General features: G+C 56.9%; 50 protein-coding genes and 1 riboswitch (1 of these 51 only partly in view). Of the genes, 22 read left to right on the top strand and 28 right to left on the bottom strand.

Annotation, left to right across the window (positions count from 1 at the left end):
- Positions 1–277 precede the first annotated feature (277 nt).
- Both murI and btuB read right to left on the bottom strand, forming a co-directional pair.
- On the bottom strand, positions 278–1,159 hold the full coding sequence (gene murI / locus NR795_RS19930; protein WP_257759155.1) for a glutamate racemase: 882 nt from the start codon (positions 1,157–1,159) through the stop codon (positions 278–280).
- On the bottom strand, positions 1,104–2,948 hold the full coding sequence (gene btuB, locus NR795_RS19925; RefSeq protein WP_257759154.1) for a TonB-dependent vitamin B12 receptor BtuB: 1,845 nt from the start codon (positions 2,946–2,948) through the stop codon (positions 1,104–1,106). Before btuB ends, murI begins: the two co-directional genes overlap by 56 nt.
- A gap of 64 nt (positions 2,949–3,012) precedes the next feature.
- A riboswitch (cobalamin riboswitch) is annotated at positions 3,013–3,191 on the bottom strand.
- A gap of 117 nt (positions 3,192–3,308) precedes the next feature.
- On the opposite strand from btuB, the gene trmA reads away from it, so the two are divergent.
- Positions 3,309–4,409, top strand: coding sequence for a tRNA (uridine(54)-C5)-methyltransferase TrmA (trmA, locus tag NR795_RS19920; protein ID WP_257759153.1), 1,101 nt, complete (start codon positions 3,309–3,311; stop codon positions 4,407–4,409).
- 71 nt (positions 4,410–4,480) lie between these two features.
- On the opposite strand, the gene NR795_RS19915 is transcribed toward trmA, so the two are convergent.
- A complete protein-coding gene (locus tag NR795_RS19915) occupies positions 4,481–4,840 on the bottom strand; it encodes a YijD family membrane protein (protein WP_042394669.1) in 360 nt (119 codons plus the stop codon).
- 10 nt (positions 4,841–4,850) lie between these two features.
- Complete coding sequence (fabR, locus tag NR795_RS19910) at positions 4,851–5,489, bottom strand: HTH-type transcriptional repressor FabR (protein WP_144818783.1); 639 nt, start codon at positions 5,487–5,489, stop codon at positions 4,851–4,853.
- 231 nt (positions 5,490–5,720) lie between these two features.
- Here fabR and sthA point away from each other — a divergent pair, with 231 nt between their 5' ends.
- Complete coding sequence (gene sthA, locus NR795_RS19905; RefSeq protein WP_144818785.1) at positions 5,721–7,121, top strand: Si-specific NAD(P)(+) transhydrogenase; 1,401 nt, start codon at positions 5,721–5,723, stop codon at positions 7,119–7,121.
- Here the strand turns inward: sthA and oxyR are convergent.
- From oxyR to argC, 4 genes are all read right to left on the bottom strand, one after another.
- Entirely contained in the window at positions 7,104–8,021 is a 918-nt protein-coding gene (oxyR, locus tag NR795_RS19900) for a DNA-binding transcriptional regulator OxyR (protein ID WP_144818787.1), read from the bottom strand. The genes sthA and oxyR overlap by 18 nt on opposite strands.
- Positions 8,022–8,169: 148 nt before the next feature.
- On the bottom strand, positions 8,170–9,543 hold the full coding sequence (gene argH / locus NR795_RS19895) for an argininosuccinate lyase (protein WP_144818789.1): 1,374 nt from the start codon (positions 9,541–9,543) through the stop codon (positions 8,170–8,172).
- 77 nt (positions 9,544–9,620) lie between these two features.
- Positions 9,621–10,397, bottom strand: a complete 777-nt coding sequence (gene argB, locus NR795_RS19890) for an acetylglutamate kinase (protein ID WP_257759152.1) — start codon at positions 10,395–10,397, stop codon at positions 9,621–9,623.
- A 6-nt stretch (positions 10,398–10,403) separates the two neighbouring features.
- Entirely contained in the window at positions 10,404–11,408 is a 1,005-nt protein-coding gene (argC, locus tag NR795_RS19885; RefSeq protein ID WP_257759151.1) for an N-acetyl-gamma-glutamyl-phosphate reductase, read from the bottom strand.
- A gap of 88 nt (positions 11,409–11,496) precedes the next feature.
- Between argC and argE the strand changes: the two genes are divergently transcribed.
- From argE to NR795_RS19870, 3 genes are all read left to right on the top strand, one after another.
- Positions 11,497–12,648, top strand: coding sequence for an acetylornithine deacetylase (gene argE, locus NR795_RS19880; protein ID WP_144818795.1), 1,152 nt, complete (start codon positions 11,497–11,499; stop codon positions 12,646–12,648).
- 237 nt (positions 12,649–12,885) lie between these two features.
- Positions 12,886–15,537: a phosphoenolpyruvate carboxylase gene (gene ppc, locus NR795_RS19875; protein ID WP_144818797.1), complete on the top strand. Its 2,652-nt coding sequence runs from the start codon at positions 12,886–12,888 to the stop codon at positions 15,535–15,537.
- 140 nt (positions 15,538–15,677) lie between these two features.
- Positions 15,678–17,402, top strand: coding sequence for a phosphoethanolamine transferase CptA (locus NR795_RS19870; protein WP_257759150.1), 1,725 nt, complete (start codon positions 15,678–15,680; stop codon positions 17,400–17,402).
- 46 nt (positions 17,403–17,448) lie between these two features.
- Here the strand turns inward: NR795_RS19870 and katG are convergent, their stop codons facing one another.
- The 4 genes from katG to metB form a co-directional block, all read right to left on the bottom strand.
- Entirely contained in the window at positions 17,449–19,629 is a 2,181-nt protein-coding gene (katG, locus tag NR795_RS19865; protein WP_257759149.1) for a catalase/peroxidase HPI, read from the bottom strand.
- A 189-nt stretch (positions 19,630–19,818) separates the two neighbouring features.
- On the bottom strand, positions 19,819–20,709 hold the full coding sequence (metF, locus tag NR795_RS19860; RefSeq protein ID WP_144818803.1) for a methylenetetrahydrofolate reductase: 891 nt from the start codon (positions 20,707–20,709) through the stop codon (positions 19,819–19,821).
- Positions 20,710–20,912: 203 nt separating this feature from the next.
- On the bottom strand, positions 20,913–23,345 hold the full coding sequence (locus tag NR795_RS19855) for a bifunctional aspartate kinase/homoserine dehydrogenase II (protein ID WP_222889126.1): 2,433 nt from the start codon (positions 23,343–23,345) through the stop codon (positions 20,913–20,915).
- A gap of 2 nt (positions 23,346–23,347) precedes the next feature.
- A complete protein-coding gene (gene metB / locus NR795_RS19850) occupies positions 23,348–24,508 on the bottom strand; it encodes a cystathionine gamma-synthase (RefSeq protein ID WP_257759148.1) in 1,161 nt (386 codons plus the stop codon).
- Between the two features lie 275 nt (positions 24,509–24,783).
- On the opposite strand from metB, the gene metJ reads away from it, so the two are divergent.
- Positions 24,784–25,101: a met regulon transcriptional regulator MetJ gene (metJ, locus tag NR795_RS19845; protein WP_012133855.1), complete on the top strand. Its 318-nt coding sequence runs from the start codon at positions 24,784–24,786 to the stop codon at positions 25,099–25,101.
- 80 nt (positions 25,102–25,181) lie between these two features.
- On the opposite strand, the gene NR795_RS19840 is transcribed toward metJ, so the two are convergent.
- From NR795_RS19840 to rpmE, 3 genes are all read right to left on the bottom strand, one after another.
- Positions 25,182–25,622, bottom strand: a complete 441-nt coding sequence (locus tag NR795_RS19840; protein ID WP_238082137.1) for a hypothetical protein — start codon at positions 25,620–25,622, stop codon at positions 25,182–25,184.
- Positions 25,623–25,642: 20 nt separating this feature from the next.
- Positions 25,643–26,308 (bottom strand): hypothetical protein, encoded by a 666-nt coding sequence (locus tag NR795_RS19835; protein ID WP_257759145.1) that lies wholly within the window; start codon positions 26,306–26,308, stop codon positions 25,643–25,645.
- Between the two features lie 286 nt (positions 26,309–26,594).
- On the bottom strand, positions 26,595–26,807 hold the full coding sequence (gene rpmE / locus NR795_RS19830; RefSeq protein ID WP_042394621.1) for a 50S ribosomal protein L31: 213 nt from the start codon (positions 26,805–26,807) through the stop codon (positions 26,595–26,597).
- 206 nt (positions 26,808–27,013) lie between these two features.
- On the opposite strand from rpmE, the gene priA reads away from it, so the two are divergent.
- The 7 genes from priA to rraA all read left to right on the top strand — a co-directional run bounded on the left by priA (position 27,014) and on the right by rraA (position 35,009).
- Positions 27,014–29,209 (top strand): primosomal protein N', encoded by a 2,196-nt coding sequence (gene priA / locus NR795_RS19825; RefSeq protein ID WP_257759144.1) that lies wholly within the window; start codon positions 27,014–27,016, stop codon positions 29,207–29,209.
- 158 nt (positions 29,210–29,367) lie between these two features.
- Entirely contained in the window at positions 29,368–30,393 is a 1,026-nt protein-coding gene (cytR, locus tag NR795_RS19820) for a DNA-binding transcriptional regulator CytR (protein ID WP_144818811.1), read from the top strand.
- 93 nt (positions 30,394–30,486) lie between these two features.
- Positions 30,487–31,476 (top strand): cell division protein FtsN, encoded by a 990-nt coding sequence (ftsN, locus tag NR795_RS19815; RefSeq protein WP_144818813.1) that lies wholly within the window; start codon positions 30,487–30,489, stop codon positions 31,474–31,476.
- Positions 31,477–31,565: 89 nt separating this feature from the next.
- Positions 31,566–32,096: an ATP-dependent protease subunit HslV gene (gene hslV / locus NR795_RS19810; RefSeq protein ID WP_061706448.1), complete on the top strand. Its 531-nt coding sequence runs from the start codon at positions 31,566–31,568 to the stop codon at positions 32,094–32,096.
- Positions 32,097–32,105: 9 nt separating this feature from the next.
- Entirely contained in the window at positions 32,106–33,437 is a 1,332-nt protein-coding gene (gene hslU / locus NR795_RS19805) for an HslU--HslV peptidase ATPase subunit (protein WP_144818815.1), read from the top strand.
- A 67-nt stretch (positions 33,438–33,504) separates the two neighbouring features.
- Positions 33,505–34,431, top strand: coding sequence for a 1,4-dihydroxy-2-naphthoate polyprenyltransferase (gene menA / locus NR795_RS19800; RefSeq protein WP_144818817.1), 927 nt, complete (start codon positions 33,505–33,507; stop codon positions 34,429–34,431).
- A 92-nt stretch (positions 34,432–34,523) separates the two neighbouring features.
- Positions 34,524–35,009, top strand: coding sequence for a ribonuclease E activity regulator RraA (gene rraA, locus NR795_RS19795; protein ID WP_042394600.1), 486 nt, complete (start codon positions 34,524–34,526; stop codon positions 35,007–35,009).
- A gap of 85 nt (positions 35,010–35,094) precedes the next feature.
- On the opposite strand, the gene zapB is transcribed toward rraA, so the two are convergent.
- Positions 35,095–35,340: a septal ring assembly protein ZapB gene (gene zapB / locus NR795_RS19790; protein WP_103821672.1), complete on the bottom strand. Its 246-nt coding sequence runs from the start codon at positions 35,338–35,340 to the stop codon at positions 35,095–35,097.
- A gap of 389 nt (positions 35,341–35,729) precedes the next feature.
- Here zapB and NR795_RS19785 point away from each other — a divergent pair, with 389 nt between their 5' ends.
- The 4 genes from NR795_RS19785 (at position 35,730) to fpr (ending at position 40,065) form a co-directional block, all read left to right on the top strand.
- Positions 35,730–36,578, top strand: coding sequence for an MIP/aquaporin family protein (locus NR795_RS19785; RefSeq protein WP_257759142.1), 849 nt, complete (start codon positions 35,730–35,732; stop codon positions 36,576–36,578).
- A gap of 20 nt (positions 36,579–36,598) precedes the next feature.
- Positions 36,599–38,107 carry a glycerol kinase GlpK gene (gene glpK / locus NR795_RS19780; protein WP_144818821.1) on the top strand — a complete coding sequence of 503 codons (1,509 nt, stop codon included), beginning with the start codon at positions 36,599–36,601 and terminating at the stop codon, positions 38,105–38,107.
- A 107-nt stretch (positions 38,108–38,214) separates the two neighbouring features.
- Positions 38,215–39,225, top strand: a complete 1,011-nt coding sequence (gene glpX, locus NR795_RS19775) for a class II fructose-bisphosphatase (protein ID WP_257759140.1) — start codon at positions 38,215–38,217, stop codon at positions 39,223–39,225.
- Between the two features lie 93 nt (positions 39,226–39,318).
- Positions 39,319–40,065, top strand: a complete 747-nt coding sequence (gene fpr, locus NR795_RS19770) for a ferredoxin--NADP(+) reductase (RefSeq protein WP_257759139.1) — start codon at positions 39,319–39,321, stop codon at positions 40,063–40,065.
- A gap of 16 nt (positions 40,066–40,081) precedes the next feature.
- Here fpr and NR795_RS19765 read toward each other — a convergent pair whose 3' ends face one another.
- Entirely contained in the window at positions 40,082–40,501 is a 420-nt protein-coding gene (locus NR795_RS19765) for a DUF805 domain-containing protein (protein WP_144818827.1), read from the bottom strand.
- A gap of 110 nt (positions 40,502–40,611) precedes the next feature.
- Between NR795_RS19765 and NR795_RS19760 the strand changes: the two genes are divergently transcribed.
- The gene (locus NR795_RS19760; RefSeq protein ID WP_257759137.1) at positions 40,612–41,199 is read left to right on the top strand and encodes a YiiQ family protein; all 588 of its coding nucleotides are present in this window, start codon (positions 40,612–40,614) and stop codon (positions 41,197–41,199) included.
- Positions 41,200–41,308: 109 nt separating this feature from the next.
- A complete protein-coding gene (gene tpiA, locus NR795_RS19755; protein ID WP_042394578.1) occupies positions 41,309–42,076 on the top strand; it encodes a triose-phosphate isomerase in 768 nt (255 codons plus the stop codon).
- A gap of 44 nt (positions 42,077–42,120) precedes the next feature.
- Here the strand turns inward: tpiA and NR795_RS19750 are convergent, their stop codons facing one another.
- The 6 genes from NR795_RS19750 to NR795_RS19725 all read right to left on the bottom strand — a co-directional run bounded on the left by NR795_RS19750 (position 42,121) and on the right by NR795_RS19725 (position 48,795).
- Complete coding sequence (locus tag NR795_RS19750; RefSeq protein WP_257759135.1) at positions 42,121–43,593, bottom strand: anion permease; 1,473 nt, start codon at positions 43,591–43,593, stop codon at positions 42,121–42,123.
- Between the two features lie 126 nt (positions 43,594–43,719).
- A complete protein-coding gene (locus NR795_RS19745; RefSeq protein WP_257759134.1) occupies positions 43,720–45,024 on the bottom strand; it encodes an SLC13 family permease in 1,305 nt (434 codons plus the stop codon).
- A gap of 102 nt (positions 45,025–45,126) precedes the next feature.
- Positions 45,127–46,116, bottom strand: a complete 990-nt coding sequence (locus NR795_RS19740) for a sulfate ABC transporter substrate-binding protein (RefSeq protein WP_257759133.1) — start codon at positions 46,114–46,116, stop codon at positions 45,127–45,129.
- A 214-nt stretch (positions 46,117–46,330) separates the two neighbouring features.
- Positions 46,331–47,293 (bottom strand): 6-phosphofructokinase, encoded by a 963-nt coding sequence (gene pfkA / locus NR795_RS19735; RefSeq protein WP_144818837.1) that lies wholly within the window; start codon positions 47,291–47,293, stop codon positions 46,331–46,333.
- Positions 47,294–47,494: 201 nt separating this feature from the next.
- Positions 47,495–48,376: a CDF family cation-efflux transporter FieF gene (fieF, locus tag NR795_RS19730; RefSeq protein WP_257759132.1), complete on the bottom strand. Its 882-nt coding sequence runs from the start codon at positions 48,374–48,376 to the stop codon at positions 47,495–47,497.
- Positions 48,377–48,534: 158 nt separating this feature from the next.
- Positions 48,535–48,795: a DUF1493 family protein gene (locus NR795_RS19725; protein ID WP_257759157.1), complete on the bottom strand. Its 261-nt coding sequence runs from the start codon at positions 48,793–48,795 to the stop codon at positions 48,535–48,537.
- An 85-nt stretch (positions 48,796–48,880) separates the two neighbouring features.
- On the opposite strand from NR795_RS19725, the gene NR795_RS19720 reads away from it, so the two are divergent.
- Positions 48,881–49,300, top strand: coding sequence for a hypothetical protein (locus tag NR795_RS19720; RefSeq protein WP_257759131.1), 420 nt, complete (start codon positions 48,881–48,883; stop codon positions 49,298–49,300).
- A 205-nt stretch (positions 49,301–49,505) separates the two neighbouring features.
- On the opposite strand, the gene cpxP is transcribed toward NR795_RS19720, so the two are convergent.
- Entirely contained in the window at positions 49,506–50,003 is a 498-nt protein-coding gene (cpxP, locus tag NR795_RS19715) for a cell-envelope stress modulator CpxP (RefSeq protein WP_144818843.1), read from the bottom strand.
- A gap of 150 nt (positions 50,004–50,153) precedes the next feature.
- Between cpxP and cpxR the strand changes: the two genes are divergently transcribed.
- Together cpxR and cpxA are read left to right on the top strand one after the other, a co-directional pair.
- On the top strand, positions 50,154–50,852 hold the full coding sequence (cpxR, locus tag NR795_RS19710; protein WP_042394556.1) for an envelope stress response regulator transcription factor CpxR: 699 nt from the start codon (positions 50,154–50,156) through the stop codon (positions 50,850–50,852).
- Complete coding sequence (gene cpxA / locus NR795_RS19705; RefSeq protein WP_144818845.1) at positions 50,849–52,222, top strand: envelope stress sensor histidine kinase CpxA; 1,374 nt, start codon at positions 50,849–50,851, stop codon at positions 52,220–52,222. The genes cpxR and cpxA overlap by 4 nt, the downstream gene beginning before the upstream one ends.
- A gap of 42 nt (positions 52,223–52,264) precedes the next feature.
- Here the strand turns inward: cpxA and yiiM are convergent, their stop codons facing one another.
- From yiiM to rhaS, 4 genes are all read right to left on the bottom strand, one after another.
- Positions 52,265–52,942: a 6-hydroxyaminopurine reductase gene (gene yiiM / locus NR795_RS19700; protein WP_144818847.1), complete on the bottom strand. Its 678-nt coding sequence runs from the start codon at positions 52,940–52,942 to the stop codon at positions 52,265–52,267.
- A gap of 69 nt (positions 52,943–53,011) precedes the next feature.
- On the bottom strand, positions 53,012–53,632 hold the full coding sequence (sodA, locus tag NR795_RS19695) for a superoxide dismutase [Mn] (protein WP_042394546.1): 621 nt from the start codon (positions 53,630–53,632) through the stop codon (positions 53,012–53,014).
- Positions 53,633–53,761: 129 nt separating this feature from the next.
- Complete coding sequence (gene rhaR, locus NR795_RS19690; RefSeq protein ID WP_257759130.1) at positions 53,762–54,616, bottom strand: HTH-type transcriptional activator RhaR; 855 nt, start codon at positions 54,614–54,616, stop codon at positions 53,762–53,764.
- Between the two features lie 80 nt (positions 54,617–54,696).
- On the bottom strand, positions 54,697–54,719 hold the final stretch of the coding sequence (rhaS, locus tag NR795_RS19685; RefSeq protein WP_144818851.1) for an HTH-type transcriptional activator RhaS. It continues 814 nt past the right edge of the window; the window shows 23 of its 837 coding nt (coding positions 815–837); its start codon lies off the right edge, out of view — the gene reads right to left on this strand; it ends in the stop codon at positions 54,697–54,699.

Below are 54,719 nucleotides of genomic sequence, written 5' to 3'. Positions count from 1 at the left end.
GTCTTGCGACGTTAAGAATCCATGTCTTCGAGTGCCCACACAGATTGTCTGATAAATTGTTAAAGAGCAGTGCAACGCGGCTTTCGCTCACCGTTGCGAGGTCCCGTATAATACGTTTTCCTCATTCAAAGTCAAGCGTTTATTTTTCGCTTTTCTCTGTCAGAACTTCCGGAGAAGTCCCGCTGACCCGGCGGCCTGTATGCCGTTGTTCCGTGTCAGTGGAGGCGCATTATAGGGAGTTATTCCGGGCTGACAAGAGCTAATTTCAAAAAATCTTTCAAGCGTCTCTTTTTTGTGCAAACCCGCTATCTGTTGCGAGTTTTTCAAGCGATTTGAAGCCGTATCGCTGCAAAACGGGCAGTAATTGTACAGTCTCCGGCGTTACGTCCATGCAGTATGCGATGTTTTCATCAGAGGATTTAGCATCGGGTGCATCATGCTCAAGCAGCCATGCGGTTCTACGCGCAATCGCCGCGCCGGAATCCACCAGCCGCGTTCCTTCCGGGAGCACCTGCAGCAGCTCCTCCTGGAGAAGCGGGAAGTGGGTGCAGCCGAGGACAACGGTGTCCGGCGGCTCCGGCATCCGTAACCACGGGCGAAGAATACGACGTAGCTTGTCGAGAGAGACCGGTTCGCCATGCAGCTTCGCTTCGGCTATCTCCACCAGCTCAGACGAGCCCAGCAGTTCAAAGTGACATTCATTAGCAAAGCGCTGAATAAGCTCGTGCGTATAAGGACGCTTTACCGTGCCGCGAGTTGCCAGCAGGCCAACGATGCGGTTGGCGGTTAGGCGTGCCGCAGGCTTAATAGCGGGCACAACGCCCACCACCGGGAAGCCGAACTTCTCGCGTAGCGCAGGAAGTGAGACGGTGCTGGCAGTATTACAGGCAATCACCGCCAGAGAGAGCGGATAACGGGCCTGAACGGCGGTGACAATCTCCACCACGCGCTCAACGATAAATGCTTCTGACTTCTCCCCGTACGGGAAGGCAACGTTATCAAACGTATAGATGTAATGGAGGTCCGGCAGGAGACGCCGGATCTCATCATAGACGGATAGCCCACCGACGCCAGAGTCAAACACCAGCACGGTGGGTCTTGGGTCAGAAGGTGTAGCTGCCAGAGACGTTGTATTCTCGTCCTGCAGTATGGTAGCCATAAACTGTCTCGTAATCTTTATCGAACAGGTTAGCTATTTTACCACGAACGGTGAATTGTGAGGTGATCGGATACGATACTGCTGCGTCCCATAAACTGACGCCGCCCATCTTGATCCGCTGATAGGTGGTGTAGTCCGTATCGTAGCGCGTGCCCAGGTAGTGATAGGTTACGCTCCAGTCCAGATCGTAGACCTGCCAGTCGAGCTGATACTTCACCTGCTGCTTCGCACGGCGTGCCAGCGGCTCGTCAGTCACCGCATTACGTGAATCGACGTAGTCGTAGCTCAGGCTGTGTCCCAGCGGGCCGGTATCGAAAGATGCCGTCGCTTCCACGCCTTTAATGCGCGCCTTGCCCACGTTGTAGTACTTCATCGCGCCATCGTCATAATCGATGAGGTTGTCTACGTCGTTACGGTAGCCGGAGACGCGCCAGTTCACGCCCGCCGTCAGGCCTTCAAAAGCGCCTTCCCACTGCTTGCTCTCTTCCGGGTTGAGATCGTCGTTGCCGTAGAAGCCATACAGCTGACCGAGGTTCGGTGCTTTATACGCAGTACCGTAGGAGGCAATAAAGCGATAGCCTTCGATAAACTCCCAGCCGGCGCTGCTCTGCCAGGTACCGTGACGACCAAACTGCGAGTTGTCATCGCTACGCACCGCGCCTTCCAAAGTGAAGTCACCCAGCTGCTGTAGCGCGGTCAGGTAGACGCCGGTGTTACGCTGATCGTAACCGTCGGTAACGTAGTTGGTGCCCGGCTCGGTGCTCTGCTTCTGCCAGTCGAAGCCCGCCCCGACGTTGCCCTGCCCGACGTCAACGGTATTGGCCCACTGTACGTTGTACTGCTTGATCTCATCCAGCGTGGCGTTAGAGTCATAACGCCCCAGATGCGGATCGTAGTTAAAGTCTTTACTGTGACCATAGCTGGTCAGCAATTGAGAGCGGAAGATATCGCCGTTAAAGCGCAGACCCGCGTCCCAGGTCTGGCTGTAGAGCTGGCGCGTATCTACCAACACGTCCGGCGTGAAGCTGCTGTAGTAGCCTTCGTAGTCGGTACGGTTGTCATAGCCGTAGCCGCGCACAAAGCCGCTCCACTGTTCAGAGAAGCTATGCTCCAGCGCACCGTACAGCGTCTTGCTCATAAACCCGTCGCGGTCAGGCTGCGTCAGGCCACCGGTGTTCCCTTCAGCACCGATATCAAAGCCTTTGGTGTAGGTGTAGTCGCCTGCCAGCGTCACACGAGTGCTGTCTCCCAGATCCTGCTGCGTGCTGGCTTCGTAGTTCTGATAGCCTTTCGAGCCGATGCCTGCCGACAGCGTCGTGCCGTTTTTCTCGCGCGTAGTGATAATATTCACCACCCCGCCGATAGCGTCGGAGCCGTACACTGCCGAACGCGGGCCACGAATGTATTCAATGCGCTGTACTAAGGCCAGCGGAAACTGGCTGAGATCGGACGAGCCGCTGACGCCGGCCTGGTTGAGGCGCACGCCGTCGACCAGGATCAGCACATGGCTGGAGTTAGTGCCGCGCACATAAAGAGAAGAGATCTGCCCCAGGCCGCCGTTCTGCGAGATATCTACGCCAGGTAGACGACGCATCACATCGGTTACGGAGGTTGACTGCCAGCGATCGATATCCTGGCGGGTGACAACGCTGACTGGTGCCAGCACCGTTTTTACCGGCTGCTGAAAACGGCTTGCGGTAACGACCAAGGTGTCTGGATTGCTGTCCTGCGCCCAGCCGGAAAATGCTGTGACGGAGAGCGCCGTCATCAGCGAAGCTTTTTTTATCATTGTAAAAGCATCCACAATATAAGAAGGATGCCGCAGGCCCATCAATAGCTCGCGATGATGAAAGCCAAATGCGACGTATACCGGCAGGTCTTCGGGCTTGGAGATTTTCCGGAGTGATGACTTCCCGCCTTGCGGCAGTGTCTGCTTTTGCTATCACTCCAACTCTCCTTACCGCTGCGCGTCAGCCCCAGATTTTCACTGGATTCCCTTTTAACTCACAGGACCGGAGCGTGGATGCTACCTGTAGGTACTTATAGATGTCCAGACTGCTAAGAGAAGAAAAGTAAAAACGCTGGGACTGGACAATACGCACGCAATCCCTACAATCCCCGCGTAATCTATTTTCACTCAGGACGCATCATGACCCCCGAACACCTCCCGATAGAACAGTACGACGCTCAGCTGGCCGAAAAAGTGGTCCGTCTGCAAAAGATGATGACGCCCTTTTCCGCGCCTGCGCCGGAGGTGTTTCGCTCTCCTGTAAGCCATTACCGGATGCGGGCCGAGTTTCGTATCTGGCACGACGGAGATGACCTGTACCACATCATCTTCGATCAGCAGACCAAAAGCCGGATCCGTGTAGATAGTTTCCCAGCCGCCAGCGCTCTGATCAACCAGTTAATGGCTGCAATAATGAACAGCGTGCGGGGTAATAATGTCCTGCGTTTCAAGCTGTTCCAGATCGACTACCTCAGCACCCTTAGCGGTCAGGCTATCGTGACCCTGCTGTACCATAAAAAGCTGGACGAAGCGTGGCATGCCGAGGCGCAGGCTCTGCGCGCTGCGCTGCGTGAGCAGGGACTGGACGTGCATATCATTGGTCGGGCGACCAAAACCAAGGTCATGCTGGATCGGGACTACGTTGACGAGCGTCTGCCGGTAGCGGGCCAGGAGATGATCTATCGTCAGGTAGAGAACAGCTTTACCCAGCCTAACGCGGCGATGAACATTCAGATGCTGGAGTGGGCGCTGAACGTGACTGCAGGGTCAACCGGCGACCTGCTGGAGCTGTACTGCGGTAACGGCAACTTCTCTCTGGCGCTGGCACGCAACTTCGAGCGCGTGCTGGCGACCGAAATCGCCAAACCGTCGGTGGCAGCGGCGCAGTACAACATCGCCGCTAACCAGATCGACAACGTGCAGATTATCCGCATGGCGGCAGAGGAGTTTACCCAGGCGATGAACGGGGTGCGTGAATTTAACCGCCTGCAGGGCGTCGATCTGAAGAGCTATCGCTGTGAAACGATTTTTGTCGATCCGCCGCGCAGCGGGTTGGATAGTGAAACAGAGAAGATGGTGCAGGCCTACCCACGTATTCTGTACATCTCCTGCAACCCGGAGACGCTGTGCCAGAATCTGGAAACCTTCAGCCAGACGCATCAGGTTGAACGCCTGGCGCTGTTTGATCAGTTCCCCTATACGCACCATATGGAGTGCGGGGTGCTGCTGACCAGAAAATAAACCTACTGCCTGCTGAAAACGCCGGATAGCGCTACGCTTATCCGGCCTACTTAATAACCCTGACGCTTCGTCTACTCTGTCAGCTCGTACTTGCGGTTACGCATGCGGTAGCCAATCCAGAATACCAGCACCACCGACAGCACCGCAGGGACAAAGTTAGAGCCAATGGCCGGATACTCGGCCCGCACCACCGCGCTGTAGAGCAGCACGCCTAAGATAAAGCAGGCGGCGGCCAGCGCCGGCAGCCCCAGCGGCATAGTGCGGTTTTGATAGCGTTGATGCAGGCAGTAGACAGCCAGCACCAGCGAGATAACCGGGAACAGCGAAAACGGCACAATCGAGCTAAAAATCGCCGTAAACGTGCCGTTAATCGATAAGCCAGCGATCAGCGCCAGCAGCAACGTACCTTTATCTTGACCTGACTGTTTCATTACTCGTCCTTCACTCTTCGGGTTGGTGCGACATTCTTTCCTGCTCACGGCGATACCAGTAGTAAGCGCCTTTCGAAATCATCCTCAATTGCAGTACCAGGCGCTCTTCCAGCTGCCTGCGCTGCTCCGGACCGACGTCCAGCGCTTCTGCGCCGGCGCTAAATACAATGGTGACCATCGCTTCGGCCTGTGCCTCGGTGAATGACCGCGGCATATGGCTTTCGAGTTCAAGATAGTCGGCAAGTTCCGCGATGAAGTGCTGGATCTCGCGGGCGACGGCAGCACGAAAAGCGCTGGAGGTACCTGAACGTTCGCGCAGCAGCAGGCGAAACGCGTTGGGGTTATTGCCGATAAACTCCATAAAGGTAGAGACGGAGGTGCGGATCACGCTCCCGCCTTTGGCAATGCGCTGGCGCGCCTGGCGCATCAGCTGGCGCAGCATCAGGCCGCTCTCGTCGACCATGGTCAGGCCGAGCTCATCGACATCGCGGAAGTGGCGATAGAATGACGTTGGGGCAATGCCCGCCTCACGCGCCACTTCGCGCAGGCTCAGGCTGGCAAAACTACGCTCAGCGCTTAGCTGACTAAATGCCGCTTCCACCAGCGAACGCCGGGTTCGTTCTTTTTGTTGCGCTCTAACGCCCATCACGATGTCTGAATCCTTCCAAAGGCCTGCTGGCACTATACCAGAGATAAGCTAATCGGTTTGCCTGGCTTTGTGAATGATTGTTTACATACTGTTGCACCTTTAATGATGTTAATGCGCGCGCCAGCAGAATTAAAAAATAGCACGGCAAAAAAACAGCGCGATAATTGGGTTATCACCCTAACGATGTTAGTATTATGTTGTTTTTATGTATAAGAACAGGTAAGCCCTACCATGCCACACACTTACGATTACGATGCAATAGTGATAGGTTCCGGTCCCGGTGGCGAAGGTGCTGCCATGGGGCTGGTGAAACAAGGTGCCAGGATCGCCGTCCTTGAGCGATACCATAACGTGGGCGGTGGATGCACCCACTGGGGCACCATCCCCTCGAAGGCGCTTCGCCACGCGGTCAGCCGGATTATCGAATTTAATCAAAACCCTCTGTACAGCGACCACTCCCGCCTTCTGCGCTCCTCTTTTGCCGACATCCTTAACCACGCCGACAGCGTTATCAATCAGCAGACGCGCATGCGTCAGGGGTTTTACGAGCGTAACCGCTGTGAAATTCTGCAGGGCGATGCCCACTTTGTTGATGCGCACACGCTGGCGCTGGAGTGCCATGACGGTACGGTAGAGACGCTGACGGCAGAGAAGTTTGTCATTGCCTGCGGCTCCCGCCCCTACCATCCGGCAGACGTCGACTTTTCCCATCCTCGCGTTTATGACAGCGACTCGATCCTAAGCATGCAGCATGAGCCACGCCATGTGATCATCTACGGTGCAGGGGTGATCGGCTGTGAATACGCGTCGATCTTCCGGGGAATGGATGTCAAAGTCGATCTGATCAACACCCGCGATCGTCTGCTGGCGTTCCTCGATCAGGAGATGTCGGACTCGCTCTCTTACCACTTCTGGAACAACGGCGTCGTGATCCGCCACAACGAAGAGTACGAGCAGATTGAGGGTACGGACGACGGGGTGATTATGCACCTGAAGTCAGGCAAAAAGCTTAAGGCCGACTGCCTGCTCTACGCCAACGGACGCACCGGTAATACCGATAGCCTGCAGCTGGCCAACGTTGGCCTGGACGCTGACGGCCGGGGACTGCTCAAGGTTAACAGCATGTACCAGACCGCGCAGCCGCATATCTACGCCGTGGGTGACGTTATCGGCTACCCAAGCCTGGCCTCTGCCGCCTACGATCAGGGGCGCATTGCTGCTCAGGCGATGGTCAAAGGCGAAGCGACGGCGCATCTGGTGGAAGATATTCCCACCGGGATCTACACCATTCCGGAGATCAGCTCGGTCGGTAAAACAGAGCAGCAGCTCACCGCCATGAAGGTGCCCTATGAGGTGGGTCGGGCGCAGTTTAAGCACCTGGCGCGGGCGCAAATTGTGGGGATGAGCGTCGGGACGCTGAAGATCCTGTTCCATCGTGAGACGAAAGAGATTTTGGGGATCCACTGCTTTGGTGAGCGCGCAGCCGAAATTATTCATATCGGCCAGGCGATTATGGAGCAGAAAGGCGGCGGTAACACCATTGAGTATTTTGTTAACACCACCTTTAACTACCCAACCATGGCGGAAGCCTATCGGGTAGCCGCGTTAAATGGCTTAAACCGCCTCTTTTAACGCTCTGTCGAAATGGCCATCCATTGTTGTACGGATGGCCTCAGCCAGCTGCTCATAGCGGCTGCGCAGCGGCGATCCCGGACGGTAAACCAGGCCAATGGTGCGCTTCGGCTCCGGCTTGATGCACGGCAGGTAAACCACCCCGTCGCGCTTGCGTTCAGGCGGCACGGCCAACGCTGGCAGGAGGGTAATCCCGCTGCCTGCAGCAACCATATTACGCAGCGTTTCAAGGCTGGTTGCGCGGAAGTGTGTATCTTCGTCCGCACCCGCCTCAAAGCAGAAGCCCATCGCCTGATCGCGCAGGCAGTGGCCATCTTCCAGCATCAGCAGCTTCTCACCAGCGAGGTCTGCCATCGGCACGCGGTCGCGGTTCGCCCACGGGTGATCCTCATAGATTGCCAGCATCATGGGCTCATCAAACAGCGGCACTTCAATAAAGGCTTCGCTCTCTTTCACCAGCGCCAGAATGGCACAGTCCAGCTTGCCGCTGTCCAACTGGGCCAGCAGCTGTTGCGTCTGCGCTTCGTGCAGATACATCTCCAGCTTAGGGAAAGTTTGGTGCAGCAGCGGAATAATCTGCGGCAGCAGGTAGGGTCCAACGGTCGGGATCAGGCCAATATGCAGCGGTCCAGACATGGCCTCCCCCTGCTGGCTTGCCATCTCCTTGAGCACCTTGACCTCACGCAATACGGTGCGCGCCTGATCTACCAGCAGCAGGCCAGCCTGGGTAAACAGCACTTTACGGCTGGTACGCTCCAGCAGCATCACGCCAAGCTCATCCTCCAGCTTGCGGATCTGCCCGCTGAGCGTGGGCTGGCTAACGTGGCAGGAGTCCGCCGCCCGGCGGAAATGACGGTGTTCGGCTAACGCTACCAGGTATTCAAGATCACGAATATTCATTATTCATCCTCCGACGCCACGATAGTTCATGGCGATAGATAGAATAGCAATCAATGATTATCCCTATCAAGCACTCTCTGACCCTGCATGCCATTTTTTGTACAAAAAAAAGCCGGGCACAGGCCCGGCGTCTCTTGCGATGGCGTGATTAAATCAGGCGAGCTTTAGCATCGTTGATGGCCTGCGCAACCTGCGTTGGCGATACCCCGCCCTTCGCCGCACGCTTATCCAGGCAGGATTGCAGAGAGAGGATTGGATAGACGTCGTCGCTAATCACGCTGCTGAATTTTTGCAGATCGGCGAGAGCCAGATCCTCCAGCGGTTTACCCTGGGCAATCGCTTCTACCACGGCTTCACCCACAATATGGTGCGCCTCACGGAACGGCACGCCCTTCGCGACCAGGTAGTCCGCCAGCTCGGTGGCGTTAGCGTAACCCTGCTGCGCCGCTTCCTGGCAGCGCGGACGTTTCACCTGAATGCCGTCCAGCACCAGCGCGGCCATGTGCAGGCAGTCCAGCCAGGTGTCCAGGGCATCAAACAGCCCCTCTTTGTCTTCCTGCATATCTTTGTTATAGGCCAGCGGCAGACCTTTCAGGGTCATCATCATGCCGGTCAGTGCCCCCTGCACGCGACCGCATTTGCCACGGATTAGCTCCAGCGCATCAGGGTTTTTCTTCTGCGGCATCAGCGAAGAGCCGGAGGTGACGCGGTCAGACAACTCAACGAAGCCTGCTTCACCGGTGTTAAAGAAGATCAGATCTTCGGCAAAGCGCGACAGGTGCACCATGCCGATAGAGGCGTTAGAGAGCAGCTCCAGCACGTGGTCGCGATCGGATACGGTATCGAGGCTGTTACGGGTCGCGCTGGCAAAGCCTAACCAGCCCGCCAGCTGCTCGCGGTCAATTTCATAGGCCGTTCCTGCCAGCGCCCCGCAGCCCAGCGGGCTAACGTCCAGACGCTTCAGCGCATCCTGCAGGCGGCTTTCGTCACGGGCCAGCATCTCAACGTAGGCCAGGCACCAGTGGGCAAAGGTCACCGGCTGCGCACGCTGCAGGTGGGTATACCCTGGCATCACTGCATCCTGGTTAGCCTGCGCGGTCTCAACCAGCGCGCCCTGCAGCTGACGGTTTGCCGCCAGCAGCTCGGCCACGGTCTCTTTACACCACAGCTTCAGATCGGTTGCCACCTGGTCGTTACGGCTCCGGCCGGTGTGCAGTTTTTTACCCAGCGGGCCAACCTTGTCGATCAGCTTGCCTTCCACCCAGCTATGGATGTCTTCGGCATCGCTCTCGAGGATCTGCTCCGGGTTAAGACGCACCTCTTCCAGCAGGTTGTTCAGCGCCGCTTCTAGCTGCACTTGCTCATCGGCGGTCAGTACGCCCACCGTCACCAGCGCTTTGGACCAGGCCACAGAGCCGACGATATCCTGTTCGGCCAGGCGGTAGTCGAAGCGCAAAGAGTCGTTGAACTGTTTGAACCGTTGATCCGCTGCCTGTGTAAAACGCCCACCCCAAAGTGCCATAACATGCTTCCTTAATATCTTTGAATTTCATTGCCCGGTGGCGCTGCGCTTACCGGGCCTACAAAACAATAAATCGATTATGCCAAAATGCGCGTGCCAATCGGCGTGCCGTTGAACAGTGCCGGAAGCTGCTCCGCGTGACGCCAAGAGGCGATATCCACCGGGCGGCCCAGCGTGCGGGCGGCATCCAGCGCGGCGTTGACCTTGACGATCATGCCGTCGGTAATAATGCCCTGATCGATCAGCTGCTCGGCTTTTGCCGCCGTCATCTCGGCGATGCGCTGGCCCTTACCGTCCAGAATGCCGCTCACGTCGGAGAGCAGGATCAGATCCGCACCGAGCGTTGCCGCCAGCGCCGTCGCTGCCTGGTCGGCGTTGACGTTCATCAGCAGACCTTCGTCGGTCACGCCGATGGAGCTGATAACCGGCAGGAAACCACCCGCCAGCAGGGAGTTAATGAGCACCGGCGAACCCGGCTGCACCTGGCCCACGTGGCCCAGATCGTCATCAAGCTGGGTCACTTTGACGCTATCACCGTCGCCGAGGAACAGACCCACCGAGGCAATCTTATGCTTCTTCGCCCAGGCCAGCAGGGTTTTGTTGGCGGTGCCCGCCAGCGCGCCGGTAATAATGTCGATCTGGTCGGCAGGCGTGACGCGCAGGCCGTTTTTCTTGGTCACCGGCAGGTTAAGCTGCTTCATCAGCTCATCCACCACGCAGCCGCCGCCGTGAACGATCACCAGCGGACGCTGATGCGCCTCACGATAGTTAACCAGGGCGGTAAACAGACGCGCCAGCGCCTCTTCGCTATCCAGCAGTACACCACCGAGTTTGATAATTAATGGATTCATCATCACACCTTAAATAAGAGACTGCGTTTCAGGGTAGCCGAAACGAATATTTGCACACTGCATTGCCTGGGCGGCAGCGCCTTTGAGTAAGTTATCTTCTGCGGCGACGATAATCAGGTGCTCATCCTGCACGGCAAAACCGATATCACAGAACGGCAGACCCACCACGTTTTTCAGCGCTGGTACACCTTTATCGTAGAGGCGCACCAGCGGCTTATCGGCGTACGCCTGCAGGAACGTGACCCCAACCTGCTCTTTGGTCACGCCCGGCTTCAGGCGACAGGTAATGGTTTCGAGGATCCCACGCGGAAAGCTACCCAGATGTGGGGTAAAAATCACATCCGTGCCGAGGTGAGTGGTGATCTCTGGATGATGGCGATGGTTAAAGATGCCGTACGGCTGCAGGCTTACTTCACAGAAGCTGTTTGAGATGGCCGCCTTGCGCCCGGCACCGCTGACGCCGCTGGTGGCGTTGATCACCGGCCACTGGTTGAGATCCAGCAGCCCGGCGTCGATCAGCGGCTTCAGCGACAGCTGCGCCGCCGTCGGGTAGCAGCCCGGCACCGCGACTAGCTTCGCCTCTTTCAGTCTGTCAGCGCTCCACTCCGCCAGGCCATATACCGCCTGCTCAAGCAGCTGCGGGTGCTGGTGGGTAAAACCGTAGAATTTTTCATAGAAAGCGGCATCGTTAACGCGGAACGCGCCGGAGAGGTCGAACACGATGCAGCCCGCGGCTAAAAACTGCGGGGCGAGGTCATGGCTCACCTCATGGGCGGTAGCCAGGAACACCACGTCGACACCCGCAACAAACTCGTTGATATCGGACATTGGCTGCAGGGGCAGGTCGACAATGCCTTTCAGCTGCGGATGCAGATCGGAGATTAATTTTCCTGCATCATTGCTTTGCGCTGACACGGTCAAAGCGGTTATGGTCATATGAGGATGGCGATTCACGTAGCTTACAAGCTCTGCGCCCGCATAACCGCTAGCGCCTACAATCAGCGTATTCAACATCGGGTTCCTTTATGCTCTACGTTAATGTATTTTTATTCACATTTACTGCATGAATATTGATACTATCACGACCTAAGGTGTGTCAACAATGAAAATGAATTTACCGCCATTTATCGAGATCTACCGCGCCCTGATAGCCACGCCGTCCATCAGCGCAACGGAAGAAGCGCTGGATCAGAGCAATGCGTCTTTAATCAATCTGCTTGGCGGATGGTTTGGTGACCTCGGGTTTAACGTAGAGATCCAGCCGGTACCCGACACGCGCAACAAATTTAACATGCTGGCCAGCATTGGCGAGGGCGCAGGCGGCCTGCTGCTGGCCGGACATACTGATACGGTGCCCTTCGATGATGGTCGTTGGACCCGCGATCCCTTTACCCTGACCGAGCATGACAACAAGCTCTACGGCCTCGGCACAGCGGACATGAAAGGCTTTTTCGCCTTTATTCTTGATGCGCTGCGTGACGTGGACGTGACCAGGCTGAAAAAGCCGCTCTATATTCTGGCAACCGCCGATGAAGAGACCAGCATGGCGGGGGCGCGCTACTTCTCTGAGAATGCTGCCATTCGTCCGGACTGCGCGATCATTGGCGAACCGACCTCGCTGCAACCGATCCGCGCCCATAAAGGCCATATCTCTACGGCGGTACGGGTGCTGGGCCAGTCAGGCCACTCCAGCGATCCGGCGCGCGGCGTCAACGCCATTGAACTGATGCATGACGCCATTGGTCGCCTGATGCAGCTGCGCGACGCGCTGAAAGAGCGCTATCACTTTGAGGCCTTTACCGTACCTTATCCGACGCTGAACCTCGGTAGCCTGCACGGCGGCGATGCCTCAAATCGCATCTGCGCCTGCTGCGAGCTGCACATGGATATTCGCCCTCTGCCGGGCATGACGCTGAACGATCTCAACGGTCTGGTGAACGACGCGCTGGCCCCCGTGAGCGAACGTTGGCCGGGACGTCTGAACGTTGCCGAGCTGCATCCGCCGATCCCAGGCTACGAATGCCCGCCGGATCACCAGTTGGTTCAGGTCGTGGAAAAGCTGCTCGGCACCAGGACCGACGTGGTGAACTACTGCACCGAAGCGCCGTTTATTCAGACGCTCTGTCCAACTCTGGTATTAGGTCCAGGGTCGATCAACCAGGCCCACCAGCCGGATGAGTACCTGGAGACACGCTTTATCAAGCCCACCCGGGAGCTGATTACCCAGGTCGTGCACCACTTTTGCTGGCACTAAACACGCTACCCTCTCCTGCGGGAGAGGGTAAAACGCCGCCGTTAACATAAGTTCTACTTATCTGCTTTAAAGCGAATTAAATTTCGTAAATTACGCACGTTTATTCGTTTGCTGAACCGATTTCGCCGCAATTGACGCCCGGGGTTTTACGTGGCTTTATAAAGAACAACTGAGAAAAATGTCCGGCAGGTTTCAGATACAGGACATTTATAATTGAGATGGGGTGTCTGGGTTAACATGAACGAACAATATTCCGCTTTGCGTAGTAATGTCAGTATGCTCGGCAAGCTGCTGGGAGAGACCATCAAAGAGGCGCTGGGCGAGAACATTCTCGACCGCGTCGAAACGATCCGTAAGCTGTCTAAATCCTCACGCGCGGGCAACGAAGCCAACCGCCAGGAGCTGCTTACCACGCTGCAAAATCTGTCAAATGACGAACTGCTGCCGGTCGCCCGCGCCTTTAGCCAGTTTCTGAATCTGGCGAATACCGCCGAGCAGTACCACAGCATTTCGCCGCAGGGCGAAGCGGCCAGCAACCCGGAAGTGATTGCCCGCACCCTCAGAAAGCTGAAAGATCAGCCCGATCTCAATGAAGGCATCATTAAAAAAGCGGTGGAGTCGCTGTCGCTGGAGCTGGTGCTGACCGCGCATCCGACAGAGATCACCCGCCGGACCCTGATCCACAAGATGGTAGAGGTCAACAACTGCCTCAAGCAGCTGGATAATAAAGAGATTGCCGATTACGAACGCCATCAGCTGATGCGCCGTCTGCGCCAGCTGATTGCCCAGTCCTGGCATACCGATGAGATCCGCAAGCACCGTCCCAGCCCGGTTGACGAGGCCAAGTGGGGCTTTGCGGTGGTGGAAAACAGCCTGTGGGAAGGGGTGCCGAACTACCTGCGCGAGCTGAACGAGCAGCTCGACGAAAACCTCGGCTATAAGCTGCCGGTGGATTTTGTCCCGGTGCGTTTCACCTCCTGGATGGGCGGCGACCGCGACGGCAACCCGAACGTCACCGCAGAGATCACCCGCCACGTGTTACTGCTGAGCCGCTGGAAAGCCACCGATCTGTTCCTGAAAGATATTCAGGTGCTCATCTCCGAGCTGTCGATGGTGGAGTGTACCGATGAGCTGAGCGAGCTGGTTGGCGAAGCCGGCGCAAGCGAGCCGTACCGCTACCTGTTGAAAGGCCTGCGTGGCCAGCTGATGGCGACCCAGGTCTGGCTGGAAGCGCGTCTGAAGGGCCAGCGCCTGCCGAAGCCGGCTGGCCTGATCAGCCAGAACGAGCAGCTGTGGGAGCCGCTCTACGCCTGCTATAAATCACTCCAGGCCTGCGGCATGGGTATTATCGCCAACGGCGAGCTGCTGGACACCCTGCGTCGCGTGAAGTGCTTTGGCGTGCCACTGGTGCGTATCGACGTTCGCCAGGAGAGCACCCGCCATACCGAAGCGCTGGGCGAACTGACCCGTTATCTCGGCATTGGCGACTACGAAAGCTGGTCCGAAGCCGACAAGCAGGCGTTCCTGATCCGCGAGCTGAACTCGAAGCGTCCCCTGCTGCCGCGCAGCTGGGAGCCAAGCAACGAAACCCGTGAAGTGCTCAACACCTGTAAAGCGATTGTTGATGCACCGCAGGGCTCCGTTGCCGCCTACGTCATCTCCATGGCGAAAACCCCATCCGACGTGCTGGCCGTGCACCTGCTGCTGAAAGAAGCGGGGATCACCTTTGCCCTGCCGGTTGCGCCGCTGTTTGAAACCCTCGACGACCTGAACAACGCCAACGATGTGATGACCCAGCTGCTGAATATCGACTGGTATCGCGGCTTTATTCAGGGCAAGCAGATGGTCATGATTGGCTATTCCGACTCCGCGAAAGACGCGGGCGTGATGGCTGCCTCCTGGGCTCAGTACCAGGCGCAGGATGCGCTGATCAAGACCTGTGAAAAAGCGGGCATTGAGCTGACGCTGTTCCACGGTCGCGGCGGCTCCATTGGCCGCGGCGGTGCTCCGGCCCATGCGGCGCTGCTCTCCCAGCCGCCGGGTAGCCTGAAAGGTGGCCTGCGCGTGACCGAGCAGGGCGAGATGATCCGCTTCAAGTACGGCCTGCCGGAAATCACCGTCAGCAGTCTGTCGCTTTACACCAGCGCCATTCTGGAAGCCAACCTGCTGCCGCCGCCGGAGCCGAAAGAGGAGTGGCGTCACATCATGGACGAGCTGTCGGATATCTCCTGTGAGATGTATCGCGGCTACGTACGTGAAAATGAAGATTTTGTCCCCTACTTCCGTTCCGCCACGCCGGAGCAGGAGCTGGGCAAACTGCCGCTCGGCTCGCGTCCGGCAAAACGTCGCCCTACCGGCGGCGTGGAGTCCCTGCGCGCTATTCCATGGATCTTTGCCTGGACGCAGAACCGCCTGATGCTGCCTGCCTGGTTAGGCGCGGGCGCAGCCCTGCAAAAGGTGATGCAGGAGGGTAAACAGAGCGATCTGGAAACGATGTGCCGCGACTGGCCGTTCTTCTCCACCCGTCTGGGGATGCTGGAGATGGTCTTCGCTAAGGCCGACCTCTGGCTGGCGGACTACTACGACCGCCGTCTGGTTAAACAGGCGCTGTGGCCGCTGGGCAGCGAGCTACGTCAGCTGCTGGAAGATGACATCAAGGTGGTACTGGCCATCGCCAACGACTCGCATCTGATGGCCGATCTGCCGTGGATCGCCGAGTCTATCCAGCTGCGTAACATCTACACCGATCCGCTCAACGTGCTGCAGGCCGAGCTGCTGCACCGCTCGCGTCAGGCGGAAGAGCAAGGTCAGGAGCCCGATCCGCGCGTTGAGCAGGCGCTGATGGTCACCATCGCTGGCGTGGCAGCTGGCATGCGTAACACCGGTTAATCCTGCTCCTCTCCGCTTCCTCCGCAATCGGGCGGGGGAAGCGCTATTTACATTACCCTCGCCTCGTTAAGGTTAACTTAAGCAACCCTGCTTAATCTTTGCGCGCTACTCCAGCGACTTTGATAAGGCACGTTTTTGTTATGCTCTCTACATCTTCTCCGGCGAAGGCCGCTTTTAGCTGGAAGGCCTTATTGTGGGCCTTGCTCTTTGTCTGTTACTTCTCTTCCGTCCTGCAGGTCGCCATTATTGTCACCGGCTACAGCGGCTCCGTGGGCCTGCGCGACTCCTTGCTGTTCAGTTCCCTGTGGCTGATTCCGCTGCTGCTCTTTCCGCAACGGATCCGTACGACGGCGGCGATTATCGGCGTTATTCTGTGGCTCCCCTCGCTCGCCGCGCTGGGCTACTACGTTATTTACGGGCAGGAGTTCTCTCAGAGCGTTCTGTACGTCATGTTTGAGTCCAACACCAGCGAGGCCAGTGAATTTCTGAGCCAGTACTTCAGCCTGAAGCTGGTACTGGTGGCGCTGGGCTATACGGCAGTGGCCATCTTCCTGTGGACGCGCCTGCGTCCGGTCACGGTTCCGAAGCCATGGCGCTGGCTGGTTTGTGTTGCCATCTTCTATGGGCTGATCGTTAACCCGATCGCGCATAAGGTGCTGTTCCAGAAGAAGAGCGTTAAGCGGGCGCTGATCAGTCTCTCAGGTCGCCTTGAGCCCGCCGCCCCGTGGCAGTTTGTCTCGGGCTATGTCGAATATCGCCATCAGCTGGCGAGCCTGACCAAACTGTTAGACAGCAACAGTGCCCTGCCGCCGCTGGCGAACCTGCAGGATAGCTCCGGCAGCGCACCGCGCACGCTGGTACTGGTCATTGGTGAGTCAACGCAGCGTAACCATATGAGCCTCTACGGCTACCCGCGTGAAACCACGCCGGAGCTGGATAAGATGCATAAAACCGACAAGAACCTGACGGTCTTCAACCACGTGGTGACGTCGCGCCCTTACACCATTGAGATTTTGCAGCAGGCGCTGACCTTTGCCGACGAGAAAAACCCGGATCTCTACCTGACCAAACCGTCGCTGATGAACCTGATGAAGCAGGCCGGGTATAAGACGTTCTGGATCACCAACCAGCAGACCATGACCGAACGCAACACCATGCTGACGGTGTTCTCACAGCAGACAGACAAGCAGTTTTATATGAACCAGCAGCGCACTCAGAGCGCTCGCGAGTACGACACCAACGTGCTGGATCCGTTTAAGAAGGTGCTGGCCGATCCCGCGCCGAAGAAGTTCATCATCGTGCATCTGCTGGGTACGCATATCAAATACGCATACCGCTACCCGGAACAGTGGAACACCTTTGATGGCAAAACCGAAGGTGCACCGGCAGGCCTAAGCCCGGATCAGCTGGCATCGTATAATGCCTATGATAACGCTAACCATTTCAATGACCATGTGCTGGCTAGCCTGATTAACGACTACAAAGCCACCGATCCCAACGGCTTCCTGCTCTACTTCTCGGATCATGGGGAAGAGGTCTACGATACACCGCCGCATAATATTCAAGGGCGTAATGAAGAGGCCCCGACGCGGCATATGTATACCATCCCGTTTATTCTGTGGACCTCACCGTCATGGCAGGAGACGCACCCGCGCGACCTGGCCGCCGACGTCGACCGCAAGTACAGCAGCTCACAGCTGATCCATACCTGGTCCGATTTGGCAGGGCTGCGCTACGATGGCTTTGACCCTACCCGGTCAATCACCAGCCCGCAGTTTGTGCAGGCCACGCGCTGGATTGGTAACCCGTACAAGAAAAACGCCCTGCATGACTTTGATGCACTGCCGTTGGACACCGTGCAATAACGCCTAAAAAAATCCCCGCACAAGCGGGGATTTTCATATTTAGCGTTTAGCGCAGATCGAAGCGGTCGAGGTTCATCACCTTCACCCAGGCGGCGACGAAGGCCTTCACAAACCTCTCGTGGCCGTCGTTGCTGGCGTAGACTTCCGCCAGCGCCCGCAGGATGGAGTTAGAGCCAAACACCAGGTCGGCACGGGTAGCGGTATATTTCACCTCGCCGCTCAGGCGATCCCGCCCCGCAAACAGCTCAGCGCTATCATCCGTTGCCTTCCATTCGGTGCGCATATCCAGCAGGTTAACAAAGAAGTCATTGCTGAGTACGCCCACGCGCTGGGTAAAGACGCCGTGCTGGCTGCCGTCGGCGTTCGCGCCCAGCACGCGCAGGCCACCTACCAGCGCCGTCATTTCCGGCGCGGTCAGCGTCAGCTGCTGCGCTTTATCGATCAGCAGCGACTCGGTGGTCGACGTATCAAGCGCCGTGCGGTAGTTACGGAAACCGTCGGCAATGGGGTTCATCAGCTCAAACATATCGATATCGGTCTGATCCTGACGAGCATCCACGCGACCCGGTGCGAACGGCACATCGATAGCCACGCCCGCCTCTTTCGCCGCCAGCTCAACGCCGACCACCCCAGCCAGAACGATAATGTCCGCCAGCGATGCCTTGTTTGCCGTGCGTTGAATGGCCTCCAGCACCGGCAGAGCGCGAACCGCCGTTGCGTTGACCTCCCAGTCACGTTGCGGAGCCAGCGCCAGCCGTGCCCCGTTCGCGCCGCCGCGCTTATCGCCACCGCGGAAGGTAGAGGCAGAAGCCCAGGCAACCGACACCAGCTCGCTTACCGAGAGGCCAGAGGCGGCAATCTCAGCTTTCAGGCTGGCAATATCGTCCTGAGATGGATTAAAGATCGCCTGCGGCAGCGGGTCCTGCCAGATCAGATCCTCTTTTGGCACTTCCGGGCCGATGTAACGCGCTTTTGGCCCCATATCACGGTGCGTCAGCTTGAACCAGGCCCGGGCAAAGGCTTCGTTGAAAGCCTGCGGATCGTTCAGGAAGCGACGGGAGATCTTCTCGAACTCGGGATCGAAACGCAGCGTCAGATCGGTCACCAGCATGGTGGGCTTACGCTTTTTCGCCGGATCGAAAGGATCGGGGATAATTTCCGGGGCATCAGCCGCTTCGAACTGGATCGCGCCCGCCGGGCTGCGGGTCTGCACCCACTCGTATTTGAACAGGTTCTCAAAGAAGTAGTTGCTCCACTGGGTTGGCGTCTGCGTCCAGACCACTTCCAGCCCGGAGGTGATGGCATCTGCGCCGCTGCCGCTACCGTAGCTGCTGCTCCAGCCCAGGCCCTGCGCTTCAATAGGCGCGGCCTCAGGATCGACATCAACGTGCGTAGCTGCCGCCGCGCCGTGGGTTTTGCCCAGCGTGTGGCCGCCTGCAATCAGCGCCACGGTCTCCTCGTCATTCATCCCCATGTTGCCAAAGGTGGCACGAATAGCGGCAGCGGCAGAGACAGGCTCCCCGCTATGGTCCGGGCCTTCCGGATTAACGTAGATCAGGCCCATCTCGGTTGCGCCCAGCGGCGCTTTTGCCAGCGCTTCAGGATGACGATGCTTCAGCCAGGTTTTTTCGTCGCCCCAGTTAACGTCCAGATCCGGCTCCCAAACGTCTTCACGTCCGGCACCGAAACCAAAGGTGCGGAAACCAGAGTTCTCCAGCGCCACGTTACCGGCGAGGATAAAGAGATCGGCCCAGGAAATTTTCTGGCCATACTTCTGCTTAACCGGCCACAGCAGACGGCGCGCCTTGTCCAGGCTGACGTTATCGGGCCATGAATTAAGAGGGGCAAAACGCTGCTGACCGCGACCCGCGCCGCCGCGCCCGTCGACAGAGCGGTAGGTCCCTGCACTGTGCCATGCCATACGGATGAAAAGACCGACGTAGCTGCCCCAGTCCGCAGGCCACCAGGGCTGTGAATCGGTAAGCAGCGCTTTGAGATCGCCTTTCAGTGCAGCGTAGTCGAGTTTGCTGAATTCGTTACGGTAGTCAAAATCGTCGCCCAGCGGATTAGAGCGGTTTGAGTGCTGATTTAAGAGGTCAACGCGGAGCTGTTTCGGCCACCAGTCGCGGCTGGTTGTTCCCGCCCCGGCGCTGCGGTCGACGCTGCCCTGGTGAAACGGACATTTGCCTGTGGAAAGTGTGTTATGGATATCGTCTGATGCACTCATCTATCTGCTCCCAATATGGTGTTACCGCTACGATATACACCACTGTTAATGAGAGATAGTTGAATTCATCCACAGATTTGATAGTTAAATCCGTCTGTTTTTATTAGTAATTAAGTGGCAGATATGGGTTCTGACAATGGCATTCATCACCCGAATCAATTGGACAATAAAAAACCACCGAAGCGGTTTTTACAGCGCTGGACGTACACCCAACGTGTGGCAAATAGCGTAGCTCATTTCAGCGCGGTTCAGGGTATAGAAGTGGAAATCTTTTACCCCTTCGCGGCTCAGGATCTTCACCATGTCCATGGCGATGCTTGCCCCCACCAGCTTGCGGGTTTCGGCATCGTCATCGAGGCCGTTAAACATCTGCGACATCCAGGCCGGAATACGCACGTTGGTCATGTCGGCAAACTTTTTCGCCTGCTTGAAGTTAGAGACCGGCAGAATGCCCGGGATAATCTCAACGTCAATGCCGGTCGCCGCGCAGCGGTCGCGAAAACGCAGATAGCTCTCGACGTCAAAAAAGAACTGGGTGATGGCCCGACTCGCACCGGCGTCGACTTTACGCTTCAGGTTGAGCAGATCTGCCTGGGCGCTTTTGGCCTCGGGATGCACTTCAGGATAGGCGGCCACAGAGATATCAAAATCGGCAACGTCTTTTAAAAGCGCAACCAGATCGGCAGCGTACATCTCTGGTTTGCCGCCGTTTGCCGGTAGATCGCCGCGCAGGGCTACAATATGGCGAATACCGTTATTCCAGTAATCCTGAGCAATCGCGCGCAGTTCGTTACGGGTCGCGTCGATACAGGTCAGATGCGGCACGGCCTCAAGGCCGGTACGATCTTTAATGCCCTTGATGATGCTGTGAGTGCGGTCGCGCTCGCCGGAGTTCGCCCCGTAGGTGACCGAGACAAACTTCGGCTTCAGGCTGCTTAAGCGATCGATGGAGTGCCAGAGGGTTTGTTCCATTTCACTGGTGCGCGGCGGGAAAAATTCAAAGGATACGTTAATCTGCCCCTGCACTTCTGCCAGGCTCTGATTCAGGGCTTCCCGCTGGTTGGCGTGAAAAAAGCTCATACCTTACCTCATCAATCGCGTGTCTTGGTTGTTGTCGTGTGAACTTCTATACGTTTAGACGTCCAGATGCCAAAATGACGTAAAAGCAGGATAACGTCAACAGAAATATCGCGGTTATAGGTGAGGAGTATTCAGGGATGATGAAAAAAGCGCATGTCAGAGGCAGAAAGCCCCTCTCCTGGCAGAGAGGGGATAAATATTAACTACAGCAGCTGCGCCAGGCGGTTGATGTCCGACTGAATAGCGCCCGCGGTGACGTCACGCCCTGCGCCTGGGCCACGGATCACCAGCGGGTTATCGCGGTACCAGCGGCTCTCAATGGCGAAGACGTTATCGCACGGCAGCAGCGCCGCCAGCGGGTGCTCGGGACGCACCGCCTCTACGCCAACGCGCGCTTTGCCGTTGGCATCAAAGCGCGCCACGTAGCGCAGCACCAGCCCCATCTCACGCGCGGCTTCCAGACGCTGAACCATCTGCTCGTTCAGCACATCACCGTTTTCAAAGAAGTGATCCACCGAGCCCTCTTCACACCCGGCGGGTACCAGCGACTCAACGCGTACCTGATCCGGCTCGATGTTATACCCCGCCTCGCGGGCGAGGATCACCAGCTTGCGCATGACATCCTTACCGGCGAGATCCACGCGTGGATCCGGCTCGGTCAGCCCCTGCTGCCAGGCCTGATCGACCAGGTCAGTAAAGGGCACGGTGCCGTCAAACTGCAGGAACAGCCACGACAAGGTTCCAGAGAAGATGCCGCTGATAGAGAGAATTGAGTCACCGCTGTCGATGAGATCGCGTACGGTATGGTTCACCGGCAGGCCCGCGCCCACGGTGGCGTTGTAGAGCCAGCGACGGCCCGTTTTTTCGAAGGCGTCGTGGATCTGGCGATACTTGTCGCTGGTGCTCGCGCCGGCCAGCTTGTTGGCACTGATAACGTGAAAACCGTGGCTGGCAAAGTCGAGGTACTGATCGGCTAGCTGCTCACTGGCGGTGACGTCGAGCACCACCAGATCGTCATAGGGGTGCGCCCGCATCCACAGGAACAGGGAGTCCTCTTCGTGCTCCACCGCTTCGTCATTAAAGAAGGCCAGCGCGCGGCTAGCGTCCAGCCCCTCGTAGCTCAGCAGGCTGCGACGGCTGTCTACCACTCCCGCCAGCACAAATTCAAAGCCGGTGCGGGCTGAAAGCGCGCTCTGCTCGCGGGCAAACAGCTCCAGCCAGCGCGAACCGATGTTGCCTTTGCCGAACAGCACCAGGCCAATGCGCTTCTCGGCGCGGAAAAGTGACTGGTGCAGGCCCTGAATCAGGCTCTCCGTTGGGCCCACGCGCAGCACCGCCACCAGGCTGATACTGTCGTCGGACTGCCAGATAAACTCTACCGGCTGACCCTTGAGCTGCTGCCAGAAGCGGTGGCTATGGAGTGGATTACGACACACGCCCGCGCCAACCAGCGCCACCAGCGCCAGCCCCTGGCGTAAACGCAGCTCGCCCGGCAGCCCGGCTTCGTCGAGCAGCTTCAGGGCGCTGTCGACAACCTCTGAGGTATAGCAGAGCTGAAGCAGGTTGCGATCGGTATGCACGCCTACCGCCAATGGACGGAGCTGGGCGCGCTTCAGGATCAGGTCGATCTCTTTATGCGCCAGCTTGAAGTCCTGGCTCGGCGGAACCTGGAACTCAATCAGGCAGACGTCATCGTGGCTGGTGACGATGCGCGCGCCTGTCCCGGAAGCCAACACGCGCTCGATGCGCGTAGAGCCCTGTTCCGGGTTGTAGCTGCAGCGCAGCTGAAGATCGATATCGCTGCCGGAGACCGGCTGTAGCGTGCGGGCGTGCAGCACCGGCGCGGCCAGACGGGCCAGCTCGCTGGCTTCGTCGAGACGCAGCAGCGGCAGCAGGCAGGCATCTTTTACCTTACGCGGGTCGGCGCTGTAGACCCCGGCCACGTCGCTCCAGATGGTCACCCGAGAGACGCCGCCCAGGGCGCCAATCTGCGTTGCCGAGTAGTCAGAGCCGTTACGCCCCAGCAGTACGGTCTCTCCCGCATCGTTGCGGCAGATAAAACCGGTCACCACCAGCCGTTTGCCAGGGTGCTGCACCATCAGCTGTTGCAGCAGCGGATAAGAAAGCCCTTCGTTAACCTGGGGTTGGGCAGAGCGCTCGGCGCGTAAAAATTCCCGCGCGTCCAGCCAGGCGGCGTTCAGCCCCTGCAGATTAAGTACGGCGGACATCAATCGCGCGGACCAGATCTCGCCGTGGCCTACCACCTCGGCATAGACCGCATCGGTAACGCCGCTGTCGAGCAGGCCGGCGAGACGCTCCAGATCGTGAATAAATTCGCTGATTAATCCATCGGCTGTCTCAGGGGGAAGTAATCCACTGATAAGCTCGGACTGGTAGCGGCGCAGCGCCTGTTGAACCTGATGCGCAGAGAGCCTGTCGGTCTGGCTGAGCTTCAGCCAGCTGATCAACTGGTTGGTGGTGCTGCCGGCGGCCGAGACCACCATCATATCGCCAGGCTGCGAATACTCCGCCATGATACCGGCGACACGCAGGTAACACTTCACATCCGCCAGACTACTCCCACCAAACTTATGCAGTTGACGACCCTTCGTCCCTGCCTGCGCAATCACACTCATGTTTACCCCTTCGCTGCGATCCGGAATGCATTTTCCAGATCGGCAATTAAATCTTCACCATCTTCAATACCGGTCGAGATGCGTAGCAGCGTCTCGGAGATGCCGGCAGCAGCGCGCGCTTCGGCGGCCATGCCCGCGTGCGTCATGGTGGCCGCGTGGGAGATCAAACTTTCCACCCCGCCCAGCGACTCTGCCAGCGTAAACAGCGACAGGCCGCTTAAGAAACGACGCAGGGTCTGCTCATCACCGTCCAGCTCAAAGCTCAGCATCGCGCCGAAGCCTTTTTGCTGGCGGGCAGCAATCTCATGGCCCTGGTTTTCCGGCAGCGACGGGTGATAAAGCTTCTTCACCAGCGGCTGCGTCTTCAGAAACGCAACGATCGCATGGGCATTACGCTGGGCCACTTCCATACGCGGCGACAGCGTACGCAGGCCGCGCAGCAGCAGGTAGCTATCAAACGCGCTGCCGGTTACACCAATATTATTCGCCCACCATGCCAGTTCGGTGACGGTCGCTTCCTCTTTGGCAATCACCACACCCGCAACCACGTCGGAGTGACCGTTGAGGTACTTGGTGCAGGAGTGCAGCACCAGATCCGCCCCCAGCGCCAGCGGGTTTTGCAGCGCCGGGCTGAGGAAGGTGTTATCCACCACGCTCACGGCACCGGCTTCGCGGGCCAGCTGACAGATTTTCGCAATATCCACGACGCGCAACAATGGATTACTTGGACTTTCGATCAACACCAGCTTCGGTTGTTCAGCCAGCGCCGCCTTCAGAGCCTGCTCATCATTTTGATCGACAAAGAGAACGCGATAGCAGCCGCGCTTCGCCAGGCTGTCAAACAGACGGTAGCTGCCGCCGTAGCAGTCGTGCGGGGCCACCAGCAGATCGCCAGGCTTCAGGTAAACCGTGGTCACCAGGTGGATAGCGGACATGCCGGTATTGGTCAGCACGGCCCCCGCCCCACCTTCCAGCTCCGCCAGCGCACGCTGGACCACATCACGCGTCGGATTACCGCGGCGGGAGTAGTCATGCGCGCGCGGCTCGTTAAAATCGGTGAAGTTATAGGTGCTGGAGAGATGAATCGGCGGGACAACGCAGCCGTACTGCTCGTCATCATTCAATCCGCTACGCACTGCAATGGTGGCCTGTTTACGCGTCATGTGAAGGCTTCCTGGCTTAATGGATGAAAAATCAGGCCACAGAATAGCATTGTGACAATAGACGTCAATACATCTGGACATCTAAACTTCTTTGCGTATAGATTGAGCAAACCGCGAATAACCGTTAAAATTATCTGCATTAGCGCACATCCCCGGAGCCAATACTCCGTGTCACGGTGGCGTCTCTACGGTAAACTACGCGAGATTACGGCCCTGTCCCTGCGGTAAGTCGGGTTTTGGCCATTTATTAATGAGAAAGAGGATTAAGGTATCTCATGGCTGAATGGAGCGGCGAATATATCAGCCCCTACGCTGAGCACGGTAAGAAGAGTGAGCAAGTAAAAAAAATTACGGTTTCCATTCCTCTGAAGGTGTTAAAGATCCTCACCGATGAACGTACCCGTCGTCAGGTCAATAACCTGCGTCACGCCACAAACAGCGAGCTGCTGTGCGAAGCGTTCCTGCATGCGTTCACCGGCCAGCCTTTGCCGAACGATGAAGACCTGCGCAAAGAGCGCAGCGACGAAATCCCTGAAGAGGCGAAGATTATCATGCGCGAGCTGGGCATCGACCCGGACACATGGGAATACTAATGGAAAAGGGGCTGCGGCCCCTTTTTGCTGGACGTGATACGCCGGATGGCGGCTGTCGCCTTACCCGGCCTACCTGAGCGCTAATTTTGCCATGCAATCATTTCATCCAACCGCTTCAAAATATCGGCGAAATAGCTCTCGTTAATACTAAAATCACCTTTGACCTGAACACTATCAGCATGTGCTTCCGGTCGAAGCTCATATTCGATAATCACACTGTCAGTGCCAGCCATTTTTCTGATTATCATATTCAGCTGACGCCGTTCGCTGCGAAACTCAAAGGGCTTTATTTCACGTCGGGTGATGAGTGCATCATAATGAGCAGAAAACTGCTTACGCAGCGTCTGTAACTCACCTACCGTAAACTCAGTCTGGAATTGTGCGGTGAGGCCCGGAACTGAAAATTCAATAAAAGACTTAATCCAATCCCAACGATGATGCTCGGGGTCAATTTCGTTATCAATAACTCTCTCAAAAGGAGATACTGTAAAAGTAAGCTCTTCATTTTTAATATCGAACATCGATAGACTCCTATCATCATTCAAAAATACATGAAATGGGTAATCGTCCAGTCAGACTCCCTTACCACAACTTCCAGGGTGTATTTTTTATACTCAGTAGCGGCTTTTTTACGATATAGCTTGTACATCTCAATTTCGTATCTGTACAGTCCTTTAATCTTACGAGGATCGGCCATGCGCTTACCGTAGCGAATAGCTTTTTCTTGAATATACAAAGGAACATACCGACCCGGTTCCAACATGTGCCTGGCAGCCGTTTCGGTCATTTTCAAATTACGTGCTGACAAGCCAAGCTTAAATCTGGTTCGTAAAAATAAAACGGTGCTTTGGCTAAGTTTAGCTGTAATAGCGGTTTTTGTGCCAGCCTCAAATAAGGCGCTGCCAGTACGGAAAATGCGGAAGACACCAAAGGCGAGCAGCGCAATATCTGTTGGATCAATTAAGGGGGTTTCAAGCGGGGCCTCTTCAAGCCGAACAAAATGACCGTGAGTGTCATAAACTTGCCAAAGGCCAGGAGATTGGACCACAGTGTATCCAATACAAATGCCGCTTGTCTCATCTAATATTGGTTGAGCATTACGCGGTAAATGATGTGGTCGAAGCTCAAAGAACTCCCCTTGGGGTAATCTTGACTCAAAAGTGTAATACCGTCCTGGTTCATGCCTTTCTGCCGCTCCTAAAATCATTCGCATTCCCTCTTTGTATGTTAGCTCTTTTAGTGCACAGGAAGATAAAACGAGCGCTATCGGTAACTCCCTGTCCATCTGTCAGCAAACTGCAATCTGACGTACTACTCATTCTGAGTGTAATCCTGTTCACTGAAGAATTTTTTGAGGGAAAGTGCTTATGCTCATGATTAGCCAGCCAGCAAATGGGTGAACACCGAGCAGATTAAATTATGGGTAATAATGATGGGCAACATTCAGGCACAAAAAAACCGCCCGAAGGCGGTTTTTTCTAAGCAGCGGATTCTTACTTGCTGCCTGGGATGCTGAAGCGCTTGTTGAAGCGGTCAACACGGCCACCGGTAGCAACGTCACGCTGCTTGCCAGTGTAGAACGGGTGGCAAGCGCCGCACACGTCCAGGTTCAGATCGTGACCCACGGTTGAATGGGTTTTGATCACGTTACCGCAAGAACAGGTTGCAGTAATCGCAGTGTAATTCGGGTGAATACCTTTTTTCATGGGAGAAACCTCAGTTAAGGCCGCATCGCTCTTCCAGCCCTAACGCCGGACACCATGCGAGATAATTAATTTAAGCTCTGGCGGCAGAATGCAACACCAAAGGCGGCGAATCATACAGAAATTAACCGCCGTATGCAAACAGATCCGCATCTGCCTTCTTACAATGTGTATACTATCCCGCCAATTTCAAGTGCATGGATAAAAAAATGCCCGTTGCTCACGTTGCCCTACCCGTCCCGCTGCCCCGCACCTTTGACTATCTGCTGCCCGCCGATCTGTCTGCCCGTGCGGGCTGCCGCGTGCGCGTGCCGTTCGGCAAGCAGCAGCGGGTGGGCATCGTGGTCGCGGTAAGCGACGAGAGCGAGCTGCCTCTGGCCGAGCTTAAGAGCGTGGCGGAGGTGCTGGACATTGAGCCCGTGTTCTCCCCCTCGGTCTGGCGACTGCTGCTGTGGGCAGCGGAGTATTACCACCACCCGCTGGGTGACGTGCTGTTTCACGCTCTGCCCGTGCTGCTGCGCCAGGGGAAACCCGCCAGCGCCGCACCGCTCTGGTACTGGTTCGCCACTGAACAGGGCCAGGCGGTGGATATCAACAGCCTGAAGCGCTCGCCAAAGCAGCAGCAGGCGCTCTCTGCTCTGCGCCAGGGGAAGATCTGGCGACATCAGGTAGCGGATCTGGAATTTAACGATGCGGCGCTTCAGGCGCTGCGCAACAAAGGCCTGTGCGAGTTGAACAGCGAAGCGCCCGTCCCCCGCGACTGGCGCGAAGGCTACGCCGTCAGCGGCGAGCGCCTGCGGCTCAACACCGAGCAGGCCACGGCCGTGGGGGCGATTCACAGCGAGGCCAATACCTTCTCCGCCTGGCTGCTGGCGGGCGTGACCGGCTCCGGGAAGACCGAGGTCTACCTGAGCGTGCTGGAGAATATTCTGGCCCAGGGCAAGCAGGCGCTGGTGATGGTGCCGGAGATTGGCCTGACGCCGCAGACCATCGCCCGCTTCCGTGAGCGGTTTAACGCCCCGGTAGAGGTGCTCCACTCCGGGCTGAACGACAGCGAGCGCCTGAGCAGCTGGCTGAAGGCCAGGAACGGCGAGGCGGCGATTGTGATTGGTACCCGCTCGTCGCTGTTTACCCCGTTTAAAAACCTCGGCGTCATTGTGATCGACGAGGAGCATGACAGCTCCTATAAACAGCAGGAGGGGTGGCGCTACCACGCTCGCGATCTGGCGGTCTACCGCGCCCACAGCGAACAGATCCCGATTATCCTCGGCTCTGCCACGCCTGCGCTGGAGACCCTGCACAACGTACGGCAGAAGAAGTACCGCCTGCTGCGCCTCACCCGCCGGGCAGGCAACGCGCGACCGGCTAACCAGCACGTGCTCGATCTCAAGGGTCAGCAGCTGCAGGCGGGTCTCTCCCCGGCATTAATCAGCCGGATGCGCCAGCATCTGCAGGCCAATAACCAGGTGATCCTGTTTCTCAACCGTCGTGGCTTTGCTCCGGCGCTGCTGTGCCACGACTGCGGCTGGATTGCCGAGTGCCCGCGCTGCGATCACTACTACACCCTACACCAGGCCCAGCACCAGCTGCGCTGCCACCACTGTGACAGCCAGCGCCCGGTGCCGCGCCAGTGCCCCGCCTGCGGCTCCACGCATATGGTCCCGGTGGGACTGGGCACGGAGCAGCTTGAGCAGGCGCTCACGCCTCTCTTTCCTGGCGTGGCTATTTCGCGTATCGATCGTGACACCACCAGCCGCAAAGGGGCGCTGGAGCAGCATCTGGCAGAGGTGCATCGTGGCGGCGCGCGTATTCTGATCGGCACGCAGATGCTGGCGAAGGGGCATCACTTCCCGGACGTCACCCTGGTGGCACTGCTGGACGTCGACGGAGCGCTGTTCTCGGCTGACTTCCGCGCCGCCGAGCGTTTTGCCCAACTCTACACCCAGGTCTCCGGCCGTGCCGGACGCGCGGGCAAACAGGGGGAGGTGATTTTACAGACCCACCACCCTGAGCACCCGCTTCTGCAAACCCTGCTCTATAAAGGCTATGATGCTTTTGCCGAAGAGGCGCTGGCAGAGCGGCAGACGCTACAGCTGCCGCCGTGGACCAGCCACGTCATCATCCGCGCAGAGGATCATAACAACCAGCAGGCCCCGCTCTTTCTGCAGCAGCTGCGCAATCTGCTGCAGGCCAGCCCGCTGGTGGATAGCCATCTCTGGCTACTCGGCCCGGTGCCTGCCCTTGCTCCGAAACGCGGCGGTCGCTATCGCTGGCAGCTGCTGCTTCAGCACCCCTCGCGTATTCGCCTGCAGCATATCGTCAGCGGCGCGCTGGCGCTGATTAATACCCTGCCGGAGGCGCGCAAGGTGAAGTGGGTGCTGGACGTGGATCCGATTGAGGGTTAGCGAGGCCAGGGATGCGAGTCGGATCGAAAAATTCAACCTCCATCACAATTTTCCTGAAAATAGTGTAACCGTACTGATAAACGATCTGCTAAAAATGTGGGTAATGTCGCACATAAGGGATGCGCCTGCGCTTATGCCAGGCATGCGAGGAGAAAGAGTTGAAGGTTAAGAAAGAGGTTGCTGCGGCGACCATGAAAGATGTGGCCCAGAAAGCGAAAGTTTCTACGGCAACCGTGTCCAGGGCGTTGATGAACCCGGATAAAGTCTCCCAGGCGACCCGCAATCGCGTTGAGCAGGCGGCGCTGGAGGTGGGCTATTTGCCACAGGCGATGGGCCGCAACATTAAACGCAACGAATCGCGCACGCTGCTGGTCATCGTGCCGGATATCTGCGATCCCTTTTTCAGCGAAATCATTCGCGGTATTGAAGTGACCGCCGCCGAGCAGGGCTATCTGGTACTGATTGGCGACTGCGCCCACCAGAACCAGCAGGAGAAGACGTTCATCGATCTGATCATCACCAAGCAGATTGACGGTATGCTGCTGCTCGGCTCGCGCCTGCCCTTTGACGCCAGCATCGAGGAGCAGCGCAACCTGCCGCCGATGGTGATGGCCAACGAGTTCGCGCCGGAGCTGGAGCTGCCCACGGTGCACATCGATAACCTGACGGCGGCCTTTAACGCCGTTAACTACCTGCTGGAGCAGGGGCACCAGCGGATTGGCTGTATTGCCGGGCCGGAAGAGATGCCGCTGTGCCACTACCGCCTGCAGGGTTACGTCCAGGCGCTGCGCCGATCCGGCATCACCGTTGACCCGCACTATATCGCCCGCGGCAACTTCACCTACGAGGCGGGGAGCAGTGCCATGGAGCAATTGCTGGCGCTGCCGAAGCCGCCTACGGCGGTATTCTGCCACAGCGACGTCATGGCCCTTGGCGCACTCTCCTGCGCGAAACGGCAGGGTCTTAAAATTCCGCAGGATCTCTCTATTATTGGTTTCGATAATATTTCACTCGCCCAGTTCTGCGATCCGCCGCTGACGACGGTCGCCCAGCCGCGCTTTGAGATTGGCCGTGAGGCGATGCTATTGCTGTTAGATCAGCTACATGGCCAGGTAGTCAGCAGCGGATCGCGCCTGCTGGATTGCGAATTAATCGTGCGCGGGTCGACACAGGCGCTTACGTAACAGCGCCTGCTTTCGGACTTCCGCGTCTGGTCAAAGTCCCGTCGCTTAAGTAACATGACGGCCCAATAAACGAATGAATACAGCGAAACGATAGTGGCCCAACGAGATTATGTACGCCGCAGCCAATCGGCTCCTTCGCGGCGAAAAACGAGCACCTCAAGGAAGAAGCAACGTAATACGCCTGCTGTCTCGCCTGCTATGGTGGCGATTGCAGCCGCCGTGCTGGTGGCCTTTCTCGGTGGCCTTTACTTTATTACCCATCATAAAAAAGAGGAGTCCGAGACCCTGCAGAGCCAGAAGGTCACGGGCAACGGGCTACCGCCGAAGCCGGAAGAGCGCTGGCGTTATATTAAAGAGCTGGAGAGCCGTCAGCCGGGCGTACGTGCGCCAACCGAACCGTCAGCGGGCGGGGAAGTGATGAACCCGGATCAGCTGACCAACGAGCAGCGTCAGCTGTTAGAGCAGATGCAGGCCGATATGCGCCAGCAGCCTACCCAGCTTAACGAAGTGCCGTGGAACGAGCAGACGCCTGCTCAACGCCAGCAGACTCTGCAGCGCCAGCGTCAGGTGCAGCAGTTGCAACAGCAGCAAACTCAGCAGCAGACCCAGCAGCAATGGGCCGCCGCTGCGCCAAAAACCCAGCCGCGCCTGACGGAGCAGCCGCAGACTCGCACGGTGCAGAGCGCGCAGGCACCACGCCAGACGCAGCAGCCGAAGCCCGCAGCAAACAGCCAGCCGTATCAGGATCTGCTGCAAACGCCGGCGCATACCGCTGCCGCCGCGCCGAAAACGCAGCAGGCTGCCCCGATCACCCGTGAGCCGGAAGCGGCGAAGCCTGCCGCTGAGAAAAAAGATGAGCGTCGCTGGATGGTGCAGTGCGGTTCGTTTAAAGGCGCAGAGCAGGCGGAGACCGTCCGCGCCCAGCTGGCGTTTGAAGGCTTTGACTCACGGATCACCACCAACAACGGCTGGAATCGCGTGGTAATTGGCCCGGTCAAAGGCAAAGATAACGCCGATGGTACTATCAACCGCCTGAAGCTGGCTGGTCACGCAAACTGCATTCGTCTCGCCTCCGGGGGTTGAAACCCCCAAAATCTCCCCCATCTATAATTGCATTCTGCCCCGTACACCGTGCGGGGCGACTCATCTGATTGCAACAAAGGGGTCTGCTCGTGACAACAATTGTAAGTGTTCGCCGTAACGGCCAGGTCGTGATTGCCGGTGATGGCCAGGCCACGCTGGGCAATACCGTAATGAAAGGCAACGTCAAAAAAGTGCGTCGCCTGTATAACGACAAAGTGATCGCCGGTTTTGCAGGCGGTACCGCAGATGCCTTCACGCTGTTCGAACTGTTTGAGCGCAAGCTGGAGATGCACCAGGGCCACCTGGTAAAAGCCGCCGTTGAGCTGGCCAAAGACTGGCGTACCGATCGTATGCTGCGCAAGCTCGAAGCGCTGCTGGCGGTGGCGGATGAAAACGCCTCGCTGATTATCACCGGTAACGGCGACGTTGTGCAGCCAGAAAACGACCTGATTGCTATCGGCTCTGGTGGCCCGTACGCCCAGGCCGCCGCCCGCGCCCTGTTAGAAAACACCGACATGAACGCGCGCGACATTGCGGTGAAGGCGTTGGATATTGCAGGTGATATCTGCATTTATACCAACCATAACCACACCATCGAAGAATTAAACTCTAAAGCGTAAGGATCTCCCATGTCTGAAATGACCCCACGCGAAATTGTCAGCGAACTGAACAAACACATTATCGGTCAGGACAATGCCAAGCGCTCTGTTGCTATTGCCCTGCGTAACCGCTGGCGTCGTATGCAGCTCGACGAAGAGCTGCGCCACGAAGTGACGCCGAAAAACATTCTGATGATCGGTCCAACCGGCGTCGGTAAAACCGAAATCGCCCGTCGTCTGGCGAAGCTGGCCAATGCGCCCTTCATCAAAGTAGAAGCGACTAAATTCACCGAAGTGGGCTACGTCGGTAAAGAAGTTGACTCGATTATCCGCGATCTGACCGATGCCGCCGTGAAAATGGTGCGTATGCAGTCGATCGAGAAAAACCGCTACCGTGCGGAAGAGATGGCGGAAGAGCGCATTCTCGACGTGCTGATCCCACCGGCGAAAGATAACTGGGGCCAGGCTGAACAGTCCCAGGAGCCCTCTGCCGCCCGCCAGGCGTTTCGCAAAAAGCTGCGTGAAGGCCAGCTGGATGACAAAGAGGTAGAGATCAACCTCGCCGCTGCGCCGATGGGCGTAGAGATCATGGCACCTCCAGGCATGGAAGAGATGACCAGCCAGCTGCAGTCGATGTTCCAGAACCTGGGCGGTCAGAAGCAGAAGCCGCGCAAGCTGAAGATCAAAGACGCCATGAAGCTGCTGATCGAAGAGGAAGCGGCCAAGCTGGTGAACCCGGAAGAGCTGAAGCAGGACGCCATCGACGCCGTTGAGCAGCATGGTATCGTGTTTATCGATGAGATCGATAAAATCTGTAAGCGCGGTGAATCCTCTGGCCCGGACGTTTCCCGTGAGGGTGTTCAGCGCGACCTGCTGCCGCTGGTAGAAGGCTGCACCGTCTCCACCAAGCACGGCATGGTGAAAACTGACCACATCCTGTTTATCGCCTCCGGCGCATTCCAGGTGGCGAAGCCGTCGGATCTGATCCCTGAGCTGCAGGGTCGTCTGCCGATCCGCGTTGAGCTGCAGCCGCTGACCACGGAAGATTTTGAGCGCATTCTGACCGAGCCAAATGCTTCCGTCACCGTACAGTACAAGGCGCTGATGGCTACCGAGGGCGTAAACATCGACTTTACCGATGACGGTATCAAACGCATTGCCCAGGCCGCATGGCAGGTGAACGAGACCACCGAAAACATCGGTGCGCGTCGTCTGCACACCGTTCTGGAGCGTCTGATGGAGGATATCTCCTATGACGCCAGCGATCTGAACGGTGAATCGGTGACAATCGACGCCGCTTATGTGAGCAAGCACCTGGATGAGCTAGTAGCAGATGAAGATTTGAGCCGTTTTATCTTATAATCGCGCTCAGCACGTTTTCATTACTGTTGATGGGGCTATATAGCCCCATTTTTATTGGCTGAATCCTATGACTGAATATACCCTGACGCGTACCCAGGCCTGGCTGGAAAGCCTGCGTCCAAAGACCCTTCCCCTTGCGTTTGCCGCGATTGTGGTGGGCACCGCGCTTGCCTGGTGGCAGGGCCATTTTGATCTGCGAGTCGCGGTGCTGGCGCTCACCACCGCCGGGCTGCTGCAAATCCTCTCTAACCTGGCTAACGACTACGGCGACGCGGTGAAGGGCAGCGACAAACCGGACCGTATCGGGCCGCTACGTGGCATGCAGAAAGGGGCTATCAGCCTGGCGCAGATGAAACGCGCCCTGCTGGTTACCGTCGCCCTCAGCTGCCTCTCTGGATTGACGCTGGTGCTGGTTGCGTATCAAACGGTCGGGGATTTTATCGGCTTCATGATACTGGGCGGATTATCGATCGTCGCCGCTATTACCTACACCATTGGCCGCCGCCCGTATGGCTATCTCGGCCTGGGGGATATTTCGGTGCTGCTCTTTTTTGGCTGGCTCAGCGTGATGGGCAGCGGCTATCTCCAGACGCATACCCTGATCCCGGCGATGTTCTTACCGGCTACCGCCTGCGGCCTGCTGGCAACGGCGGTGCTAAACGTCAACAACCTGCGGGATATCGACAGCGATCGCGCCAACGGTAAAAACACGCTGGTGGTGCGCCTGGGGCCGGTAAACGCCCGCCGCTATCACGCCTGTCTGCTGCTGGGCGCGCTGCTCTGCTTTGGGCTGTTCAATCTGCTCTATCTGCATAGCCTGTGGGGCTGGCTGTTCATTCTGGCCGCTCCGCTGCTGGTGCGTCAGGCGCGCTTTATCCTGCGTGAGCAGGATCCCGCTGCCATGCCGCCGATGCTGGAACGCACTGTAAAAGGCACGCTTTTGACTAACCTGCTGTTTGTCGTCGGGATTGTGCTCAGCAAGACGCTGCTTTAGCTGACAAATATCAATTAACAATTGATGATTTTGCCAACAATGCATTATGCGCGATATACTGACAGTTCTCGCAGCAACTAAACGTAAATCCTATGAAATACGATACTTCCGAGCTTTGTGACATCTACCAGGAAGATGTCAACGTCGTGGAACCGCTGTTCTCCAACTTTGGTGGGCGGTCTTCGTTTGGCGGACAGATCATCACGGTGAAATGTTTCGAGGATAACGGGTTGCTTTACGATCTGCTCGAACAGAATGGCCGTGGTCGTGTCCTGCTGATTGATGGCGGTGGTTCCGTTCGTCGCGCACTGATTGATGCCGAGCTGGCACGCCTTGCCGCCCAGAATGAGTGGGAAGGGCTGGTGGTCTACGGCGCGGTGCGCCAGGTGGACGATCTTGAAGAGCTGGACATCGGTATCCAGGCGATTGCCGCGATCCCGGTGGGTGCCGCAGGTGATGGCATTGGCGAAAGCGATATCCGCGTGAACTTTGGCGGCGTCACCTTCTTCTCCGGCGACCACCTCTATGCCGATAACACCGGCATTATCCTCTCTGAAGATCCGCTCGATATTGAGTAATAAAAAGCCGGGTGGCGCTTCGCTTACCCGGCCTACGTACTCTGTAGGCCCGGCAAGCTGTGCGCCGCCGGGCATTTCGAAACAGTTATACTTCTTCCATTCGACCTAAGAGCGCTTGCAGGCGATCCTGCCAGCCGTTCTGCTGTTCGCGCAGCTGATGATTTTCACGCTCCAGCTCTTCGCGATGGTGGTGCGCATTCTGCACTTCCTGCGACAGGCCGTTGTTTTTTTCTTTCAGCTCTTCGATTTCCATCTGCAGTAACGTGATGGTGTCAATCGCCTGCTGTACTTTTGCTTCCAGTTTCTCAAACACTTCTAATGACATGGTCATACCTCTCCTGAATTGCAAGGCGACGCTTTAATGTAAACGCGCACAACATAGCCCCGATTGTATGAAGCCCCGTCGCCCCTGTCCAGCGCCAGGGCGCGTAGTTTGCGGTTTGCAACACTTTTCATCCTTCGCCTGGTTTACACCCTGCCGTGCCGTATGATTTGTTAATCGATTCGTTAATGAAATGATTCAGCCTCAAATCATCTTCCGGAGCAAATATGAGCTCCATAGCGCGAAAACGCTCATTTTGTTGACGCAGCACACACATTTTAATTTCGATATTTCTCGTTTTTGCTCGTTAACGATAAATTAACACTGTGTCTACAGACATCATGGTTGTCTCTGCTCGCCATGATAACAATAACCATTACACACTTCAGGATCCGATTATGAGTCAAACATCGACCTTAAAAGGCCAGTGCATCGCCGAGTTCCTCGGTACCGGGTTGTTGATTTTCTTCGGGGTTGGCTGTGTTGCGGCGCTGAAGGTGGCGGGTGCCTCCTTCGGCCAGTGGGAGATCAGTATTATCTGGGGTCTGGGCGTGGCGATGGCCATCTACCTGACCGCCGGGGTCTCCGGTGCGCATCTTAATCCGGCAGTAACCATTGCGCTGTGGCTGTTCGCCTGCTTCGACGGGCGCAAAGTCGCGCCGTTTATCGCCTCGCAGTTTGCAGGCGCGTTTTGTGCCGCCGCGCTGGTCTACGGCCTCTACTACAACCTGTTTTATGATTTTGAACAGACCCACCACATGGTACGCGGCAGCGTTGAAAGCCTGGATCTTGCCGGGATATTTTCAACCTACCCCAACCCACACATCAATTTTGTGCAGGCCTTCGCGGTTGAAATGGTGATTACCGCTATCCTGATGGGCGTGATCATGGCGCTCGGCGATGATGGCAACGGTATTCCACGCGGCCCGCTGGCTCCGCTGCTCATTGGCCTGCTGATCGCGGTAATTGGCGCCTCGATGGGGCCGTTGACCGGTTTTGCGATGAACCCGGCGCGTGATATTGGGCCAAAAGCCTTCGCCTGGCTTGCAGGCTGGGGCGACATCGCCTTTACCGGCGGTAAGGATATCCCCTACTTCCTGGTGCCGCTGTTCGGGCCGGTAGCAGGTGCAGCGCTCGGCGCGTTTGGTTATCGTAAGTTGATTGGCCGCCATCTGCCCTGCGACACCTGCGAGGAAGAGGTGAAAGAGCCAGCTGCCACTGCCGCACAACACAAAGCGTCGCTGTAATGTGACTACGGGAAAAAAAGATGACTGAGAAAAAATATATCGTTGCGCTGGACCAGGGTACAACCAGCTCTCGCGCCGTGGTAATGGATCACGACGCCAATATCATCAGCGTTTCACAGCGCGAATTCGAACAAATCTACCCTAAACCAGGCTGGGTTGAGCACGATCCGATGGAGATCTGGGCCAGCCAAAGCTCAACGCTGGTAGAAGTGTTAGCGAAAGCCGACATCAGCTCCGATCAGATTGCCGCTATCGGCATTACCAACCAGCGTGAAACCGTGGTGATCTGGGATAAAGAGACCGGTAAGCCCATTCACAATGCCATCGTCTGGCAGTGCCGTCGCACCGCCGACATCTGCGAGCATCTGAAGCGCGACGGCCTGGAAGACTATATCCGCGCCACCACCGGCCTTGTCATCGACCCCTACTTCTCCGGTACTAAGGTGAAGTGGATCCTCGACCATGTAGACGGCTCCCGTGAACGCGCTAAGCGCGGCGAACTGCTGTTCGGCACCGTCGACAGCTGGCTGATCTGGAAGATGACCCAGGGACGCGTTCACGTCACCGACTACACCAACGCCTCCCGTACCATGCTGTTTAACATCCACACCCTGGAGTGGGATGACAAAATGCTGGAGGTGCTGGATATTCCGCGCGCCATGCTGCCAGAGGTGCGTAAATCCTCCGAGGTTTACGGTCAGACCAACATCGGCGGCAAGGGCGGCACGCGTATTCCTATCGCCGGGATCGCCGGTGACCAGCAGGCGGCGCTCTTTGGTCAGCTCTGCGTCAAGCAGGGGATGGCGAAGAACACCTACGGCACCGGCTGCTTTATGCTGATGAACACCGGCGAGAAGGCGGTAGCCTCCGAGCACGGCCTGCTGACCACCATCGCCTGCGGCCCGCGTGGCGAGGTGAACTACGCCCTGGAAGGCGCGGTATTTATGGCGGGCGCATCCATTCAGTGGCTGCGCGACGAGATGAAGCTGATCAGCGACGCGTTCGACTCGGAATACTTTGCCACCAAGGTGAAAGATACCAACGGCGTGTACGTGGTGCCGGCCTTTACCGGCCTCGGCGCGCCCTACTGGGATCCCTATGCCCGCGGTGCAATCTTCGGCCTGACCCGTGGCGTCAACTCGAACCACATCATCCGCGCGACGCTGGAATCCATTGCCTATCAGACCCGCGACGTGCTGGAGGCCATGCAGGCCGACTCCGGCATTCGTCTGCACGCCCTGCGTGTGGACGGTGGTGCGGTAGCCAATAACTTCCTGATGCAGTTCCAGTCCGATATCCTCGGCACCCGCGTTGAGCGTCCGGAAGTTCGCGAAGTTACGGCCCTGGGCGCCGCTTACCTTGCAGGCCTGGCGGTCGGTTTCTGGCAGAACCTCGACGAGCTGCAGGAGAAAGCGGTTATCGAGCGCGAGTTCCGGCCGGGTATCGAAACCACCGAGCGTAACTACCGCTACAGCGGCTGGAAAAAAGCCGTGAAACGCGCCATGGCGTGGGAAGAACACGACGAGTAATCATCACCCCGCTCCCCTCTCCGTCCGGAGAGGGGGCATACCGCCTCTCTCTCTGTGTTAAACTTTGCACAATTTCTTTAATGACGTTCTTAAATGACGAGTGTGCAATGAAACGAGAGCTTGCGATTGAATTTTCCCGCGTGACGGAAGCGGCCGCGCTGGCCGGTTACAAATGGCTGGGCCGGGGCGATAAAAACGTTGCCGACGGCGCAGCGGTTAACGCCATGCGCATTGTGCTCAATCAGGTCAACATTGACGGGACCATCGTGATTGGCGAGGGTGAGATCGATGAAGCACCGATGCTCTATATCGGCGAGCGCGTCGGTACCGGCCAGGGCGATGCGGTAGATATTGCCGTCGACCCTATCGAAGGCACCCGCATGACAGCGATGGGCCAGGCCAACGCGCTGGCAGTGCTGGCCGTGGGCGACAAGGGCAGCTTCCTGAATGCGCCAGATATGTATATGGAGAAGCTGATTGTTGGTCCTGGCGCAAAGGGCGCTATCGATCTTAACCTACCCCTGGAAGAGAACCTGCGTAACGTGGCCGCCGCGCTCGATAAGCCCCTCGACGAGCTGACCGTGACCATCCTGGCGAAGCCGCGCCACGATGCGGTCATCGCCCAGATGCAGCAGCTCGGCGTGCGCGTGTTTGCCATTCCCGACGGCGACGTGGCCGCCTCCATTCTGACCTGCATGCCAGACAGCGAAGTGGACGTGCTCTACGGCATCGGCGGTGCGCCAGAGGGCGTGGTCTCTGCCGCCGCCATCCGCGCGCTGGACGGTGATATGCAGGGCCGCCTGCTGGCACGTCATCACGTGAAGGGCGATAGCGAAGAGAATCGCCGCATCGGCGAGCAAGAGCTGGCGCGCTGTAAAGAGATGGGTATTGACGCAGACAGCGTGCTGCAGCTGGATGATATGGCCCGCAACGATAACGTGATTTTTTCTGCCACCGGCATCACCAAGGGCGATCTGCTCGACGGCATTAGCCGCAAGGGCAATATGGCCACTACCGAAACCCTGCTGATCCGCGGTAAATCTCGCACTATCCGCCGGATCCAGTCCATTCATTACCTCGATCGCAAAGATACGGACGTACAGCGCCACATTCTTTAAGGTCATTTGATCAATCGAGCTTTCCGGCCCGCTCGGGCTGGAAAAGTTCGCTTTAAGCGACGAAGATAAGGTTATACAGAACAGGAGACGATCATGGCGGATTGGGTTACAGGAAAAGTTACGAAGGTTGAATTCTGGACCGACGCGCTCTTTAGTCTCACCGTTCATGCTCCCATCCACCCCTTCAAGGCGGGCCAGTTTGCCAAGCTGGGTCTGGAGATTGACGGCGAGCGCGTCCAGCGCGCCTACTCCTACGTTAACGCCCCCAGCGATCCTAATCTGGAGTTTTACCTGGTCACCGTACCGGACGGCAAGCTCAGTCCGCGCCTTGCGGCGCTAAAGCCGGGTGATGAGGTGCTGATCGTGAGCGAGGCCGCAGGGTTTTTTGTACTTGAGGAGATCCCTGAGTGTGACACCCTGTGGATGCTGGCAACCGGGACGGCCATCGGCCCCTATCTGTCGATTTTGCAGGAAGGAAAAGACCTGGAGCGCTTTAAAAACCTGGTGCTGGTCCATGCCGCGCGCTATGCCGAGGATCTCAGCTATCTGCCGCTGATGCTGGAGCTGCAAAAGCGCTATGAGGGTAAACTGCGGATCCAGACGGTCGTCAGTCGCGAAACGGTAGCGGGCTCACTGCACGGGCGCGTACCGGCGTTGATTGAGAGCGGAGAGTTAGAGCACGCCGTCGGGCTGACAATGCGCGCGGAAGATAGCCATGTGATGCTGTGTGGCAATCCGCAGATGGTACGTGATACTCAGCAGCTGCTGAAAGAGACCCGGCAGATGGCCAAACACCTGCGCCGCCGTCCGGGCCATATGACCGCTGAGCACTATTGGTAATTAACGAACCGGGTAATTAACGGAACTTAACGTCCAGCGCCGTTTTACCAAACTTGTTTTCGCCCGGCGTGCCGAGAAACGCGCCGAGGTCCACCAGCAGCATGACCATAATCAGCGTCGGGATAAAGCGCCCCACCGCCCACGTCCAGACGCCGCCTAGCACGTCCCAGCGCCCGGCCAGCAGCACCCACGCCAGCACCAGCAGCAAGGCCCAGTAGCCAGACTTACCGCGATCGTGCAGCCGTTTTACCACCACGCAGGTGGTGGGCCAGAGCAGGCTGACCAGCGCAAAGGCTGCCAGCTGCAGATCCACCAGCCCGCTTCCCGCCAGCGAAAAGAGTGCCACCATCGACAGCGCCCAGAGCGCTATCCAGATCCAGAAGTCACGACGTCCAATACGTCCTTTAAATGAGAATAACCACTGCTGTATGGTCATGTAAGGTTCCTTATAATCGTAGTGCTGCGTAGTTTACCTTAGTCGGGTCAGCTTTTGACAAGCCAGACGGTTATCGTTTTAATCGGGATAGCTAAACAGAGGGAGAGATCATGAAAAGATGGAGCATATTGCTGGCATGGCTGGCGTGTTGCCTGCCTGCACTGGCGGTAGAGGTTCCCCTGGCGGCCACGGCCCCCTATCTGCTGGCGGGTGCGCCAACCTTCGATCAATCTATTAGTCAGTTCCGGGAGAAGTTCAACGCCGATAATCCTGGGCTGGCGCTCAACGAGTTTCGCGCCATCGAATCGCACAACGATCGGGCGAACCTGACGCGGGCCGCCAGCAAAATCAACGAGTCGCTCTACGCCTCTACGGCTCTTGAGCGCGGTACGCTGAAGATCAAGTCGATGCAGATTACCTGGCTTCCTGTTCAGGGGCCGGAGCTGAAAGCGTCGAAAGCCAAAGCGCAGGAGTATATGGCGGCGGTATTACGCGCCTTTTCACCCCAGTTGAGCAAAGCCAATAGCCTGCAAAAACTGCAGAAACTGCTGAACAGAGGCAAAGGCAAAGCCTGGTATGCCGAGACCGAGGGTGCGTTGCGCTATGTTGCAGCAGATAACGGTGAAAAAGGGCTGACCTTCGCTGTTGAACCGATTAAGCTGACGCTATCTGATAGTGCTGAAGGTAACAATAAATGATAAAAAGCAAAGCCTTTGCAGGGATGAATCTCTATACTGTTTGACAACCATGCTGCCTGCAAACGGCAGCCATATTCCTTGATTCGCTGACAAAGCGTGGAGAATAAAAATGCGACATCCTTTAGTGATGGGTAACTGGAAACTGAACGGCAGCCGCCACATGGTAAACGAGCTGGTAGCTAACCTGCGTAAAGAGCTGGCTGGCGTCACCGGCTGCGGCGTGGCCATCGCGCCGCCGGCAATGTATCTGGACCTGGCAAAACAGGCCGCAGCGGGCAGCCACATTATCCTCGGCGCGCAGAACGTTGACGTGAACCTCTCCGGTGCCTTCACCGGTGAAACCTCCGCTGAGATGCTGAAAGACGTGGGCGCGCAGTACATCATTATCGGTCACTCTGAGCGTCGCACCTACCACGCCGAGTCTGACGAGCTGATCGCGAAAAAATTCGCCGTACTGAAAGAGCAGGGTCTGATCCCGGTTCTGTGCATCGGTGAAACCGAAGAAGAGAACGAAGCGGGTAAAACCGAAGAAGTGTGCGCGCGTCAGATTGACGCCGTGCTGAAAACCCAGGGCGCAGCAGCGTTCGAAGGCGTAGTGATTGCCTACGAACCGGTATGGGCTATCGGTACCGGCAAATCAGCGACCCCGGCGCAGGCGCAGGCGGTGCATAAGTTTATCCGTGACCACATTGCAAAAGCTGACGCGAAAGTGGCTGAGCAGGTGATCATTCAGTACGGCGGCTCGGTTAACGCCTCTAATGCGGCTGAACTGTTCACCCAGCCGGATATCGACGGCGCGCTGGTTGGCGGTGCTTCCCTGAAAGCTGATGCGTTTGCAGTGATTGTGAAAGCAGCGGAAGCGGCTAAGCAGGCGTAATGCTGTTATGACGGGGGCCTCCCCCGTCATACTCTCTTCTCGCATTACCAGTATCCCAGCCAGTGCCACCAGAAGGCACCCATAACCCCCCAAATCAGCAGATTAACGATACTCATCACCAGCCCCGCTTTCCACCACTCCGCAAGCGTAACGTAGCCGGAACCAAAAATAATGGGTGCCGTTCCCGTCCCATAGTGCGTCAGCGACATCATTAGCGACGAAGAAAAACCGAGCATCAGCCCAAGCAGCGCGGGCGGCGCCCCCAAACCCAGCCCCGCCGCGAAGAACGCAGCAAACATGGCGGTAATATGGGCAGTGGTGCTGGCGAAAAAGTAGTGCGCATAGACGTAGAGCAGAACCAACAGCAGCGTCGCGATGCTCCAGTGCAGGCCTAACTGACTGATAACGCTGCCGACGCTGGTTGCCAGCCAGCTCACCAGACCCAGCTTGTTCAGGAAATCCGCCATCATGACCAGCGCCGCGAACCAGACGATAGTATCCCAGGCACCGCGGCACTTAAGAATATCTTCCCAGCTGAGTACCCCAGTAAGTAACAGAATTGACAGGCCGATTAACGCTGCGCTGGTTGGGTTAACGGCCCAGCCTCCCCCCATTACCATCTCTGGCACCCCGGCCCACAGGCAGAGCAGTAAAATGAAAACCGTCAGGGTAATCTTCTCGGCAAGAGATAAGGGACCCAGCGCATCCAGCCGTTGCCGGGCAAAACGTGGCGCATCCGGCGTACGCGTAATCGCGGGTGGATAGAGCCACCAGATAACAACCGGCATGACAACCAGCGAGACTGCCGCCGGAAGCAAAGCGGCAACGGCCCACATTCCCCAGGTCATCGTTAGTACGCCATCGCTGCCTTTGGTCAAAAAGCTGACAATCAGCGGATTTGGCGCGGTCGCGGTGATAAACATGGCAGAGCTGATAGGGTTAATATTGTAATTCACCAGGGCCAGGTAGCGCCCCGTTGAGCCGTTTTCGCGGCTGCCAGGCTGCGAGCCAAGGCTTTCTGCAATCGCTCGCATAATAGGGTGGATAATGCCGCCGCCGCGTGCGGTATTGCTTGGCGTCACCGGTGCAATCAGCGTTTCCGCCAGGGTTAAGGCCCAGGCGATGCCGAGAGTCCGCTTGCCGAACAGGGCAATAAATCCGTAGCCAATACGCGCTCCCAGCCCGGTTTTAAGCAAACTTTGCGAGAGCATAATCGACAGCCCAATCAGCCAGATCAGCTGATTGGAGAAGCCGCTCAGCGCATCGTTAAGCGCCGCAGAAGGCTTACCGGGATGAGTGACGCCGGTCATTGCCACCAGCATAATCGCCACTATCGCAATCGCGCCAATAGGCATGGCTTTACCGATGATCGCCGCGATAGTGCCGATAAACAGCGCCAGCAGCTGCCACGCCTCAGGCGTCACATCGGCAGGGACGGGGATAATAAACGAGATGGTCAGAGTGATAGCAATAGCAATGATGGCGGGCCAACATCGTACAGGGGTTAATCTGTCCATAAATCCATCCTTGAATGTTCAGCGCGCTGATGCGCGCCGTGGTATTAACCAGCATCATCAAGGATAAATCCCTCTATCACCTCACAAAAATAAAGGATTAAGATAACGACATTCACAGACGGAGGGTTAGAGTTTTCCCAATGCCTGATACCACAGATAGTCCAGCGGCAGCAGCAGCAGATAGGTCGCTATCGCCAGCGCCAGACAGAGCAGCATTCCCGCCCGCGCAGGCACCTTGCCTAACGCCATCGCCACTACGATCGGCGAGGCCTGATATGGCAGCAGCGGCGTCGAGTAACCCAGCACCTGAATCATAATCGTCGACAGCAGCGGGAAACCGGTGGCGTCAGAAAAGCTTTGCGCCAGGCTGGTATAGAGCGCCGGCACGCCGTTGGCGGTCATGATAAAGTTAAGCGCGGTGGTAATGCCGGTCAGGGCCACAAAGCTGGTGAACGGGTTTTGTGGATCCAGCGGCATAACGTGCAGCAGCGCATCCCCTACGGCGCGGCCAATACCGGTTTGCGTCACCGTGATCGCCAGACCCAGAATGCCCGCCACGTAGATACAGGTGCGGATATTTACCCCGGCGGCGAACTCCTCGCCGTTAATAAAGCCGATGCGCGGCAGCAGCGTAACGCAGGCCGCCGCCAGACCGGTCCAGGCCGGGCCGATGCCATGCCAGCTCTCCGTCACCCATAGAGTGAGTACCACCGCCAGCATCCAGGCGAGCCGCTTCTCATCCCGGCTCATCGGCGTAGCAGGTTCAAGATCGCGCGCCGCATGCGGTTTGCCGGGAAAGAGCCAGCAGATAAGGGCAATCAGGATCAGCCCCTTTAAAATGCCCAGCACCGGCGTGTGCAGCAGCAGATAGGGAACATAGTTGAGATGGATACCAAAGGCCCCTTCTGCCGCGCCGCTCATCACCAGATTCGGCACGTTAGCGGGCAGAATGGTCGCGGAAAGCTGGAAGGTGCCAAAGCCCACCGCCAGCGCCAGGCCAAACCATGCCCGCGATCCCTCGAGGATCCCGGCTCGCGCCGCCATCGCGGCAACGATAGGCATTAACAGAGCGATGCGTCCCATGTTGGACGGCATGACAAACGCCAGGGCGTAGCTCAACAGCACCACGCTGCCCACCATCAGTAGCCACGAATCGGTCAGCCTTGCTGAGAGAGCCCTCGCCGCCCGGTCCGCCAGGCCGGTTTTGCGGATCGCCACGCCCAGCACAAAGCCGCTAAAGACCAGCCAGAACGCCGACGAAGCAAAGCCGCCAAAGATAACATCCGCCGGGGCGATTTTGGCCACCATGGCGGCAGCAAAGAAGAGCAGCGCGGTAATAAACTCCGGCAGCAGAGCGGTCGCCCACAGCACGATGGTGACGCCGATAATCAGTGAGGGAAGGAACAGAGGGTGCGTTAACCAGAGTGACATACCTGTCTCCTGCTATTTTTTCACCGAGTCTACGGCGACAGGCAGGTTCAGTAAACGCCATTAATGGTGGGGCAAGAAAACGGCCCCGCAGGGCCGGTCGTCTTAACGCTTGCTGATCTGGTCGAAGGTACCACCGTTGGAGAAGTGCTCTTTCTGGGCTTTTGTCCAGCCGCCAAACTCCTCATCAATGGTGAAGAGCTTCAGTTTCGGGAACTCGCTGTCATATTTCTTCGCTACGTCCGGGTTACGCGGACGGTAGAAGTTTTTCGCGGCGATCTCCTGCCCTTGCGGGGAGTACAGATACTTCAGGTAGGCCTCGGCCACGGCTTTGGTCTCTTTCTTCTCAACCACTTTGTCCACCACGGAGACGGTCGGCTCGGCGAGGATAGATTCACTCGGAGTGACAATTTCAAACTTGTCTTTGCCCAGCTCGTTGGTTGCCAGCAGCGCCTCGTTCTCCCAGGCGATCAGCACGTCACCGATGCCGCGCTCAACGAAGGTATTGGTCGCACCGCGTGCGCCGGAGTCCAGCACTTCTACGTTCTTAAACAGCGCCTTCACGAAGTCCTGTGCTTTAGCCTGGTCATTGTTGTTGTGGTGCAGAGCATAGCCCCACGCCGCCAGGTAGTTCCAGCGTGCGCCGCCGGAGCTTTTCGGGTTCGGTGTGATCACCGAGACGCCCGGCTTAATCAGATCGTTCCAGTCGTGGATCTGTTTCGGGTTGCCTTTACGCACCAGGAAAACGATGGTCGATGTATAGGGCGCTGAGTTATCCGGCAGGCGTTTGATCCAGTTTTTATCGATGCGCCCACGCTCGGCGATAGCATCAACGTCATAGGCCAGCGCCAGCGTCACCACGTCGGCTTCAATACCGTTGATAACAGAGGTCGCCTGCTTGCCTGAGCCGCCGTGCGACTGGCGGATGGTGACGTTATCACCGGTTTCCTGCTTCCAGTGCGCGCTGAACGCCTTGTTGTACTGCTCGTACAGCTCACGCGTTGGATCGTATGAGACGTTTAAAAGCTGAATGTCCTTTGCCAGAACGCTGCCGGAGGCCAGCAGCAACGTTAACCCTACACCCCATTTGTTCATCGCTCACTCGCTTATATATGGAATTGTGTTGTGATGAATGCAGCGTGCCAGAAAGCGAATCAATGATTAAAGAATAAAAAAAGATTGGCTATAACCTTGGGGAATAAAGATATCGTTGGATGAAAAAAAGCCGGGTGGCGGCTGTGCCTTACCCGGCCTACAGGAGCGAGACGGTAGGCCCGGTAAGCTCAGTGCCACCGGGCGAAAATCCCTGCTAGTAAAGTTTCTTAGCGCAGTCCAGCCAGTCGCCTTTGAACGGACGCTTCATATTTTCGATAGCGTCGATGATGTCATGGTGCACCATCTTCTCGTTCTGGATACCGACGCAGCGGCCGCCATAGCCCTGCAGCAGCAGTTCAATGGCGTAGGCCCCCATACGGGAAGCCAGAATACGGTCATAAGGAACCGGAGAGCCGCCGCGCTGGATATGGCCGAGAACGGTCGCGCGGGTTTCACGCTGGGTCTCAGATTCAATGTACTTCGCCAGTTCGTCGATATCGCAGATGTGCTCGGTAATCGCAACGATGGCATGCTTTTTACCCTTCGCGATCCCGGCCTTGATTTCGCTTACCAGATCTTCACGGTTAAACTCAACTTCCGGCAGGACGATGAACTCACAGCCGCCGGCGATAGCCGCCGCCAGGGTCAGATCGCCACAGTAACGGCCCATCACTTCAACGATGGAGATACGCTGGTGGGAAGAGGAGGTATCACGCAGGCGGTCAATCGCTTCAACAACGGTATGCAGCGCGGTGAAGTAGCCGATGGTGTAGTCGGTCCCGGCAACGTCGTTATCGATGGTGCCCGGCAGGCCGATGCACGGGAAGCCCATCTCGGTCAGGCGTTTCGCCCCCATATAGGAGCCATCGCCGCCGATGACCACCAGCGCGTCGATGCCGCGTTTTTTCATGTTTTCGATAGCCACGGCACGGATGTGCTCTTCACGGAACTCCGGAAAACGAGCCGAGCCGAGGAACGTACCACCACGGTTGATCATGTCAGAGACGCTGTAGCGGTCGAGCTGCACCATGCGATCTTCATACAGGCCAAGATAGCCGTCGTAAATGCCGCAAACTTCCAGACCTTCAGTCAATGCTGCACGAACTACGCCACGAATTGCAGCGTTCATGCCAGGCGCATCACCGCCACTTGTCAACACACCGATTTTCTTAATCATGACTACCTCTGAACTTAGGAATGCAAAATAAATTCTTGCCCGAAGCGACGCCCCTGGGAGTGAATGGCTATGCTGCGCATAGTATATCAATCTCCCTTGGCTGAATTGATTCAGGTCAGACCAAATGGCGGTAATTTATCCACAAAATGCTGGTCTGCTTCACCTTTTTACACCTTGTAACCTGGGCTTACGCCAGGAAATTCATCCTTGGGATACTACGGAACAAGGGTCCTGATGGATGATCACATCGGAACCCGGGAAACGCCGCAAAATCGCCTTTTCAACCTGCTCGGCTACAAGATGCGCCTGAACAAGCGGGAGATTGTCGTCCATTTCCAAATGAATCTGAATAAAGCGAGTCGGCCCTGACTGCCGCGTGCGAAGATCGTGTGCTCCGCTGACCCCCGGCCAACGAGTAACGATAGCGATTATTTCCTGTTGCTCTACATCGGGTAGCGCACGATCCAGCAGCGACTGAACCGCTTCATACCCCATACGCAGCGCGCTGTAGAGGATATAGGCTCCGATACCCAACGCAAAGAGCGCATCGGCCCGGTGCCAGCCGTACCACGACAGCCCCAGCGCGATGAGAATAGCGCCATTCATCATAACATCAGACTGATAATGAAGCATATCGGCGCGCACGGCCTGACTTTGCGTTTTTCGTACCACCCAACGCTGAAAAGTGACGAGGATCACAGTACACACCAGCGCAACCAACGTCACGATGATACCGATCTGCGGCGCTTTCATTGGCTCAGGACTAACAAGGTGCTGAATACCGGTTAAAAAGAGGAACAGCGCCGAGCCGGAGATAAACATGCTCTGGGCCAGCGCCGCCAGCGACTCGGCCTTGCCGTGCCCGAAAGTATGCTCATCATCCGCTGGCTGGAGGGAATAACGCACCACCAGCAGGTTGGTTAAAGAGGCGGCAATATCCACCAGCGAATCGACCAGCGCCGCCAGCACGCTCACCGATCCGGTGTACCACCATGCAAAAATTTTAATTACCAGCAGCAACGAGGCCATTACCGTCGCGGCAATAGCTGCCCGGCTCACCAGCTGCCCATACATTTGATTCATACGCACTCCTACCCGGACATGGGGAGTAGTATAACGGATGATAAATCAGGCAATGTGACAAAAAACGGGGCGGATGCCAGGGGTTTAACTGCTATTAAGCCTTAGCGGGTGGCTATGGCCTTAACCAGGCCATCTTCAACAGAAAATTAGCTGAACCACTAAAATAACCAGCGGCCAGCCTCGGCCGACTCAATAAGCATGCTGACAGTGAGGGGTTCGGGTACGTGATGATCTGTTTTTAGATAGCGCGGAAGTATGGCATTGGGCAGGAAACGAATGCCTGCGTTGGGAAAATAGCGGTTAAAATTGAAGCCAGACATATCTACGCCCAGCGTCTCTCTGTACTCGTCGATAAACTCAGCTGCATCTTCAGGCAGGACAAGCTTACTTCCCGTACTGATGGAAGTATCATCAGCCATCGCCCAGAAATGCTTTTTAATCAGCGCTCTTACCTGTGCCGCTTCATGCACTTTCACTACGATTAAGCCTCAGCGAGCCACGTTTATGTTTGAGATAAAAACCGATGACGCACTTTTCCGATTTTCCTTTGTTGAAAGGGTTGAAGAGCCGGAAGACAGGCGTCAGGATTTGATTATATGCTGGTTGGAAGTACAAGGTTCGGGCGTAAACCTGGGGTGCGAATGTGAATTTAGCCTTTTTGATCTTGATGAACTCCGGGACAAGCTGACCCAATTCTGGCACTGCTTATCTGATCATCGGGCTCCAGCGCCTGTAGTCTATGCACCTCGCGTTAATACCTTTCAATTTGATATTCACCATGCAATAGACGCTTACGCTATTGGGTTCAATTTCAAAATCACGCCGAATAGGCTAACTCTTTGGACGCTGGAAGGTGGCATGCTCATTGATCAAAGCTACTTTCCTGAACTTATACATGGCATAAACTCAATTCTTACTAACTGAGATCAAAGCCCTTTAACTGACCTACCTGGCTTTACGGGATCGGTCCACATAACGCGATATCCTCCTTGCAACTACTTATGGCTGTTGCACGGATGATTGATTTATAAGCCATTTTTCTAAGTGACTGACAAAAAAAACCCCCTCATCATGAGGGGGAAGACAGGGATGGTGTCTATGGCAAGGAAAACAGGGTTGTTACTGGTTACTACTTACTACCGGTACTGCTACTCGATAACGTTAGCGGCGATTCCTGCTGCATTTTTGCAACGTCGCGCAGCTGGTTAATTCGCTGTTGGTGCTTGTCGTGTAAAACCGCCTGTTGCTCGGGCGTGAGCAGGTGATACATCTGGTTGCGAACCCGGGCCATTTCGACCTGGCGGGCAACCTGCTCCTGCGCCATTTTTTCTGCCTGAGCGCGTACGGCGCTTTCATTAAATTTTTCTGCGGTCACGAGGCCGTGCATCGTCTCGATTTCGCTAACATTAACAGGTGGCAACTTGTGCCTCGCCTGCTGCATCAAATCACGCAGTTGCTGGCGCTGTTGTTCAGTTAAACTAATACCGTCAAACATATGGCTCTGGGTGCTACGCGGTGCCAGCTCTTCAGAGCCGTGCCAGCTCTCGCCTGTTACACCTTCAGCTGCGTGGCCAACGGTATTTAACGTCAGCGTTGAGGCCATGACGGCAGCGGTAACAATGCGCATCACTTGCTCCCAAAATCGTTTGTGTCGCCAATCAACTGAACTCAGTCTACGATTCAGGCTGCAAACTAGCGTCAGGGGGTGTAAAACAACGTAAAGTCATGGATTAGCGAGCCTTGATGACGTAATTTCTGCCTCGGAGGTATTTAAATAATGAATAAAATTTTGTTAGTTGACGATGACCGAGAGCTTACTTCCCTTTTAAAGGAGCTGCTCGACATGGAAGGCTTCAATGTGCAGGTTGCCCATGACGGGGAGCAGGCGCTCGACCTCCTGGACGACAGCATCGATCTGCTTTTGCTCGACGTAATGATGCCAAAGAAGAATGGTATCGACACCCTTAAAGAGCTACGCCAGACACACCAGACACCCGTCATTATGCTGACGGCACGCGGTAGCGAGCTGGATCGCGTTCTCGGCCTTGAGCTGGGCGCGGACGACTATCTGCCTAAACCCTTTAACGATCGCGAGCTGGTGGCCCGTATTCGCGCTATTCTGCGCCGTTCACACTGGAGTGAGCAGCAGCAGAACAGCGATAACGGTTCACCGACCCTGGAAGTGGACGCCCTGAGCCTGAATCCAGGCCGTCAGGAGGCCAGTTTTGATGGCCAGTCGCTGGAGCTGACCGGCACCGAGTTCACCCTGCTCTACCTGCTGGCGCAGCATCTCGGCCAGGTGGTCTCCAGGGAGCATCTTAGCCAGGAGGTTTTGGGTAAACGCCTGACGCCGTTCGATCGCGCGATCGATATGCATATCTCTAACCTGCGCCGTAAGCTGCCGGAGCGTAAAGATGGCCATCCGTGGTTTAAAACGCTGCGCGGACGCGGCTATCTGATGGTTGCGGCTTCATGATAGGAAGTTTGACGGCACGCATCTTTGCCATTTTTTGGCTAACGCTGGCACTGGTGCTAATGCTGGTCTTAATGGTGCCCAAGCTGGACTCCCGGCAAATGACGGAGCTGCTGGATAGCGAGCAGCGCCAGGGCATTATGATTGAGCAGCACGTTGAGGCGGAGCTGGCCCTTGATCCACCGAACGATTTGATGTGGTGGCGGCGGCTGTTTCGCGCAATTGATAAGTGGGCCCCGCCGGGGCAGCGCCTGCTGTTGGTGACCAGTGAAGGCCGGGTGATCGGCGCTGAACGTAGCGAAATGCAGATCATTCGTAACTTTATTGGCCAGGCGGATAACTCCGATCATCCGCAGAAGAAAAAATATGGACGGGTAGAGCTGGTAGGGCCGTTTTCCATCCGCGACGGGGAAGATAACTACCAGCTCTACCTTATCCGTCCGGCGAGCAACTCCCAGTCCGATTTTATCAACCTGCTGTTTGACCGACCGCTTCTGCTGCTGATTGTGACGATGTTGATCAGCTCTCCGCTGCTGCTCTGGCTGGCGTGGAGCCTGGCCAAACCGGCGCGTAAGCTGAAAAACGCGGCGGACGAAGTAGCTCAGGGCAACCTGCGCCAGCATCCAGAGCTGGAAGCCGGGCCGCAGGAGTTTCTTGCTGCCGGGGCCAGCTTTAACCAGATGGTCACGGCACTTGAACGCATGATGACCACTCAGCAGCGCCTGCTCTCTGACATCTCTCACGAGCTGCGCACGCCGCTTACGCGTTTACAGCTGGGTACCGCCCTGCTGCGCCGCCGCAGCGGTGAGAGCAAGGAGCTGGCCCGCATTGAGACCGAAGCGCAGCGTCTCGACAGCATGATTAACGATCTGCTGGTGATGTCGCGTAATCAGCAGAAAAATGCGCTGGTGAGCGAAACCGTTAAGGCCAATCACCTGTGGAATGACGTGCTGGATAACGCCGCCTTTGAAGCCGAGCAGATGGGCAAATCACTGACCGTCAACTTCCCGCCGGGACCGTGGCCGCTGTACGGCAACCCGAGTGCGCTGGAGAGCGCGCTGGAAAATATCGTGCGTAACGCCCTGCGCTACTCGCATACGAAGATTGAGGTGAGTTTTGCGGTGGATAAAGAGGGCGTGACGGTTAACGTAGATGACGACGGTCCGGGCGTCAGTGCGGAAGATCGCGAGCAAATTTTCCGCCCGTTCTATCGTACCGACGAAGCGCGTGACCGAGAGTCCGGCGGCAGCGGGCTCGGGTTGGCGATTGTCGAGACGGCTATCCAGCAGCACCGCGGCTGGGTGAAGGCCGACGACAGCCCGTTAGGCGGCTTACGCTTAACCATGTGGCTACCGCTGCATAAGCGTTCATAGTTTAAACGTGTAGAGTCTCCAGGCCGGGCAACCCCCGGCCTGCTATTTCCTGCCCCACAGTCTGGGCGCAAAGCTTTCAATCTTGCCGCTCAGGCGTCGTTTCTGCATGGTTCTGGCCCAGCTCACCGAGAGGCCAGCGGCAGAGAGCAGGCGGTGGTACTGCTCGTCGTCAAACGGCAGATGCCAGGCGATGGCGGCGGCCTCATAGACGCTCACGTCGCTACAGCGGGAAACCAGCTCAAGGGGCGCATCGCTGGAGACGCTGCCCGGGGCAATTACCCGGTAGAGCCAACCCGTGCGGCCGCTCTCCTGCATCAGGGAGGAGAGATCATGAATGGCAAAATGGTAGTTAACTTTGAAACAGGGCGAACGCGGCTGGGTCACCTGAATTAGCGCTTCACCCCAGCGAAAAATATCCCCGATATAGACGTTTTGCTCGGTCATTCCCTCGGTGGAGAGGTTCTCGCCGAACGCTGGCGCGACAAAGCGCTCCGCCTGTTCAGGAAATGCGCTTGCCCAGTAGCGATAGTGCTCGCGTGGATAGTGACACAGGGCACGATCTGGCCCGCCGTGGATCTTCTTCTCGGCCTGCTCATCCCCCGCAAGCCCTCGCTCGGTTAACGTCAGCTCGCCGTCAACCTGCACTTTGGCAATAGCGCTTGGCCGACTGCCTGCGTAATCGCTTACTTTACCAGTAAAAACGTTAACCTGATGATGCATCACCGCGCCTTATCCAGATACAAAAAAAGCGAGTCATAAGACTCGCTTTTCACTGGTCACAATGCAACCTTATTTTTTAGCAGCGAAACGGGCAGCAGCTTCGTCCCAGTTCACAACTTCCCAGAATGCCTTGATGTAGTCCGGGCGTTTGTTCTGGTATTTCAGGTAGTAAGCGTGTTCCCACACGTCCAGGCCCAGGATCGGGAAGCCGGATGCGCCAGAAACCGCTTCACCCATCAGCGGGCTATCCTGGTTTGCGGTAGAGACAACGGCCAGCTTGTCGCCTTTCAGTACCAGCCATGCCCAGCCGGAGCCAAAGCGGGTTGCCGCTGCTTTCTCGAACTCTTCTTTGAATTTCTCAACGGAGCCGAAGTCGCGCTCGATGGCGGCTTTCAGATCGCCCTGCAGGGTAGTGCCGGTTTTCAGGCCTTTCCAGAACAGGCTGTGGTTAGCGTGACCGCCAGCGTTGTTACGCAGGACGGTTTTTTTGTCGGCCGGAACCTGATCCAGCTTAGCGATCAGCTCTTCTACCGGCAGGTTAGCCAGCTCAGGCAGGCTTTCCAGTGCGGCGTTAGCGTTGTTAACGTAGGTCTGGTGATGTTTAGTGTGATGGATTTCCATCGTCTGCTTATCGAAGTGTGGTTCCAGTGCATCATAAGCGTACGGCAGTGATGGCAGTGTGTAACTCATAATCATCTCCATTAATTGTCGGGCGGCGATACTGTTAACGCCGCGTAAGCAGTTGGTTCATTATAGTTAATTAAGTAGTATTGAAAATGTTTATCAATGCCGTAGTTTTTATATGGTTATAACCTTTTGTTATGTACCCGAGAGCGTCCTGCTGCGATGCCGCCACTGACTCGGTGCCACGCCGGTTTCACGGGTAAAAACTACGGAAAAATAGTTGCTGTCTTCAAAACCACAGCGTGTGGCAATTTCACCGATCATCAGCTCGCTGTGCTGGAGCAGATACTGAGCGTGACAGATGCGCAGCTGGCGCAGATAGTGGTTGATTGTCATGCCGGTCTGGGTACGAAACTGCTGGCGTAGTGTACGCTCACTGCACTGATTTTGCTCGCAAAATTGCTCAAGCAAAAAGGCGCGGTTGAGGCTGCTGGCCAGGGCGGTGATGAGTTTATCCAGCAACGCTTCGCTACGGGTCGCCGAAAGATTATTGGTGGCGTAGCGATGGCGCTTAAGGGTTAATACCAGTTGGGCAAACAGCGTTTCTGCCAGCGGATCGGAGAGCGGATCCGCTTTGGTGCTCTCATGCTCAAGCTGGCTAATCACCTGCCGGGCCTGGGCCATACCGCTGCTGCCCATGCGCCAGTAGGGTATCGGCTCTCCGCCGTCCAGGCCGGGGATATGCGCAGCCCAGTCAAGGTTGAGCGTCAGCCGCTCCGGGCAGTAGATGATGTTTTGCAGCACCAGATCGTTTACCGAGGCGTAGGCGTGACGGTCCTCGGCGCGGATATAGAAGAGATCGCCCCGGGTAATACGATACGGGCGATCGTTAAGAATATGCAGGCCGTTGCCGCGCCAGACCAGCACCAGCTCGTTGAACTCATGGGTGTGTTCAGCAAAGACGTTTTGCGGATAGCGATCGGCCACCGCGACCGCCTGCCCGGGCCTGGCAAAAAAATCATCCCTCCGCAGAATTAACTGACCTGCCACAGCGTCACCTCAACAGCCTTCAACCTTCTATATTTAGCTGTTTTTTAGCAAAAAAACGGTGACTCTCTTCTCGTTTACGGCTATTGCAGCGGAGCATCCCGCC

Origin of the sequence: Pseudescherichia sp. L3 (assembly GCF_024656065.1) — a bacterium.
Lineage (GTDB): Bacteria > Pseudomonadota > Gammaproteobacteria > Enterobacterales > Enterobacteriaceae > Pseudescherichia.
Note: the sequence above shows the minus strand (reverse complement) of the source record. Positions and strands in the feature narration are given on the sequence as shown.

Bases quoted from the DNA above. Each gene is read 5' to 3' on its own strand.
- murI (WP_257759155.1), bottom strand. From the start codon at position 1,159: ATGGCTACCATACTGCAGGACGAGAATACAACGTCTCTGGCAGCTACA.
- btuB (WP_257759154.1), bottom strand. From the start codon at position 2,948: ATGATAAAAAAAGCTTCGCTGATGACGGCGCTCTCCGTCACAGCATTT.
- trmA (WP_257759153.1), top strand. From the start codon at position 3,309: ATGACCCCCGAACACCTCCCGATAGAACAGTACGACGCTCAGCTGGCC.
- NR795_RS19915 (WP_042394669.1), bottom strand. From the start codon at position 4,840: ATGAAACAGTCAGGTCAAGATAAAGGTACGTTGCTGCTGGCGCTGATC.
- sthA (WP_144818785.1), top strand. From the start codon at position 5,721: ATGCCACACACTTACGATTACGATGCAATAGTGATAGGTTCCGGTCCC.
- oxyR (WP_144818787.1), bottom strand. From the start codon at position 8,021: ATGAATATTCGTGATCTTGAATACCTGGTAGCGTTAGCCGAACACCGT.
- argH (WP_144818789.1), bottom strand. From the start codon at position 9,543: ATGGCACTTTGGGGTGGGCGTTTTACACAGGCAGCGGATCAACGGTTC.
- argB (WP_257759152.1), bottom strand. From the start codon at position 10,397: ATGATGAATCCATTAATTATCAAACTCGGTGGTGTACTGCTGGATAGC.
- argC (WP_257759151.1), bottom strand. From the start codon at position 11,408: ATGTTGAATACGCTGATTGTAGGCGCTAGCGGTTATGCGGGCGCAGAG.
- argE (WP_144818795.1), top strand. From the start codon at position 11,497: ATGAAAATGAATTTACCGCCATTTATCGAGATCTACCGCGCCCTGATA.
- ppc (WP_144818797.1), top strand. From the start codon at position 12,886: ATGAACGAACAATATTCCGCTTTGCGTAGTAATGTCAGTATGCTCGGC.
- NR795_RS19870 (WP_257759150.1), top strand. From the start codon at position 15,678: ATGCTCTCTACATCTTCTCCGGCGAAGGCCGCTTTTAGCTGGAAGGCC.
- katG (WP_257759149.1), bottom strand. From the start codon at position 19,629: ATGAGTGCATCAGACGATATCCATAACACACTTTCCACAGGCAAATGT.
- metF (WP_144818803.1), bottom strand. From the start codon at position 20,709: ATGAGCTTTTTTCACGCCAACCAGCGGGAAGCCCTGAATCAGAGCCTG.
- NR795_RS19855 (WP_222889126.1), bottom strand. From the start codon at position 23,345: ATGAGTGTGATTGCGCAGGCAGGGACGAAGGGTCGTCAACTGCATAAG.
- metB (WP_257759148.1), bottom strand. From the start codon at position 24,508: ATGACGCGTAAACAGGCCACCATTGCAGTGCGTAGCGGATTGAATGAT.
- metJ (WP_012133855.1), top strand. From the start codon at position 24,784: ATGGCTGAATGGAGCGGCGAATATATCAGCCCCTACGCTGAGCACGGT.
- NR795_RS19840 (WP_238082137.1), bottom strand. From the start codon at position 25,622: ATGTTCGATATTAAAAATGAAGAGCTTACTTTTACAGTATCTCCTTTT.
- NR795_RS19835 (WP_257759145.1), bottom strand. From the start codon at position 26,308: ATGATTTTAGGAGCGGCAGAAAGGCATGAACCAGGACGGTATTACACT.
- rpmE (WP_042394621.1), bottom strand. From the start codon at position 26,807: ATGAAAAAAGGTATTCACCCGAATTACACTGCGATTACTGCAACCTGT.
- priA (WP_257759144.1), top strand. From the start codon at position 27,014: ATGCCCGTTGCTCACGTTGCCCTACCCGTCCCGCTGCCCCGCACCTTT.
- hslU (WP_144818815.1), top strand. From the start codon at position 32,106: ATGTCTGAAATGACCCCACGCGAAATTGTCAGCGAACTGAACAAACAC.
- menA (WP_144818817.1), top strand. From the start codon at position 33,505: ATGACTGAATATACCCTGACGCGTACCCAGGCCTGGCTGGAAAGCCTG.
- rraA (WP_042394600.1), top strand. From the start codon at position 34,524: ATGAAATACGATACTTCCGAGCTTTGTGACATCTACCAGGAAGATGTC.
- zapB (WP_103821672.1), bottom strand. From the start codon at position 35,340: ATGACCATGTCATTAGAAGTGTTTGAGAAACTGGAAGCAAAAGTACAG.
- NR795_RS19785 (WP_257759142.1), top strand. From the start codon at position 35,730: ATGAGTCAAACATCGACCTTAAAAGGCCAGTGCATCGCCGAGTTCCTC.
- glpK (WP_144818821.1), top strand. From the start codon at position 36,599: ATGACTGAGAAAAAATATATCGTTGCGCTGGACCAGGGTACAACCAGC.
- glpX (WP_257759140.1), top strand. From the start codon at position 38,215: ATGAAACGAGAGCTTGCGATTGAATTTTCCCGCGTGACGGAAGCGGCC.
- fpr (WP_257759139.1), top strand. From the start codon at position 39,319: ATGGCGGATTGGGTTACAGGAAAAGTTACGAAGGTTGAATTCTGGACC.
- NR795_RS19765 (WP_144818827.1), bottom strand. From the start codon at position 40,501: ATGACCATACAGCAGTGGTTATTCTCATTTAAAGGACGTATTGGACGT.
- NR795_RS19760 (WP_257759137.1), top strand. From the start codon at position 40,612: ATGAAAAGATGGAGCATATTGCTGGCATGGCTGGCGTGTTGCCTGCCT.
- tpiA (WP_042394578.1), top strand. From the start codon at position 41,309: ATGCGACATCCTTTAGTGATGGGTAACTGGAAACTGAACGGCAGCCGC.
- NR795_RS19750 (WP_257759135.1), bottom strand. From the start codon at position 43,593: ATGGACAGATTAACCCCTGTACGATGTTGGCCCGCCATCATTGCTATT.
- NR795_RS19745 (WP_257759134.1), bottom strand. From the start codon at position 45,024: ATGTCACTCTGGTTAACGCACCCTCTGTTCCTTCCCTCACTGATTATC.
- NR795_RS19740 (WP_257759133.1), bottom strand. From the start codon at position 46,116: ATGAACAAATGGGGTGTAGGGTTAACGTTGCTGCTGGCCTCCGGCAGC.
- pfkA (WP_144818837.1), bottom strand. From the start codon at position 47,293: ATGATTAAGAAAATCGGTGTGTTGACAAGTGGCGGTGATGCGCCTGGC.
- fieF (WP_257759132.1), bottom strand. From the start codon at position 48,376: ATGAATCAAATGTATGGGCAGCTGGTGAGCCGGGCAGCTATTGCCGCG.
- NR795_RS19725 (WP_257759157.1), bottom strand. From the start codon at position 48,795: ATGGCTGATGATACTTCCATCAGTACGGGAAGTAAGCTTGTCCTGCCT.
- NR795_RS19720 (WP_257759131.1), top strand. From the start codon at position 48,881: ATGTTTGAGATAAAAACCGATGACGCACTTTTCCGATTTTCCTTTGTT.
- cpxP (WP_144818843.1), bottom strand. From the start codon at position 50,003: ATGCGCATTGTTACCGCTGCCGTCATGGCCTCAACGCTGACGTTAAAT.
- cpxR (WP_042394556.1), top strand. From the start codon at position 50,154: ATGAATAAAATTTTGTTAGTTGACGATGACCGAGAGCTTACTTCCCTT.
- cpxA (WP_144818845.1), top strand. From the start codon at position 50,849: ATGATAGGAAGTTTGACGGCACGCATCTTTGCCATTTTTTGGCTAACG.
- yiiM (WP_144818847.1), bottom strand. From the start codon at position 52,942: ATGCATCATCAGGTTAACGTTTTTACTGGTAAAGTAAGCGATTACGCA.
- sodA (WP_042394546.1), bottom strand. From the start codon at position 53,632: ATGAGTTACACACTGCCATCACTGCCGTACGCTTATGATGCACTGGAA.